Source organism: Roseospira marina, assembly GCF_014197855.1.
In the GTDB taxonomy this organism is placed as follows: Bacteria; Pseudomonadota; Alphaproteobacteria; order Rhodospirillales; family Rhodospirillaceae; genus Rhodospira; species Rhodospira marina.
This window is the reverse complement of sequence record NZ_JACIGJ010000015.1, coordinates 1-51,955: the sequence shown is the minus strand read 5'-3', so window position 1 is coordinate 51,955 and position 51,955 is coordinate 1. Positions and strand designations below refer to the sequence as shown.

Sequence of the window (51,955 nt, the reverse complement as noted above, 5' to 3'; positions counted from 1 at the left end):
GCCCAAGATCGTCTACCCGCTGCTCTGGCGCCCCGACTTCCAGGGACTGAAAAGCCCCACGATGGAGGTCTGCTGGACCGTGTGGGAGCGCGGTTACGACGGTCCAACCCTCTACCAACCCATCAATCGACCGAAGGACAAGAAGCATGGTTGATCTTGTGTTCCAGCCCTGGATTAAGCCGATCGCGGTACCGATGATCGACTACGAGACCCTGGGCGACTTCATTGGGGATCACGGTCTCGATCCGCTGATGGAGGGCGATACACCGATCCGGCGTCTGTGCGAGGCGATCGAAGGAACGCGCAAGCCGGCGAATGCTGCCGAATTCAGCGTCGACGATCCGCGACATCACTACCAGGATACCGATCTGCTGGCGGAGTTCGCCGGCCGCTTCTGTTACCGGGCCTGGGGCCAGGGTCGCCCGACGGAGGAGTACATCGCCAATGTGATCGCGGAGAAGCACGGCAGCGTGCTGGCCCACGCCAACATCAGCTTCATCATGACCGGCGTGTCGCGCGCGCTGACGCACGAGCTGATCCGTCATCACGCCGGCACCAATCCGTCGCAGGAGAGCCAGCGGTTTGTGACGGCGGACGGCGGCGAGATCGCGGTCGTGGGTTATCGTGCGAGCCGTTGCGTCGTGCCGCCGCTGCTGCTGGAGCTGACCCGGCGCGAGGAAGGCGCGGCCGATTTCGAAGCGATCCGCGGGCACGATCTGCTCACGGAGTTCCACGACGATTTCGCCGCACAGATCGACGTTTACAACAAGTGGCAGCAGCGGCTGAAGGCATGGACCAACGACACGCTGGGGCTGTCGTCGACGCTCGCCAAGAAGCGCGCCAACGAGGCGGCTCGGTTCCAGCTTCCGCAGGCGACCGAAACGCGGCTCGTGTTCACCATGAATATGCGCGCCGCGCGCAACGTCATCGAGCAGCGCGGCAACATGCACGCCGATCTCGAAATTCGCCGTCTCGCGGTTTCGCTGGCGCGCGAGTTGAAAACCCTGGCGCCGATCAGCTTCGCCGACACCTCGATCTTCGTCGACCACGACGGCATCGAGAGCGTCACCAACACGCACATCAAGGTGTGATCATGACCATTCTCATGGGCTTCGGCGGCGCGTTCGTCTGGATCATCCTGGGCATCACGGGCGTGGCCCTGTGCTTTCGCTTCTTCGACGGGCGGTTCCGTGTCGGCGATCTGCCGGCCGCCATTGCGATCGGCTCGATCTTCGGCGTGCTTGTTCTGGCTCTCGGGCTTTACGCATGGGGCGCACACACCATCAACCAGAACCAACAGAAGATCATTTGGTAGGGAGACCATCATAAACATACTAATAGAGGTGTAGGATGATGTCTTTTCTTTTTGGACTTGCTTACGGTCTCCTCTGGGGCGGCTCAGGCACTCTGGGCGTCATCTTGTGCCGTCGCTTTTTCGGCAGGCGACTTCTCGCCGCAGGCGTGCCCAGACCCTGTACGTTCGACGTCATTTTCGGCCCATTCACTCTTGTTTTGGGGCTGCTTGCATGGGTCATGCACGCCATCGACAACGGCTAAACCAGAACACTTGGTAGGGAGACCATCATGGAATTGCCCATTCAACTCCTGAATGAGTACGCGGAGCCGCCGGTTTACGGCAGCGCATATGCCGCCGGCCTCGATCTTCGCGCCGATCTGCACAAAAACGATCCAATGATGACGACGCTGGCGCCGGGCGAGCGGCGTCTGATCAAGACCGGCCTCGCCGTCGCTATTCCGCCGGGGCACTACGGTCGGATCGCACCGCGTTCCGGCTTGGCGCTCAAGTACGGCATCGACGTGCTGGCCGGCGTCATCGACGAGGACTATCGCGGCGAGATCGGCGTGATCCTGCTCAACACCAGCCGTATTCCGTTCACGGTCGAGCATGGTGATCGGATCGCTCAGCTCGTCATCGAGAAGATCGCGCGGCCGGCGCCGGAGTATGTTGACGCGCTGCCGGAGACAGGGCGCGGTGTCGGTGGCTTCGGCTCGACGGGAGCGACATGATGGCGTTCGGATTGGCGGGCGCGCATCGCAGCGGCAAGACCACGCTGGCCAAGGCCATCAGCGAGACGATGGGCATCCCCTATGTGTCCAGTTCCTTGACGGCCGAGTTCAAGGATTTGGGCATCGACCCGGTGGCGCCGATGAGCCTGCGCAAGCGCCTGGAGGTCCAGAAGATGTATCTGGGTCTCTATGCAAGCAAGGTTCTTGGGCCTGGCCTCCGGCCCTTCGTGACGGATCGAACGCCCTTGGACATCGCCGCTTACATGCTGGCCGAGACCAGCATGTTCGCGGATCCGTCGGTCGATCCGGACGAGATCGCCGACTTCGTGTCCATCTGTCTGCAAATGGCGGTCAGTCAGTTCGCCTCCATTCTGGTGGTCCCTCCCCTAATCCTCTACGACGCCGCCGAGGGCAAGCCGCCGGAGAACCGCGCCTATCAGCTCCAGATCGACGCGCTGGTCAGCGGTTTGGCCATGCGCTGTGTGTCCAAGTGCGGACACATTGTCGGCATGGATGCCGCGGTCACGGACCATGACCGTCGCTTGCAGTATGCGGTGGGCATGGTTCAGGAGCGTCTCGCGTCGTTGGAGAAACAGCGCGCGGGAACGTCGCTGCACTAATTTCCATTGGGCGGTCAATCAAAATTGATGTATCTCCGTCGTGTCGCTGCTATGTATAAATCAGCAGCGACACGACGCTGCACACATACCGAAGGAGATCGTCGCATGGCGCAGACCGTCAAACTTGAAAGCCGCAAGCTCACGCAAAAGCACCGCTCCCAAATGTTCCAGTTGGCGAAGGCCACGCTGATCGAGCCGGACCTGCGTCAGGCGTATCTCGCCGCGCAGAGCGCGGCGGTTGCTGCCATCATGAAGCAGCTTGATGATCGCTCGACGGCCGAGATGCAGGTGTTGGAAAAGTTCAAACTGGTTGCGCCTGTGACGGCCGTCACGTTCTGCGGTATCCGGGTGAAGGTGGGTACCAAAAAGTTCGTTGTGGACGGCAAAACGATCACTCGCGACGAACTTAAGACGATCAAGCCGACGTCGGTGGATACGTATTCCAAAACGTCCAATGGCGTCGGCGCTGAGATTTCATATTGGGCGTCGCGGCAATCGGACGACGAGATGATCGAGGCCCGCAAGAAGTATCGCTTTGTCGTAAAGTTCCTAGACGGTGAGAGCCGTCTGGTGCCGATCAACACCAAGGTGTCGCGCGAGCCTGAAATGTATTTTGGCGACGCGGAGTGGTGGAACGAAGACGTCTGGGTCAAGGCGCGTGCGATGTACGAGGCCGGTCATGCCCTGGCGATCGCTGAGGGTAAGCTCCTCCGGGCCGCCGCCAAGATGATCACGGCCGCCAAGACCTACGGCGACATGCTGGCCGCCTGGCCCGAGGTGAAGAGCATCGAGATCGACCTGTTCGGTGTGCCGCCGACGGACAATGCGATCGTGGCGCTGAGCGATGAGGACCGCGCGATCCTGTGCAATCACATGGGTCGGCGCGGTCTGACGTCCGCCGCCTGTGACGCGGCGCGCTCGCCCGCCTACGCGGAGGCGGCGGAATGAGCAAGCCGATCAAAATCTACGGCGAAGAGAACATCGACCCCGCCGCCATTCATCAGTTTCACGAGGCGCTGAAGTGCGACTTCAGCGTGAAGGGTGCCCTTATGCCGGACGCGCACAAGGGCTACGCCCTGCCGATCGGCGCGGTCGTAGCGACCCAGGACGTCGTAGTGCCGGCCTGGGTCGGCTACGACATTGGGTGCGGCATGTGTGCCCTGCCCTTCGTCGGCGTCGATCCCGACGAGCTGCGCGCCAAGGCGCACGCTCTGCTGAATGACATCTACGTAGCCGTGCCGGTTGGCTTCAAACACAACGCGAACGGTTTTCCGGCATCGAGCCTGTGTCTTCTCGACCGCTCGTGGGTGATCCAGGACCAGCTCGATGCCGGCGCTTGGTGTCAGCTCGGGACGCTGGGCGGCGGAAACCACTTTATCGAGATCGGTCTGGACGAAGTGGACCAGGTATGGGTGGTCATTCATTCCGGGTCGCGGAATCTTGGACACAAGGTCGCGACGCATTGGATGAAGGTCGCGTCCGGCGATGGCAAGGCGCGCGAGGGGCATTTCGGTCTTCGTACCGACGTCCCTGGTGGCGACGGCAAGCAGTACCTGACGGATACCTTCTTCTGTCAGGAGTTCGCACTCGTGAACCGCATGAGCATCTTGAGCCGCGTGATCCGGTGTCTGCATGAGCGACTGGATCAGGGTGGCCCGGCCGCGATGACCGACGTGATCAATCGCAACCATAACCACGTCGTCGAGCGCGACGGGCTTTGGATTCATCGAAAGGGCGCGACCCACGCCGAAGAGGACATGCTGGGCGTCATCCCCGGCAACATGCGGGACGGCAGCTTCATTGTGCGCGGGCTGGGCAACCCGGAGAGCCTGTGGTCTTCGTCGCACGGCGCCGGGCGCGTTCTTGGTCGCCGGGCCGCTCGCGAAACGCTCTCGATGGAAACCTTCCGCGAGAGCATGACGGGGATCGCCGCGCGTGTCGTCGAGGAAACGCTCGACGAGAGTCCTGATGCCTACAAGAACCCCTTCGACGTGATGCGTATGCAGACGGAACTGGTCGCCATTGAGCGACACATACGTCCGGTCATCAACATCAAGGGTTGAAGGCGCACAACGATGAACGTCGAACTGACACCGCAAGAGCGCGAGATGATCATCCGGCGCGCCTCTGACCGGGTGACTCAGACACTCATTCAACAGGCATTGAAAGGTATCGATCCCAACCAGATCCGGTCAGAGATCAAAAACCAGGTCATTCAGCGACTGGCGGACGAGCTGTACGCCAAGGTTACGGCTGGGGATGGCATCTCTGTGAAGAAGGCCGTGGATAAGGCGCTTCACTTACTTCAGAGGCGCCTTGACGGAGAACTCCAGAAGGCCCTCGCCCAGGGCATCACGGTGTCGTTCACTGGACTGCCTGCGTTGGATCCGAACGCCGAAAAAGGCGACTAACTGTTCGCGAAACGCCGAATACGAGGGTATTTCGCGATTGCTTCCTGTGCCGGGAAGGTGGAGTTGGTCGGCACATACACCCAATCACGAGCATCAAGGGTCAAGAACCCATTCGCTACGCCGTCGCGCGTTCGCTAGAGTCAGAAAATCGCGAATGCGCGAATGCGCGACAAAGCGAAAAAGGCGAAAGCACGATGAAAATCTACACAGCCATCATTGAGACGGCGAACACTGACGACGCCCGCCCCCTCGCTGCGTCTTTCACGACCCGCCAGGAGGCCGAGGACTTCCTGCGCACGTTCGTGCGCAGGACTCTCACGAAACTCGCCGCGCATGATCCTGGGCTTCAGGATCGGCTACGCGCCGGCGAGAACCCGATCGCCTTCTTTTGGGGCGACAACGCGGACCCTGAAGAGAATTGGACGATCGTCGAGACGGAGAAGCCCGGCGTGCTGCTGACGCCCGACGAGGCGAAGGCGGTGGAGTTTTTGGCATCGTGCGGACAGTGCGGACACAGCGTGTCAGGCATGAGCCGCGTCACACCAAACATCTTGCGCGAGAATCTGAACATCGACGACCCCAGCAAGACGCTGCAATTCGCGTTCGCGAAGCTGCGAGGAGAAACGTCATGAACGACGTCATGTATCTGGCGTCCATCCGGTCGACGATGCCGGGCGAGGTCGAAAACCACGGCTTCTTTCATGAGGCCGCCGCACGTGAGTGGGTCCACGAACGCCTCAAGAGTGACTGGGACTGGAACGAAGGGCCTAAGCCGACGAACGGCGATTTTCTCGGGTGTAGCGATCGCTGGTCGATCACCTCGGTCCCGGTCTCCTGCGAAATTCAGACCCTGCTGTTCCAGGGCGCGGTCGCCCCCTGGGTTGAGGCGTGCTTTGGAAAGGAGATCGCCAACGATCGAACGGAGCGGAACCACAGGTTCCTCGAAGAGGCTTTGGAGTTGGTTCAGGCGGCCGGCTGCACGGCGACCGAGGCGCATCAGCTCGTGGACTATGTGTTCGGCCGCCCGGTCGGCGAGCTGGAGCAGGAGATCGGCGGCGTGATGGTCACGCTCGCGTCTCTCTGCCTGGCGCACGACGTGTGTATGCACACCTGCGGCGTGACGGAGCTGACGCGCGTCTGGGGAAAGATCGACCGGATCCGCGCCAAGCAGGCCGCGAAGCCAGCCTTCGGCCCCCTGCCCGGCCCGGATCCGGTGTCCGCCGACAGTCGTCGGGAGGGCGAGGAATGAGCGGCACCTGGACAAACGCCAGCACCGATATGGTGCGCAAGGCGAGCGCCGAGGAGCTGGTCGGGCACCGCGACCGCGCGCTGGAGCGCATCGAGGCGGGCTTCGAGGCCATCATCGAGGGCATGAAGGCGTACAAGACTGCCGCCGGCACAGGGCACGGTCTGAGCAGCCTGACGTCCAGCACCGGGGCCATGTGGAGCGTCGTCTACAGCGGCATCACGAAGCGCGCGATGGACGACGTTCGCAAGGAGATCGACCGCGACGTCTGGACCTACATGGCCGAGAGCCTGGGTCTCTATACCGTCATGGACGCGACGGCGAAGGCGAAGTTCCAGGACGACATCGAGAAGGATCCGCCGGAGGTCACGGTCGAGAACCTGCGCGCCACGTTCGGCGCGCTGCGCGCCGACGCCGACGTGATCTTTCGGCGCGGTCTGGTCGAAACGTTTCGCCGGCTTGACCGGCGCTATCGCAGTCACGACGCCTTCAAGATCGACGATCGGATCGTGCTGGGGCACGCGCTCAATGAGTTCGGCTCCTGGACGCGGTATGGCCGCGACGACGATCGGATCGCTGATCTGGACCGCGTAATGCACGTCCTGGACGGCAAGCCCGTGCCGGACCGGTGCGCCGCCCTGCCCTCGCAAATCCTCGACGCCGTGCGCGCCGGCAAGCGATGCGGCGAGCGCATCGAGCGCGGCGAGATCATCGACCGCGACAGCTACTTCCGTGTGAAGTGGTTCAAGAACGGAAACGTGCATCTCTGGATGCTGCGCCCCGATCTGGTCGAGAAGGCCAACAAGCTGATTGCCGAGGAATGTGGTGCGACATTGGGAGATGCACGATGAGCGAAGAGTGGTGGCTCAACATGAACGAAGCCGAGCGCCGGGCGTTCGTCGCTCAGGCCGTCGAGGATGATCACAAGGAACGGTACGAGGAGGCGCTTGTGAGTGCCGGTCGAAGCGGGTCGGCGTGGGAAGACCTGACCGACGATCAGCGGGAGCGGATCCGTCAGATCAACGTTCAGCACGTTCTGAGGATGCGGGAGTTTGGTGAAAGCCTGCGCGTGCGGAAAGTCGAATGACTTGTTTGTTGAGACTTTGGACGTGTCACGAGGAATATTAGCATGAGCGAGATCAATTGGTCGGAATTAACGGACGACGAGTTTGTTAAACAGGCGGAGCGGGTGATTTGGTCATCTGCGTTCGCGAACAATAATTCGCGCGCGCCCGCGCATAAAGAGGCGAACGCGGCGAGCGATGAGGCGCAGGCACGGGGAAAACCGTGGCTGTATCAGCGTGCATGGAACGCTGCCTACCGCTCCTGTGGTCACGAGCCGAGCGAAAGCGACATCGCTGCGGCGCACGAGCCTGTAGCCGAAAAGAACGACGATATCGACACCGCACGCCTGCGCAAGATCGTCGAGAAGGCCCACGACATGTACGCGAAGGACGGCCTGATCGAGATCGACGAGCCGGCCGACGATGCCGCCCTGTCCGAGATGGTTTCTGAGGGCGACGATCCGGGTTGCTATGTGCGGGCGTGGGTTTGGGTGCCGGTCGACGAGAACGACGAGAACGAGGAGCAGTAAATGGGGACCTTCATGTCGAACGCGGAGAAGTACGAGGCTTTCCGCAACTTCATGTTTAACGACCTTGGTGTAACCAAGGAGAACCTGCGCGAGTGGATCCGCGAAGCCGTCGCCCAGCAGGTCACGCATCTCACACATCAGGGGTCCGGTTCCTTCGACCCGAAGGATCTGGCCCGAAAGACGGTTTTGCAGGCCGTGATGGATCGGTATGGCGATCGAGAAGCCATGCGGCAACTGGTCTCCAAGGAGGTGGCTCAGATGCTTGCTGACCAGTTCCAGGTCAGCATCAAGATCACACCCAAGGAGACCAACCAGTGATCCTTCGAAAAATCATCTGCGCCGCTTGCCTGAAGGCAGCAATAGGCTTGGGGCCGGACCTTCGTGGTCTCTCCTGGTTCTTCAAGAAGAACGTCGACAATCGGGAGGGTGTCGGACGACGAAGCGCCCGAGTTCTTCGAGACGATCGAGGATCTGACGGCCGCCGGCCGGTACGTCGATTGAGTCGGTAGCAAGGTAAATCAGACATGACTTGGTATGTGAATTACTACCGCTGCCCGGCCTGCGGGCATGAATGGGATAGCGAATGGGGCACGATGTGCGACGAGGAATGCCCGGAGTGCGACGAGCGCGCCATTAGTCCCTGCGACAGCGAAGAGATCAGCGAGGATGGAGAGCGCCATGATTGACGAGCGCCTACGCCCGATCGCTCGCCGCCCGGCGCGACCCAACAGGATCCCGTACACGACGATCGAGCTGGATGCGGCGATCAACGAGATCGTGGGACACACGCGCGCGGCGAACGTGCGCGCGTGTGTCCCAAGCCCGCGGCTCGACCTGCTGTCTATGGCGGCCGATCTGGCGTTCATGAATGCGCGCACCAGCCCGGCTGTCGAGGTCGTACGCCAGGCGCTCCGCGACCTCAAAAGCGATGAGGGTGCGCTCAAGCCGGAGGCTGCCGAATGATTGCCTCCAGCTATGTTCTCGGTCGCGCCAAAACACGCGACCAGTTCGATCAGACGGCGACGTCACGGTTTCCGCCTATCGCACGCGCTACGGGATTTTCTACACGGACCCGATGCATCGTGATACCAAGGTGACGTCAAGCAACGTCATCTATCGGGTGCGTGTTCGCGCCCGTGTCACGAAAAAGGAATGACCATGAGTCGCGTATCCAAAGCTGCCATGATGACGCTGATCTTCTCCGGTCTGTTCGGAACTTCGGCGCACGCTGATCCGCAACAGGCAAGGGAGTATCAGGCGCGCTGCTTCTTGTTTTATACCATTATGGAACAGAGGGCGATGGATCGTGACCTTCAGGAGAAAATTGTCATCTATGGTGATAGAAAACAATATATGAAGATTGTGTACCCGCATCTTTTTGATATTGGGAATGATAGAATGAGAGAAATACGGGAGGAACTTGTAGTTGAGATTTTTAGCAGAGATGAAGACACGCCCGAGCGCGAGCGTGATTTGAATCAAGTGCAGGTTGACTTTATGACCTCAGCCTGTGGATCGCTGTACTGATACCGAATGTGGAGAACCATCATGCCCGACGACTGGCCGACACATACCCAAGAGCTGAGTCGGAAGCTCAGCGATCTCCTGGGCACGATCGCTTGGAAGTTGGAGCATGGCAAAATGAGCCCAAAGGCGGCGTTCATCGCTGTGGACACCGCCCTGGACCTCTGTCAGGGCCTCGCCGACCACGAGGTGATCGAATTGACCAATCAGACTCGTCTTGCGTTGCGACGCGAGATAAGTAAGAGTTGATTTATCATCTACGACAAGGACACCATCATGGCTCTTATCGCTGGTCTCGACCTTGAGACGACAGGTCTGCTCGGCAAGGATGGTACGCCCGGTGATCAGCGGATCGTCGAGGTCTGTGTGCAACTCTGGTGCCTGGAGAGCCGGAGCCGCAAACTCAACTTCGTACAACGGATTGATCCGCAGCGTTCGATCACGGAGAAGGCCCAGGCTGTGCATGGCATCACGGCGGCCGATCTGATCGGCAAGCCGCTGTGGGACGAAGTGGCGCCGAAAACGCACGTCATTTTGAATAAGTCAATTATGACTGTAGCTCACAACGGCGTCGGCTTTGACGCGCCGTTCATCAACGGTGAGTTCCGCCGGGTTGGACTGTCGGAGGTGGGGCCGTTCCTGGACACGATGTTGAACGGGCGCTTCGCCACGCCGACCGGCGCCGTGCCGTCTTTGGAGAAGCTGTGCTTCTCCTGCGGCGTCTACTACGACCACGACCTTGCACACGGCGCGGACTACGACGTGACCGTGATGATGGAGTGTTTCTTCAAGGCTCTCGACTGGGGCTGGATCACCCTGCCCTCTTCCGTCATCAGAGACGCGGCTTAGGAGGCCGATCACATGTTCAAGACACCGACCGACGTGTGCTGGAAACGAAACGCAAGCTGGCGCCAGTCGGCGCTGTTGGGTTTGGGCGGCCTGTTCTGGTCGCCGCACCATCTGTTCGAGCTAACCTACAAGCCGCTGACCACGTTGGCCCGCACCTTGCTCTTCCTCGTCACGGCGCTTGTGACGTTCGCCGGGACGCGGGTGTTTCTGCTCGTGGCGGGCCTGATCGGCCGGCTCTCGCCCTCGTCGCGTTCGTGAAGGAGATCATCATGTCCTGCCCCTTGTGCGACGAAAACGGCATGCGCGTCGTCGCGGTCATCGCCTCGCCGCTGGAGACTGGCTACGTGATTGCCATGCGGTGCTCACACCCGCCGATCGAACGGTCTCGGGAACGTCCGCGAGCCACACTTGGCGTGATCGAGCCGCTGCCCGATCCGCCTCCGCCAAATGCAGCATAGGGAGCGCGGCCGCGCTCCTTTTTATTGTCCGCGTCAGTATTTAAAAACCCAGCCGTATATCCTACAGGCATACGATAAAACGAAAGCATCGCAAGACGCGATGCGGCTTTTTAACACATATGAGTACGGAGAAGACCATGACGGATAAGATCATCGACGCTGGCGCGGCGCACGACCCGAACATCGACGAAATCGACACGCTGCTCGCCGACGTCAACCTGGACGACGTGATCGAGGAGCCCGAGCCCGAGCCCGAGCCCGAGCCCGAGCCCGTCAAGGCACCCAAGAAGCCCGCCAAGTCGTCCAAGAAGGCCAAGAAGACGGAAGTGGTCGAGCCTGAGCCCGAAGCGACGCCGGCGGCCGAAGCTGATGCGTCGGACGATGAGATCACGGCCGCGCTCGATGCAATCGAAGGTCTTGATCTGACCGACGCGGAGGCCGAGAGCGTCGCTTCGGCCATCGAGGTCGACGAGGTGAAGAAGGCGCACTACGCCAAGAGCAAGACGGAGAAGGTCACAAAGGCGCCGACGGCCGCCAAGCCGGCGAAGGCGCCGTCCGTGCCGAAGGACATGTCCAGCCTGGCCGCCGAGCACTTCGTGCTGGAGATCGGCGATGCGGATCCTCAGGTGACGAAGGCGCAGATTCTCGCGAACGTTCCGGCTCAGAAGAAGGTGGCGGAGAAGGTTCACAACCTGATTTGTTCGCTCTCGGTCGGCAAGCAGCCCAGCGTCTATGTGTGCCGATGCTTCGAGGTGCTGAAGGAGCGTCACGAGGTGACGTCGGCCGAGCTGGTCACGGCGCTTCAGGCGCGCTCGTACTCGATCGGCACCGCTCGGTCGCAGACCGGCCAGATCATGAAGCTGTTCGACACGCTCGGGATCGCCACGCGCAGCGGCAATCGGTTGACCCTTCGCAACGACTCCGCGCTTGCCGCCAAGCTCGACGCCATTCTGACGGCGAGCCGCGCCTCGGCGGAGTCGTAGGTCATGCGCATCAAGGTGACGGAGATAGACCAGTCCAAGAGCTGCTCGGAAGAGCTGGGTACAATGCCGATCGAGCGGTTTCTGCGGGCCAATGAAGGCAAGGCGCCGATCATGTTGTCGGGCAGTGTGAACGGCATGACTGGTGACGAGTTCCGGGCGCATCTGGAGAACAATGGACGCATCGTGCTGCCGGCTAGCATTGGCCATGTGGTGCTGGTCGAGGTAGTCGCCTAGACGCAGACCACCTCATTCTTCTCGCCGCGCAAGGGGTGTCCAGATGGGCGCCCCTTGTTGCGTTTCAGAGCGCGCGTTCGCGAAAGAGCGAAAGCGCGATATCGTGGAATCGCTTAGAGAACGTCACTGAGCGCGATCCATTGTCGAGCGCGTGTCGATGTGCGCGCGTGAGCGAGACGCGCTCAGAGACGCTTCCTGTGCGCCGTGCGCGACGCGCTGCGGGCGCACTTCCCTGGCGCATCCCCGACAGCGTTGCGCTACAACATGCTTAGAACAATTTGAAGTGAGACAGTTATGACCCCAAAGGAGAGATCGAGGTCGGTGCGAGACCTGCTCGATGCGCGGCCGGACCTAGTGTTTCGGACGCTGGAGACGCTGGTGGAGCAGCACAGAACGGCGATCGCGCGCGGCGCGCCCGCGGTCCTGAATGGGCACAAGGGCGCGATGCAGGACATCGCCCGCAAATCGCGCGTCATGAAGGGTATGACGGAGCGTCAGGCCCAATACATGAAGGATGTGATCGCAGAGTTCTACGCGGAACGTGCGTGGAATATTCTCACGGGTCACAATGATCCGCAGATCGAGCGGACGGCTGAGGTCATCGAGGATGAACGTCGGTTTAAAATTTACGGGACGGACGCCAACTGGGGTGCGTTTTAAACAAGTGGAGGGGAAGAGCTATGAGCCCATCCCCTCCACAGTTATAAGCAAAGACGAATGGAGTTGATCTAAGCCGTCCGAACCCCCGGATTGCCATCATTCTCGCGCGTATAGTCGTCCCAAATGTCAAAAACGACGCCAAGAAAAAGACCGACATCGGGTCGATGCTGTCGTTCTAAAATACCCTCTAAGCAAGGTTCAACATCGTAACCGTTAGCCTTGAGTTTTTGAGTGGCACCCTCGATAGCCGCCGTATATGCCAGTTTCTTTAGTCGTTCCAACTCAACTGTACTTACGTACACCATCCCAATTAAGCCCTCCTCTTGGTGGTACGTCAATTCTGACGGCGGTTAGGATATGTCCACGGTATGACCGCTTACAAACGTTTTTATATTTGAAAACTAAAGGTGACTCTATGTATTAACCGAACCGCACAGCGGGAACAATAAATAGGCGCAAATAGAACGGGTGCGACGAAAGCGGGTTTCGACCCTAGACGAAGGTCGAGGAAAAAAAAATATCGAAAAAAATCAATATCGTTTTTAGGTACTAAATTTTTCGTTGATCCGTTTTCGTTCCGAATCAAGATGGACCCTATTGGCGAAAGAACGAAAGAACGAAAGAACGAAAGAGCGAACGAGAGAAATTAGTACACCCCGTTGTGTATATTTCCGCTCGCAGTCCCGCGAACGATGCGTTATACAGTCAGAGTTGATTGAATGCGCGTTGCGTTCGATACGCAAACACACAGGAGCGCCCCCGTGAAAAGTATCACCCCGATGTCCGGGCCGATCGAAACTGGTGACGCCGGCGTGGTTCTGACCGCTGCCGGCGAGGTGAAGGTGTTCACGACCGAGACCTACCCCGAGAACCCGGACGAATGGTCAGCGGCGATGGTGGAGCAGTCCAACACGCTCCGACTGATGGCTCTGATCGCCGCGGACGCCAATCTCCAGCAGACGCTGATGCCGATCCTGGAGGCGCTGGACGCGAACGACGTCCAGATCATGACCATGCCCAACGCCCACTAACCCACGAGAAAGAAAGAATATGTTCAAAATCCAGCGTTTGGCCCTCGGCGTGACGGAAGGTACGCCCGCCGGCAGCCTTCAGCTCGGGCTCAATCCGACGCCCGACGGCAATCTGGTGTCGTATGCCGATCACGAGACCATCGTGGCGTCGCTCCAGAAGGCGCATGAATGGCATCTCGACGGCGCTATTCGCCAGATCCGGACCCTCACCCGGGAAATCAAGATGGCAGAAGGAAAGGTGGCGGAAATGAAGGCCATTCTCGACCGTGAGGGCACGCAGCCCGAGCCCGAGCGGACGGAGCCCGAAGATGGGGTGTCGACGATGGAAGTGTTTATCGTGCCCATCCGCGCGGCCTGAGCGAGGAGAAAAAGGGTGGGCAAAACCCACCCTTTTTCCTCAATCAAAGCTGATGTACCCTTTTGTAAGACCTTGTTTTCGTTAGTACATTTATTCTGTCAGCACACAGTGACGGAGAGAGCGATGCCTATTTTTGAAGTCGTGAGCGAGACGCGCCGATCGCGCGTACTGAAGCGCCACTACCTTGTGCGCGCCGTTGATCGCGATGCCGCGATCAGCCTGATCGCCGCCGACGAAAAGGCGGAGCTGCCAACGCTTTGCATGTCCAACGTGGACGAGCCCGACGCGCCGTCGACCATCACGGCGATGTCTGTCCATCCGCTGGCGAAGATGAACGCGCGCGCGAGCGGTCTGATCATCACCGAAGAGGACTGGAACCAGGTCGATCAGCGGCAGGCGCTCAATGAAGGCTGGGGGCTCTTCAAGCATGATAGCAAGGGCTATTGCCTGGAGCGTTACGACGAGGCGGACCGCATCGCGTCGGACGAGGCGGCCGTTGGGCACGTCTGGCAGCAGTGTCTGGCGGGCAGCCGGCTGCACCGTCGCGCGCTGTTCTTCCTGCACAAGGTGGCGCCGGCCGAGTTCGCCGAGATCGCGCGCCTGGGCCTGGAGTTCACCACGATCATGGACGTGTCGACGGCCAAGAGCATGGCGGCCGAGTGATGCGCCCAAGCCCCCTGCCCCGCCGTCATCCGCAGTGGCGGACCTGTCCGCGCTGCGGTGACGAGTGGACGAATGAGTGGACGGCGGACGCCGCCGGCTGCCCCTACTGCGGATATGAGGAGAACGACCATGCTGGTCAGCATAATGGCGAAGCACACGGACGAGCCTCATTACGGGCAGTTCTGGTTGCGTGACGGGCGACGAGCTGTGGGCGCCTACATGTTGTTGTGTGACGACACTGATGACGACGTGGTGGTGCAGATTGCCATCGCCGAGGACGAGTGGTGCCGGCCCGACTTTCAGAGGGCGCTCTATGTGCGCGAGGCGGACGTGCTGGCCTGCACGCCGGACTACACTTTCGAGGCCGGCGTCGTTCGGGAACGGGCGGCGTGATGCGCGTCCCCTGCCCCTACTGCGGCGCCGATGCGGAGCTGGTCACAGGTGCTGTGATCTATCCGCATCGCCCCGACCTGGCGCGCAAGCACTTCTGGCGCTGCGCGCCGTGCGGCGCCTGGGTTGGCTGTCACAAGAACAGTCGCCGGCACGCTCCTCTCGGCCGCCTCGCCAACGCCGAGCTGCGTCGCGCCAAGAATGAGGCGCACGTGGCGTTTGATGCGATCTGGCGCGGCGGCATCATGCCGCGGGCAAAAGCCTATGCCTGGTTGGCGGAGAAATTGGAGATCGACCGCGACGCCTGTCACATCGGCATGTTCGACACGGACGCCTGCGACCGGACGGTTCGCGTCTGTCGCGAAATAGCGAAAGCACCTCCGAACGAAAACGCGAAATCGCGCATGGGAGAACGGTGATGGAACACCCGGCCAAGACGATGCCCGATCGTATTCGAGCCGAAGAGGAAGACCCTGTTCTCGCCGCGCTGCGCGACATCCAGAATAAAATCACGGATCAGGCGCTGACAGAGCCGCGCGCGGCGACCCTCGCCAACGTCGCGATCGCCGTCGCGCTGGACAACTACGTGATGGAGCGCCGGAGCCGGGACTGAAAGTGTTGGCTCTATCCGGTCGAGGCGGACAGTATTCTGCCGGCCCGCCGCTGGCGCCGCAGCATCGAGACGACGCATGGGTTCGATGGCTGTCTGAACTACATCGGCTCGCTGGACGACGCGACCGATCTGCTTATCCGCCACACGCTTGTTGAATACTGGCACATCGAGCGGAGTGATGGTTGGATCGGGGCTGTGGTGAAGGTTAAGAGCGAGGGGCCGATCGCCCTCGCCGCCACGACCTCCAAGAACAGCGGTGCCCTGGCGCTGATGCGGGCGCTGGCGAACGCTCTTTACGGACATCGGCTCAACGAGATGAAACAGGAGATGAACGGTGGCGCAGATCACGTTTGAAATTCCGGACGCGCTTCACGAAGACCTCGTGGAGCTACTGACGACCTTCAACGACGCCAACCCGGACTCCACTTCACACGGGCATCTCACCGTCGAGACGATGGCGGCGATGTTCCTTCAGGACGTGGGGCATCTTAGCGTTCGGCCCGGCTCTTGGGAGGCGCAGAACATCGCCGCCGTCCTGATCGCGCACGGGTATCAGCTCTGAGGCGACGTCATGTCGATGTCCTACACGACGGACGATTTCGTGAAGGAGCTAAAGCGCGCAGTCGCGATTTCGCGAGAAAGCGAAGCGACCGTGCGCGCCTGTGCGCATCCACATTGGCCCGCCAAACTCACCTGTCTCTTCGTGGAGTTTCAGCGACCGGCCGGCGGGCGCCTCGCCGTCGAAGCGCATCTGTCCGACAGATCGGATTGGCCGGCGCTGCTGATTCTCATGTCGCAGAATCTGGCGGATCACGGGCTCATTTCGCAAGGTTGCGTGGGCGTGGACAACTTCATTCCGGATTATGGTCTCGCCGCCACGTGGCTGGGCAAGTGGATCAACCAATGTCTTCGCGCGGATGTTCCCAAGCCGCCCACGCCGGACCTCAATCGAGACAATGCCGTCTGGGGTCTCTGGTAGGAGGGAACAGTGGATTTGTACACGCCAAGCGCGCTCATCAATCACATTCGAAACACGATCGAAAGCCTTCCGTACCACAAGGTCGCAGAGGTCACGACGGCGAGGATTGATCGCTGCGTTTGCGTATGTATCCAGTTCAAGCAGCGCAACCAGGAACCGATCGAGTTTGTCGGACAGGTCATCGACGACCACTGGGCCGAAGTTACTGACCGGATCGTCCGTGACAGAAACAACTGGCGCGAATTGCCCGCGACAACTCTGCGCTTGGACTGGCAGCCGGGAATGCTCGCGACGAACGTCCTGATCAAAGAATGGGTTCGCGACCAAAGGCCCAACAATCCACCTCGAACCAGCGCCAAAAAGAAGCGAGCGCATTACGGAAAGAGCCCAGCCTGGGGTCTGTGGTAGGAAACGGTTAATGACGAGTTACGCAGAGGTCTTGTCCACACGCAAGTTGATCGAGAAAATCCGCGTGAAACTCGCCAAGAATCCAAACGCCACAGTCACAAACATCGTGACCCGTGAGAACCAATATGACGACTACATTCGGATAGGCATCGGCTTCAAAGACGGCGACGCTTTTAATTGTATCGGCGCTCGCGTAGGTGCATGCGTCAACTGGTCGGAACTTTTAACGAAAGCCGCGGACGAACTAGTCAACGCCCGTTTACTACCAGAAGATCACAAGATGGCGCAGTGGATCGGCCCAGAGGTCGAACAGGTACTCATGACGTGGATCAACAAGGTGATCCGGCCGGATATTCTTCGAGGTCTTGGTATCGAGATCGACACAGAGATCGCCGACGCCGCGCCTGAATCGGATCTCACCGCGGCGCATCCAGCCTGGGGTCTGTGGTAGGAACCCATGATCAACTGCACGGCAAGCTCCCTCCTCCGGCAAATCAAAAAGACGTTCGCGGACTTCCCGGACCACACGGTCACCAAGCTCAAAACCTCCGTGTCTCTGAACCGCGTGATCTTCCAAATTCAGTTCGAGACCGAAGGCGTTAGCCCGAGCGTGTTCAAAGGATACATAGGTAAGGATATGGCCTTCCCCACGATCCGGGCTCGTGCCATCCGCGAGCTAATCAATGAGGAGATTTTGGACGCGGGGACCCGGCAAGCAGACTGGAAGCCGGAGAGCCTACAGACAGACACCATGCTCAAGACGTGGTTGAACAAGGTGATCCGCACAGAGGTTCTCCGGGAGATCGGCTTCATCAACACGCCCAAAAAAGATCCCTACGAGCATGAGCCAGCCTGGGGCACATGGTGAAGACCTTTAAGTGTTCATGAAATGTTCTTTTAGTCTCAGTTAAAAACCACCAACAGATAACTTTCCTAAAAATTAAAATCTAAATCACAAGAGTCCGCCTATCACAGGTCAAAGCGTTCCGGTCCAGACAACGCAGGCCATCGATCATTCCGAACCGAGACAGTCCATCAAAATCAGGCCGCGACGATCATCCAAGCACAAGATCATCTTCGGCCGGTCATCCAGAAACGATCTAGCACCTTCGTTCAAGAGCGATCCAGCGACCCGGCTTAAGAGCGATCCAGCGAATTAGCCTAAGAGCGAAAGCACGATCCCGATCGCAAGCCCGACAGCATCGCGCTATAACAGAATCAGCAAGACAGAGCGTCACTCGCGACGTTGTTTTCGGGTCTCCTTCAGGGGCGGCGCGCACTCAGAACGGCACACGCGCTAGCGGCTGATCTCCGCAGTTTTGCTAGGTTACGAGGCGGATCCGGTCCTTGACCGCTAGCCACTGGCGCGAGACCATCCGCCTCGTAGCAGTCATTTGCTACTCCGCAGCGCCTGGCTTCCAGGCGCCAACTCAAGGCCCGGTTTCTCATAAGAGAGCCGGGTCTCTTTTTTTGTCCGGACGATACCCACGGGAACAGAGGACGTAGAGAGTGGGAGTGGGGGAGGGGGCGTCCGTCCGGAGAGGGGCAGCGTCAGTGCGGAGCGAGATCGCCTAAGAGCGAAAGAACGAATGGGCGGTTTCCGGAAAGGGCTATTTAGCGAAAGCGCGAGAGGGCGAATTAGTGGTTGGTGGGCGCACCTTAAAGAAACACGCCGGAAATTTCAGGAACGGCAAGGAGCCGGCTTAGACGTACCACGACGGTTCGCCGCGTCCATCTGCCATTTTGGGAACGGCAAGGAGCCGGCTTAGGGAAAGGGTGACGGCGAACCGCGCCCAAAGACCGTCCCCACGGAACACCCGTGGGAACCCCGCCCATGGTCATCCCGTGCGTACCCCGCGGCCGACCCGTGGAGAGCCCGGCCATGGACACTCCTAGGCCGCTCCATGAACCGCACACCCATGATCGGCCCGTGGTGATCCCATACACGCCCGGCCCATGGGACTCCTACAGGCGCACCATGGGCAGAGTCTGCATGAGCCCCGCGAAAGCCCATGGGAGGTGTGGGGTTCCAACGCCATGATGCTCACGTCCACAAAGATCCCGCAGCGTTCCCACTTGGCTTTCCAAGTTATTTTCGATACGCGCACGCGCGTTCATTTCTTTGCGTTCAAGTACCAGGCGCTCAAAATCCCCACGCACAACCCAGCCGCGCCCCCAGTATTAGCATGAGATAAATATAACTGTCGAACGCAACGACGTTCGGCGCGACAATTAAATCATAGGAGTACATCATGGCTGCTCGTAAGACTAAGAATACTGCGGCTCCGACCGTGGAGGAGATAATCACGGATGCGGAGATCGACGCCATTGCTATTGACGACACGCCCATCATGTCCATCGAGCCCGAACAGCCCATGACGTTGCAGCAGTTGATGATGCAGGTTCCGGACAGCGACGCCGACGTCATGAACCACGCGATCGCCGACGCGCTCGATGAGCGCGCGGATCGTGAAGCCAAGAAGAATCCGGACAACACGTCCATCCAAAGCACGATCAAGAAGCTGCGCAAGCAGGTGGGGCGACGCGCGACGGGACGTCTGTTCGTCGCCGCGCAGCGTTCACCCGACTTTATGAACCGTCAGCTTCGCGAGGGTGCGGCGTACAACGTCTATGCGATCGGTAAGTTGGGCGATCTCGTCGCGGGCTTGGTGGGTGACGAGACGAAGAACGCGGTCAATCGCGCCATTCTCGCGTCGCTGTTCAAGATCGAGAGCGCCGGGCTCAGCTTCGACATGGAGACCGCCAAGATGTGCGTCTCTCAAAACTACACGCCCAAGCCCGATCAGAGCGACGTTGCGTCACGGGCGCGCTCGCATCTCGTCCGGCACACGATGTCTCCCAGCACAGCGCCCACGCAAGCGTCGTCTACAGTACAGGCGCTGGAGACGTTGGGCATCGTCGTCAAGGACGGTGGGCGCAACCCCACGATCAAGCTGCTGGACAATGCCCTGACGCGCGCCCTGCGCGCCACCTGGGGCGCTCTGTCCGCCGTGTAATTGACGCAGGGAGAGCTTCGGCTCTCCCTCTTTTCCGAGGGAACGCCCCATGTTGCGCTTCATTGTTCTCGCCGGACTCGCTTTGAGTCTGGCCCTCGCGCCGCTCATGAACGTTCACGCGACGTCTCGCGGCGGTTCGTATCGCCCGCACGTCACGAGTTATTCCCGACCCTTGCTCGCCCCGGACAAGGGTTTCGTCTGGATGTGGCTGATGCCCAACGGCCGGGAATGCACAGCTCGGGAGCTGGTCACGAAAGGCAGTGGCTGCACGAAGACCAAGATCGAGCAGCTCGCACAGTAGGACGGAGGAGGGAGCGCCCAGCTCCCTTTCTTCGCACATGAGCATCCCCACGGACTGGCCGTGGAACACCCAAGGGCGTGATCGCGGGACTCTCGACGGAAAAGGGAAAGAGCCCCTGAAGAGTCTTAGGGTCTTTCAGCCCACACTGCGCGACGCAGCGACAGACGCGCGCACCCCAGCATAAAACACGTCGAAAATCGCACAGAGCGTCGCTGAGCGCGCTCCATTGTCGTTTGTGTGTGCAGACAGCGCACAGCGAACGAACGCACTCAGTGACGCTCTGTGCGCGATTTTTAGCGACATCGGGCTTTCGCTATTCCGCGAAGTCCCCAGCCGCGTCCCCAACAGGCGCTTGCTACGTTGTGATTGTCGATAACAACAGCACGGAGCAAGAAGATGAGCGTTTACACATTTGGCGTTTATTCGAATCGTGACACGAAGTTAGGCGAGGTCAACGTCGAAGCGGGCGATCGAATCGACGCTGCCACCAAGTACGCGAGTATTATGGACTCTCCCATGACCGCCGGCGTTTTGGAGTGTGTGCGGTGTGATCCTCCGCCCAAAGCTTACATCGCCATCGACGTTGCGTAACGGGACTTCAACCGCCGGGCGACGTGATCGGGCACTACGTGGATAACACGTTGATCGAGCGGATCGCCCGGCGTGCTGCGTCTTTGAGTCGAGGAGGATCGAGATGAACGAGTTTGACTCCATCACGCTGCTGCGCGAGTTCGTGAGTGATGTGAACGCGGCCTATCCGGCCCCGAATGACCTGCGAGAGTTCCAGAGCGAGTGGCCGGACCTGGCCGCAACGTTCTTCAAAGCCCAGAGCGTCATCGAGGGCCGGCGCCGCCATCTGTTCCATGTCTCGTGTGTGGACGAGGAGGGCGTTCCGTTCAACGATACCCTTGAGGCCAACGACCAGGATGAGGCCCGCGAGCGCGCGGCGGAAATCGACTGGCCCAATCACTTCGAGATCGTGGCTGTCCAAACGTTGTCCACCTGATCAACGCGAGCCCCTTCGCTCTTCAGCGAGGGGTTTCCGTGCGCGTGGAGTTCTCCACGGAAGAGCCATGACCGGGATTGGGGAGTGTCGTATCCGTCGAAGCTCCAGCCGCAATTCCACACGCTGCGCACTACATTGTGACGTCAGCAACAACGCTGATGAGCAACAAAGCGAGACGACCATGAACGAGAAAGACTTTGCCCGTATTGTGCTCACGCCCGCGCAGTTCGCTGAGCTTGAAACGACTTCAAGGGACCGTTTGCCACGCCCGATGAGACGTCTATGGGTGTGCTGCGATGCTACTATGGGAACATCGCCCTTTGTCGTTTCGCCCAGAAATTCAACGACACTTTTACTTATGAGGCAGAACACTGGCCTGTATTTTTCCAAGTGTTTCAGACTGCCGCCCAACTCTTCACCATCGTCAAAGACGAAATCACGCAGTCCCTCAATTTCGAGAACTCCTTCAAGATCGAAACGGATGCGGACAGCGCGTTCAGCTTTACGGGGTCGCCCTGGAATATTCAGTGTTGTGACGCGACGCACTTCGCTGCGGCTCTTGTGTTCTTTAACTTCGAGACGGATGAGCGCGCCTACGACACGTCCGAAATGGTCCCGGAGTGTTTCGTTCACTTCGTCGCCTTCGTCACGTTCTTGCGGGATGCGCACGGTTTCACCCGTGACGATATTAAGTCGCTGATGAGCGCCTACGACAACCCGCTCCCGAGCGCGATTGAAGCTCTGTTCGTCGTCCACGCAGCGTAACCCACGCGAGCCCCTTCGCTCTTCAGCGAGGGGTTTCGCGTCGCGCGGCCAGCCATGGGTCCTCCTAAGTCCGGACGTTCTCGGCCGGTCCGTGAGTTTTAGGCCGGTCCACGGCGCCAGGCCGGCCCATGTGTTCGCGACCTCGCGCGTTCGCGAAAACGCAAAAAAGCGAAAACTCGAAAGAGCGACATCGGGAACGCGCGAAATCGTCACAGCGCGCGTGCGTGAGCGCATTCCAGTGTCGCGCGCGTATCAGCACAGCACAGCGTACTGGAGCGCGCTCAGTGACGTTCTTTCGCAGCGTCAGAACCCGGAGCGAACCTAACCGACATCCCGCTGCTGCTGCGCTACAACACAGTCATCGAGAGCGCGTTGATACGCGCTGATACAGACGAGGAGAAAGCGATGACGGAGCGTGAAGTGCAGGCGGTGCTGGGCGCCGTCGTGCAGACCCTTCAGACGGCGGGGTTGAGCAAGACGTTCGATCTGGATGGCGACGTCATGCTGGATCCGCCGGAGGAGGGCGATGGCTCGTTCGAGCTGACGGCGATCGTCGCCATGAGCGCGCCAAACGAGCTGGTGATCAAGACCACGATGGGGGAGGTGACGCTGCGTAAGGTCTAGGGTTCTGAGAGGAGGCGGCGTCGAGCCCCGCTCCGGCGCCGACATGGACAGACTTTGTTGCTCCGCAAACTCAAACCCGGTTGGTTCATCCAGTCGGGTTTCTTTTTGGCTCGGGAAATCCGGGAACGGCGCGCTCCAGGCTATAGGGAACGGCTAAGGGGGCACTAAGAGCCACGGCCATGGGTCGTCCGAGATCGGCCCGTGCGATGACCATGGACGATCCGCGGGGAACGGCCACGGGGATGCCAAGGGCGCGCGGCCACGGGAGTCCCGAGATTAAACATGGCCGGCCCACACCCACAAGGAAACCGCGAAGAACCCAGTTATATTCCTAGTAGTTACGTCATATTATATACTCGTTCGCAATAAAGAGCGCAATAAAGAAAGTAAAGCGAACGCTTCGACCGGAAACAAGGACGAGCGTGCAGTCGTGTGCGCCCGACGGTAAATCAAACCTGATTTAGGAAAGATATGAAGACGATCATTGCGGAAGCGATTATTGCAGTCGGATGGCTCGTACTCTTTTGGGCCGCGTTCGTCGTGCTCACAGCGTGAGGGCAGGGGAGAGCATGGCTCTCCCTCGTCCCAGCCACACTCCGTCCTTGGGACGTCCGAGACCAGGCCACGGACGTTCCGAGACCAGGCCGCCCAGCTCCACACCCGAAAATAACCCGCAAAGAGCCCGCGAGAGTACCCGTTGTCTGTGTGAAACAATCACAGTGTCGCAAATAAGCGACGCAACAAACAACGGAGTAAGCAAATGTCCCGTCTCGCAGTTCTCGACGGAAAGATCGTCGATGCCCTCGCGGACATGATCGAGCTTGACCGCTCGTCCCTCACGACATGCGTCGACAACGAAGATGATGCGTCCCGTCTTGAGAAAATTCACGTCTGTTACGATAACATTGTTATGACCCGCTTCGCGCCCATGCTGCGCGCGATGGGTATCGACGTTATGCCCATCGCGCTGTACGAGCGCGCCCAGCGGCGTCTTGCTGAACGCAACGCAGCGCGTGAGCGTCTGTTGCGCGAGCGCGCAGCACGTCGCGCCCAATAGCGCGAGAAAGGGCGCGACGATGCGCCCTTTCTTTCACGCACAGCGTCCCCATGGAGGCCCCGTCGCCGATCCACGGTTGCTCCTCGGTGGCGCCGTGGGCAGCATGGGTCTGGACGGGTGCGCCATGGACCGAGTTCCCATGGCGCACCTATGAGGAACGGCCACGGGCAGACGAAGGGGAAGGGAAAGGCCATGGGATCACGGGTACGGGTATACGTAGGGTCGACCATGGCTGGCCCATAGGGAACGGTCATGAGGTCACGGGAATGGGAACGGCCATGGGGTGACTATGGAGAGGCCATGGGCGGCCCATCGCACTTGCGACGCAGTCGCATATGCGATATTGCGTATACGTAACGACACGAGAGCGCAATAAATGCGGCATTGCAATAAAGTAGATATGTACATATCTTAATAGTTTCATATAAGAACGAATCTTAATAGCATTCGCATATTTGTTATTGCGTATGCGGAAGAGTCAGGAAGCGCAACGAAACGAATGCACAATGACATAATGTCGTATCGTGACAATTACAGCAACGCAACAAAACATGTATGTGTGCCTTGGCCGGTTGTCGGTCGATTGGCGAATCTGACGAATCGAGTCGCGCGACTTTGCTATGAATTTCCCATGGTGCGTTTGTAAGTTTGTGGCAACGGCGCGTAACGCATTGTTTTTAAACATGAATATAAATGATAAATCAGGATTGACGTACCATATAGAAACGTGCTCTTATCAAATTGTCGCAAGGAAATGGCGACACAAAAACAAACACAAGCGGAGTCCCGAACATGGCTGCTAAGAACATCAAAGCGACCGTCGCTAACAATGCTCCGGAAAACACATTCCCGGAAATCATGAAGTCTATTCCTCAAGCGGATATTGAGGCTTGGCTTTCTGACTTTACCGCGTCTGTTGACGCGCGGAAAATGTTCGAGAAAAAGAAAGCTAAGACAAACGCCAATATTCAGAAAAACCTGGACCGTTATCATAAGAACGGCAAAAAGCCGTGTTTTGCGGCATTCTGTATTGCCGCAAATGTTCCGCCTTCTTTTGTTATGGGCAAAGAGAGAGAGGGCGCATTATACAATGTATATGCGATGGACAAGCTTATTAATCTGGGCAGTATGCTTTACTACGGTAATTTCCCCGATGTAAATAAGCATATGCGGGCTGTTCTTCATAACATTCAAGTTACTGAACAAGAGAAGGTGCCGTTTACTTATGCAATGGCGAAAGCGTCCGTTTCCGACAAGCTCCCACTTGACGCAAAATGGAGCGTCAAGTTTCGCCGAAACAATGAAGCAGAGGGAACGGGAGCGGGGCAGGGAAGCCCGGTAATGCGAGCACTTCAAACATGCGGCATTGTCCGCGTTGTGGACGAACAGCGCAACAAAGCGTACCGCGCAAACAAAAACCCCTTGACCGCGTACATTGCGGAATTGGTGGCACAGTAAGGAGTTTGGGCGGGCCGGTATATCCGGCCTTCCCACCTTCTAAACGAAGGGATGGGCAATAGAACGAACATGGAAGCGTAACGATACAAGAAAGCCCGCGCCTTAGCAGCGCGGGCTTTGCCGTATCTGGATCATGCACGCTAGGCCGCATTGTGGCGTTGCTGGCGTGCGGTCTTTCCTGTTTCCGCTCCAACCCTAGCCAACGCCACACATGCACATGTGTGGCGTTCCCTGGACGATCTAGAGCTATGTCTTTTATGCAACACATAATGTGACACAAAGACCACACGTCAGTGTGACGTTCGCAACGCGCAACGATCGACGTTCGACACGATATCGAAACGCTTCTGAGGCGCGCGAAGTCTTAGAAGGGTGCTGTTTTTCGTGATGGGGATGGAGCCGAACCACGGCGGCTCCCGGCATCGCCCTTGGAGAGCGCGGCTCGACGACGCCTTGAAGAATGTCGCACCAGCTCCCGGCGCTCGGGCGCTCTGGATCACGACGCTCGACGCTCGGCATCCAGGATTCTGGCGTGGGCCGCGCGAAACATCCTTGGGGTGGCGCCCCTGACGCGGGTTCGTGGTGAAACAGATCTCACCGTGGAGTGTCGGCGTGGCGGAACGGTAGACGTGCAGAGCTTAAAAATCCGGGCGATCGTCGCGGTCTTGCGGGTTCAGATCCCGTCGCCGGCACTCCTCACTCGTGCGGACGAAGGCATCGAGGAAGGCGTCGGTCCCCTGGTTGATGAGCGACTGAATCTCGTCCCAGCCCATGCCCTCCGGCATGGGGCCGATCGGACGACCGCACACTTCCACGCCGCCGACGGGATCAACGTAGATCCGCACCTTGACGCTCAGCCCGCGCCGCGCGTTCCAGACGCAGTTCCGACGCAGGTTGACTACCCAGGGGCTACTCGTCGTCGTCATGACCGTCTCGTGGATTGTGGGCGACGAAGTAGTTGAATGCCGCTTGCAGCAGATCGACCTGGCTCATGTCACGCTGCACGGCTTCGAGCTTGAACCGCTGACGAAAGTGGAGAGGCACCTTAAAATTCAGATCGCGATAGGTCTTGGCCGTGAGATTGGACGAGGCCGCCGCGGGCGGCGCCTCGTCACCCAGACGTCCGATTTGACCGCGCCGCGCAGGCTTGCTGACCTCAGCCATTGACCGCCTCCTTAAGGCCAGCACGGGTCTCGATGAAGTTGACCATCTCCTGGGCGAGGGCGTCGGCGGTTTGGTTTAAGGTCGGGAACTCCGTCTCAATGACGCTGCGGCCGGCGTTCTGGGCACGCTGATAGCCGGTGCGCGCGGGCAGGGCGGTCTTGGCACAGGTGTAGACGGCGCGCTCGATGAAACCGCGGGCCTCATCCACGCTCACCTGACTGTCAAGTGCCTTGTTCAGCACGAACATGATCCGATCGCGTTTGATCTTGTGGACGTCGACCAGCTCGTTGGCGAGCAGGACCTGCGGCACCAGATCGTCCTTGGTCACGCCGGACGGCACGAAGATCACATCCGCCGCCTTGGCGATCTCTAGGGTGCTTTGATGGGAGTCCGGCGCGCCGTCGAAGATCATGGCGTCGTAGTGGGATGCCTGCTTGAGCGCCTTCTTGACCGAGCCGAAGGGCTCGGCCGCGATCTCCGGCTGAACGCCGGCTTGCAGGCGATCGGCAAGCCAATTGATGATCGTCTTCTGGGTGAGGTTCAAATCGGCGACCTTAATCTCCCAGCCGGCGCCAGCATAAACCGTCGCGAGAAGACGGGCGATCGTGGATTTGCCGACGCCACCCTTCTGAGAGATCGAGGCGAAAACGAGCGTGTTCATGGGGTGATTCCGCGAAGTCGTTAAGACGCGAAATCGCACAATGGATCCTAAATCGGCCGATGTCTACCGATTCCGATCCTTGGAGGAGACCTTGCGCAGCGTCCACTTATGCAAACCGCGGGTATATACGCTGTGATTAGCATAGTCGTGCGCGACTATGCGTCCATCAAACAGACCGAAGTTGCTGGGCTTGATGTCGGCAAAAAAAGCTGGGCAGTCGCTCGGGCAGATCGCGCGGGGAGACGGGCTCCGTGCGGGCCTGGACGAGAAAATTGCCGCCCAGGGAAATGCCGAAGCACGAGGCGAACCACTCGTTTACGCCGGCGTGCTTCGCCTCGTGCCACAGCGCCCACTCGGCGACGTTGGCGAACTCGACGCCGGGCCGCTCGACCTTGATGACGCGGGTGGGGTCCGGCCGAAAGACGTAGACCTGGCGATCCTGGCCTTCGCCGATGAGTGGGCCAAAGATGAAATCGTCCAGCTCGCCGGACCACAGATCCTCGTAGATCGCGCTCATCGACCGCCGGGAACGAAGAGGTCGAGGTCGAACAGATCCTCATACTGCTCCAGGGTCGCGGATAAAGCCGGCCAACTGAAGCATGTGGCGTCGCGATACACGTCCTGGTGCTCGATTGCGTAGGCCGGAATGTTGTGCTCGTCCTTGATGTGGAGACTGTGGCGCAGTTCGGCGTTGGGAATGACTCTATCCAAGCGGCCGACGGGCAGATCAATCGTGCGGTAGCGCGGACCGAAACTGTCCGCGCCCAGCCCCACAGCGTCATCCTCGTACATCATCAGAGGAAGAGACACGACGCGCGCGAGATTGTTGATGGATAGATTGACGTGCCCGACGAAGACGGCGTCGCCATCGTCCGACCGCTTGAGCCAAACCTGGGGGCAGTTCGTCGTGTCGACGTCCGGCTTCGGCTGCCGCCAGGTGTCATATGGCGCCGCGCCGCAAGCGTCGGTCATACGGGACGCGCCGAAGGATGGCGCGTCTGATATCGGAAGAAGCGCGGGATCGCGAACGATGGCCATGATAGAGAGCAATCAAAATTGATGTACTACCCCAGCGACAAAAGCGACGTGGGATTGCCGATGACGGCGCTCAGCAGCATCAGAAGGAACACGACGGCCGCGCCGGCCGAGAGGACGCTCCACAACACCGCAGCCAACAACATGACGGCATAGATCACCTCAGAGATAAAAAACGTCCACGAAAACATGGAGTGCTCCTAGTCGAACAGAACGGCGATGGTGGCCAGCTTGCGCCGCAGATCGTCCTTGGCCTGGTCTTCCGACAGGCCGCCCGCGAGCCCGTCATTCAGGACGACGAAATCAACCTCGGTTCGATCCCACAGATCGAAGTCGTTGCCCGAGGGGCCGGCGAGAGGATTGTCGATCTGAATCACGATACCGCCGCGCTGGCGATAGTATGCGCCGTTGCGGCGCCGGGCCGAGGCGATCAGAGCGGCTACATCGTCCGGGAGACGGTGTGTGGCCATCCAGGGCAGGATGAACTCACCCAGCTCGTTTTCCAGGGACTTGCCGAGCCGGCCGAGGATCTGGCGCACCGTCATGGTCGCACCGGCCACCTCGACCGACTGAGCCTTGCCCTCCGCGGTGCTGACCTGCTGCCAGGTCAGACCGAAGTTGCGCATCGCGATCTCCCGAAGCGGCGCTGCATCATCAATCAGGGTCGACGGCGTGCGGAGCTGGGCGAAGAGCGTTGCGGCGGTGGTCTTGCCGGCGAGGGGATGACCAGCGAACACCGCGAAGGGCAAGGGCTTGGACATCACGCAGCCGAGGCTGTGTTGGTGGCCGGCGTGTGCGCGGCCATATCCTTCAGGGTCTGCTTGATGTGCTCCGGCTGGCCCTGCGACATGATCGTGATGCCGCGAGAGATCAGATCGGCGCGCGACATTCCGAGAACGGTGGCCAGGAGATCGGCCTGACGCACGAGAGTGCGATCCAGGGCGACGGTAGTGCGATCAACGGCCGGCTTGTTGGACTTGGTGGTCATTTCGTCTTGACTCCTTCCATGACGGATTGGCGCGTGTGCGGCTGGTAGGTCGCGAGACGCTGCTGAATCATCCGCCAGAGCAGATCATTCATTTTCAAATTCTCAAACGCAGCCATACGTTTGAGAATTTGATGAATCGCGGGGGTGACCGTCACCTGCTGACGGGACATGGGCTCTATCCTTTGTCGACTGAGAATAAGTCATTTATGATTTATCTTTTGCAAGGCGTCAAGTAGAGAATGCGAGAAGCGCAACAATTTCAACACGCGCCCGCGGACTATGTAAGCGTATCCGGTCCCATGAGCGTGCGAATACGCAGGGCCTGGGACCGGACGGTGCGCTCAAGGCGCGCGTTTTTCTCGCGCAGAGCCGCGTTCTCCGCCTCCAGGTTCTCCCGAACCAAAGCTGAGACACCCTTGTCGTCGAAGAAGTGAATAGGATCGACGCGCTTCATAAAAACCTACGATGCAAGAGTGAACCCAAGCCCACGATAATCAAAGTCTGTGCCGGGCGCAAGTATGCGTTCAGAAAAGCCGGGGGTTGACTTGAGAATAGCAAGGCGCTCTTGGGCATGGCTGCGCAGGTGCATGTTGTATTCGTCGGCGAAGTCAATGACGAGCGCCACATTCGGGCCGCGTTTCTTTTCGCGAAGACCGCGACCGATGCGTTGGCGCAGACTGATCTCGGCCTTGCCGCCGCCGGCCAGGATCACCATGCCGACCGCCGGCACGTCGACGCCGACATCGAGGATGGTGGTGCCGATCAGGCACTGGATCTCGCCCGTCTTGAGCTGGTTGAGCCGATGCTTCCGCTCGTTTTGGTCATGTTCGCCGTAGATGTAGGCCGCGCGCATCCCGACGGCCTTGAGCATCTTCAGGAGCTGGACGCCGTGCGCCTTGTGCTGCACCAGGACCATGGCGGTCAGGCCGAGCCGAGCCGCCTGTGCCGCGTGCTTCACGATCTCCCGATTGCGCGCCTCATTCTCAACGATGCCGATCTTGTAGGCCCGCTGCCACGTCGTCGTCTTGTAGAGCTTGGCCGGCTTGGGCGTGGAGACGATCTTGAAGTAGGGCGTGGCTAGGATGCCCCGGTCGATCAGCATCTTCTCGCTGACCTCAGCGATCACGGTGCCGAAGGCGGCCATGAGACGCATGTTGGCCTCGGCGTCCGGGCGCATAAAGGGCGTGGCCGTCAGCGCCAGGCGATAATGGGCATTGCGACAGTGCTTCAGGATTTCGAAGTAGCTGTTGCCGCCGGCCTCGTGCGCTTCCTCGCCGATGACGAACTCGATCACCTCCAACAGCTTGATGGTCTTGCGCCGCCGGATGTGGTGCAGCCGGTGCTTCTCGGTCATCCGCTCCACGATGGAGGCGTCGGGCTCGCGCGCCTTCTCCAGCGCGGCGGCGAGATCCATCGTTCTGCGCTTGATCTCGGCGGCCGGCGTCTTCGCCTTTTTGAGCTGGCTGCGCAGTGCGTTCACCTTCTCGGTCTCGGCCTCCAGAATGAACAGCAGCTCGCGCTCGACCATATCGTCCCGACTCACGTCCTCGACGCGCGCCGCGAGCGTCTGAACCATGGCGCAGTTGATGGCCTTGGGCGTGAACTCGCCGTCACCGAGAATGCCGACGCTGAACCCAGCCTCCTTCAGACCATCTGCCATCTGGTACATCAGCACGCCGCGCGTGGTCAGAAACAGCGTCGGCCGTCGAATGCGATGAATGGCGAGCGTGGCGATCCAGCTCTTGCCGCCACCGGTGGCCACACGCGCGATGCCGATCCGGTGCTTGATGAGCTGGCGCACAACGTCCGCCTGGTAGTCGTAGCGGGGATCCGTGCCGCGCCCGCGAAACAGATGGAACGTCTCGGGGCCGCGCGGCCCCGGCGCCGGCTTGCGCACAAACCGAACCTTGTAGCCCTTCGCGATCAGCGCGTCGTGAACGAACATGGCGAAGCCGGCCGGGAATTTGCTGGTGCCCCAGTTGTAGAAGCTGCTGCGCCCGTCCCAATGGCCCGCCTTGAAGGCGCCTGAGTATTCAGCCCCGTCCACGCGGTAAGACAAGAGCTGGCTCAGAAACAGCTTTACCTCGCGGTCTGCGCCGAGAACCTGCGCGCCGACGCAAGATGCTGCCAAAGTTAGAGTATCCGCCATCTTCACGCCTTGCCAATTCGTACCAGTTGCGGTATGGATAAATCAGTTTTGATTGAAGGGCAAGCCGAATGACGCCGACCCAGCTTTATGCAAATCCCGAAGACCTCAAGGCGAACCCCTGGAATACCAACCAGATGTCGCCGGAGAACGAGGCCAAGCTCGATACGGCCATCCGGCGTATGGGCATGTTCAAGCCGATCGTGGTGCGCGAGACCGACGACGGCTTCCAGATCCTGGGTGGCGAACACCGGCGCGACGCCGCGATCCGCCTGGGTATCAAGGAAGTGCCGGTCATCAGCGTCGGCCGGATCGACGACGTTCGCGCCAAGGAGATCAGCCTGGCCGACAACGCGCGCTACGGCTCCGACGACATCATGGGGCTGGCGCATCTGTTGGATGGACTGGGTGTTTCTCAAGACGACCTCGAATCATTTCTGCCATACACCGACACCGATCTCGATTCGATCATGTCGTCAGTCAATATAGACGTTGACGCGCTGGATTACGACGAAAGTGAAGCGCCCAGCGATACTTCGCCAACGGATACGTCTGAAAAGACGGCCAAGACGCACGTTGTGATGCGCTTCAAGGTGGCTATCGGTGACTCGGAGCGCGTCTCCAAGCTGATCCAGTCCATTCAGACGGAACAGGGCTTCACGGAGGCTGATGCCCTGACGAACGCGGGCGACGCCCTGGTCCACGCGCTGCTGGGTGCCTCCGACGATGCCTAAGCGGTTCCGACGCGCGAAGTTCGACGACTGTCGCGACTGCCAGCACATCGGCACCTACCCGTGCGCTTCCTGCACGATCGGTGAGAATTTCGAAGAGCGCGCTCTGGACGATCTCGACCTCTCGGATTCCCCACATTTTGAAGAGACCAACGACGATGAGTGACGCCGAAGCCCTGCCGGTCCAGAGCTGGAGCCTGGACGATATCAAGCCCTACGAGAAGAACGCCAAGCTGCACGATGACGAGCAGATCGAGGCCCTGTCGCGGTCGATCAAGCGATTCGGCTGGACCCAGCCGATCGTCATCGACCGCGACGGCGTGATCATCGCCGGCCACGGCCGGCGACTGGCCGCCCTCAGCCTGGGTCTGACCCGCGCGCCGGTGGTGTGTCGCACCGATCTGACCACGGCTGAGGCCGAGGCCCTGCGCCTGGCCGACAACCGCACCACCTCGACCGCCTATGACACCGATCTGCTGCGCGAAGCTCTTCAGGGCCTAAAGGACATCGAGTTCGATCTGGCCGACACCGGCTTCGGCGAGCATGAGTTGAACTTCATGCTCGCCGACCTCGGCCAGATCGACGCGACCGCCTTCGTCGACGACATCGGCGAGGCGGTCGAGCTTCAGCGGGCCGAGAACGAGCAGCACGTCCAGGAGATCGACGAGAAGGAGCTGCCGATCTCCGAAGCCTTCGGGTTCAAGAAGATGCGCACCGGCGACATCCGCCACGTCAAGGCGTTCATGGCGCGCATCGAGAGCATGACCGGCAAGACTGGCCCGGACGCCCTGATCGCCTACCTCGACACCCTGGACATTGCGGCATGAGCGAGAAGCTCGTCGAGCTGCGGGCACGAATGCGGGCCGTGTGGGATGCCGTCGATGGCCGCGACCGCGGCAACGTCAAGGTGCTGAGCTTTCCGTCGGGCGTGCCGGCGGAGGATGCCGCGGCGGAAAGTTCCGAGCCGGTCTTCGAGGGTGCCTTCGCCAATGTTGGGCTCGTCGAAGGTCTGCGGCAGGTGTTGGCCGACGCCGAGAACGGCGCGGTCGTGTCCGTCGTCGGGCTTATCGGCTTCGCCGACGGCGACAGCACGGCGCTGCTGGTTCTGGATCCGACCGATGACCGCCCGGTGATGATGCAGTTCCGCGATGTCGTGGGCGATCTCGACTTCCTGAAGTTTCAACTGATCGACCGCGCCATGAGCGGCTCGCTCGATGATGAGTCCGAGGACATGGAATGACCCAATCTCCGATTTCCTACCGCAAGAAGCCCGTTGTCATCCGCGCGATGCAGGCGACCGGAACGCCGGACTCCAACCGCGCGATCATCGACTGGACGCGCGGCTCCAAAACGCCGGCCAGCATGGACCTGAACCCCTTCGGCGAGTGGCAGCTTTCGATCGCCACGCTCGAAGGGTCCCATTGGGTCGGCCCCGACGATTTCGTCATCGAAGGTGTCGCGGGCGAGTTCTACCCCTGCAAGCCCGAGATTTTTTACCAGACCTACGATGTTGTGGAGCGAGCGGCATGATGGACTTCAGCGACGCCCTGCGGGCCATCAAGGCGGGACACCGCCTGGCCCGCGCCGGCTGGAACGGCAAGGGAATGTTCGTCTTTCAGGTCGCCGGCAGCCGCTTCCGGGTCAACCGCCCGCCGCTGCTCGGCATCTACCCGGAAGGCACCGAAATCACCTACCAGCCGCACATCGACATGAAGACAGCCGACGGCTCCGTCGTGCCCTGGCAGCCGAGCCAGAGCGACATGGCCGCCGAGGATTGGGAGATCGTGGCGTGACCGAGTACGTCATTCAGAAGAGCTTTACGACGAGTGTGGATCGAACGCCTCGGGTGCTGGAGATCGCCGAGGCGTTCGGCATCGGCCTGTCGGACAAGCAGTTCACGATCTACGACGGCACGAAGATCGAGATCGAGCCGGGCGATGTCGTCTATATCACCGGGCAGTCCGGCTCGGGCAAGTCGCTGCTGCTGAAGGAACTGAAGCGGCTCATGACCGCGGACGGGCTCAAGGTGGCCGACCTGGGCGACGTGGTGCTGGAGGATAAGCCGGTCATCGAGCTGGTCGGTCCGAACACCTTCAAGGCGACCGACATTCTGGCCAAGGCGGGCATCTCCGACGCCTACATCTACCTGCGCAAGCCCTCGGAGCTGTCCGACGGGCAGCGTTACCGCCTGCGCCTGGCCAAGCTGATCGAGAGCGACGCCGACGTGTGGATCGCCGACGAGTTCGGCGCCGTGCTGGACCGTACGACCGCCAAGGTGATCGCCTTCAACATGCAGAAGGTGGCGCGCCAGGCCGGCAAGACCCTGATGATCGCGACTACCCACACCGACCTGACCGACGAGCTGGGGCCGAACGTTCAGGTCAACAAGCTGTTCCAGGCCCGCGTGGCGATGGAGGAGGGCAGCTACACCACCATCCACGCTGTCGGGCAGCAGATGCTGGAGGCGATCGAGGGCGAGGCGTTCGTCCTGGATCCGCAGATCGCCACCTGGCGCCGCCTGCTCGGCGCCCCGTTCAAGCGTCCCGTCAACCTGCCGGCGCCCATCAAGCCCAAGGGCAAGAAGGTCAAGCGCGCGAAGAAGGTTTCCGCATCATGACCCTCCCCTGTGTGATCATGGACATCGACAGCACGATCGCCGACCCGACCCATCGGCTTCATCTGCTGCCAACCAACGGCGGCTCCTGGGATGCGTTTTTCGCCGCCGCGCCTGACGACACCCCGTTCCCCGAGATGCAGGCCCTGATGCGGCTGCTCGCGGCGCACTATCCCACGTTCGTCGTTACCGGCCGACGCGAGAGCGAGCGGGCTCTGACCGAGACCTGGCTGCGCGAGCACGGTCTGCCCTACGCCGTTCTGTTCATGCGGGCGAACGACGATCGTCGGCCGGACTTCGAGGTCAAGGCCGAGATCCTGAACGCCCAGATCCGTCCGGTTTTCGAGCCGCTGTTCGCCTTCGAGGATCGAAGCAGCGTCGTCGCCATGTGGCGTGATCAGGGTGTGCGCTGCTTCCAGGTCTGCGAGGGAGACTACTGATGGAATTGCGCGACATCATCACAGGGAGCGCCCCTGGTGCGCGTCTCAGCGAGAGTGATGCAACGACGCACGTCGAGCGTCGGCGCGCACCCAGCGCGCGCTTTGCGCTGCTGGACGACATGATCGTCGAGCGGGGCGCAAAGGTCGATTGGGACCTGCTGCACAATCTGCACTACAAGGCCGAGAACCTGCCGATGGGACCGAAGTTCTGGCGCCTGCGCCTGGGCGACCGGACCATCGCCGTGCTGGTGATCGGGCTGCCCAAGCTGATGCTGCGCGAGCGGCATGTGGCGCTGTCCAAGATCAAGCCCGGCGGCAAGGAGACCTGGTTCACGAACCGCTACCGCACCGACTGGATCAACGACAACATCCGGGTCGTGTCGCGCTTCGTGACCGACACCCAGTTCCGCGGCGTGGGTATCGGCTACCGGATGATGAACCTGGTCGCGCGTCTGGAGGGCCGCCGGCTCATCGAGATCCAGTCCTCGATGAGCAAGTTCAACCAGTTCGGCCCGAAGGCGGGCTTCACGTTCGTCCGGCCGCAGAACGCCAGCAAATATGACATCGGGCTGCGGTTCTTTCGCTCGACGTTCGCGGCCAACCCGGCGGATTCCGAACTGATCATTCAGGAAATCGAAAGCGCCGATGCGCCGGTGCGCGAGCGCATGATCCAGGCCGGGCGCGAGTTCTACTACCGGCACTCCGCGTTGGAGAAGACCGGCAACAACCGCGAGAAGGGCGCCGAGCGCGTGGCCAAGATGGACATCCACTCCATCGTCAAGGCGCTTCAGCAGCTCGTGCTTGCCTCACCCATGTACGGCCTCTACATGAATCCGGACGCCGGCCGGGAGAGTTTACCCCAGAGCCTGCCGCTGACGGCGTTCGGCTGGCAGAAGCCGTATGAGCCCCTGGATTTGACGAGGCTAGACGCATGAGCCGGCTCGCGCTCACACCCAAGCAGCGCGAGATCATGAAGTGCGTGCTGGAGGCGACCGACGCCGGAGAAGTTTTGACGATCCGGGGCCTCAAGGAAAAGATGTCGTATGGACCGGACGTGACCCTTCAGGCCATCCAGAGTTCAATCCGCTATCTGGAGCAGCACGGGGTCCTCGTCCGCAGCTACGAGAAAATTTTTTCTCGACGACAAGTCATTGTAAAACCGACACTTTCCGGGTATCGGATCTTCCGGTGACGCAAAAACCCTGCGCACGATAACGACCCGTGTCTATATTATGTTCGTCGAAGACTGAGACGGGCAGAATAAAACGTAATGAGTCATGAATCAAAAAATATAAGAGAATAACAATTAGAGACTCTTAAACGGGCACGGGTCAAAACGCCCGGTAAAATCCGAACTCAGCAGACCTCTCCGGCCCACCAACATCATCCGGCTCAAATCTCGGTCCGGCGTTCAAGATGATCCGGCCTCTCATCTTGGTGTCGCCGAACGTAAATCAAAATTGATTGACTTTGCGGAACAATTGCATCACACTTGCAATGGTTCCCAGAACCCCTCTCCTTGCAGACGATATGGGTGGGCGCCAAAGTCTGCCCTTTTTATTACATCAGAGCTGATTTAATGCCCGCAGAGACTGAACCCGGCGAGAAGAAGACAGGCCGCAAGCTCACCCCGGCTCAATGGGCCTTGGCGGTGGAGAAGTGGGAGCTTGGTGCTGTCCGGCTCGCGGACCTGTCGGCTGAGTTCGGGATCAGCGAGACCGCGTTGAGCCTGGGGCTGAAGAGCCGCGGCGCGACCAAGGGGCGCCGGGCCGCGGAACATGCCCGTTCCGTTTCTGAGGCAGTCTCCGAGGCCGTCCGGGAGACTGCGGTCAAGGACGCCCTAGACGGCGCCGAGCTGCGCAAGAAGCGGATCAACGACACCAAGAAGGAGCATTACGAGTGGTCCGCGGCTCTGTCCAAGCTGGCCATGAGCCGGGTGCTCAAGGCGCAGAAGGACGGCACGCCGCTGTCGGACGCCGAGGGTGATCTGAAGGCGATCCGAAACGCCATGGAGATCATCGCCCGCGGCCGTCAGGAGCGTTGGGAGATTCTGGATGTGCCCAGCGACATCGACATGGCCGAGCTGCCGGAGCTGGTCATTCGCGATCTGACCGACAATGAGGTGGATGAGCTGCGCCGACAGGATGAGGGCGACGGTCTCGACGTGGACGTGGATCTTTCCGACGTCCCGGAGGTTGATCTTTGAGGCTACGCGCATCCGTCATACCGATGACCGGCCCGCCGCCGCCGGCACCGAAGGTGCGCACGTCGCGGCACGCCCTGAGCCTGCACGCCGGCCAGGCCGAAGTGTTCCGCGATCGGCACCGATTCAAGGTAGTCGTGGCCGGACGGCGCTGGGGCAAGACGGTCACGTCCAAGGCGGCGCTGATCAAGGAAGCGCGCCGGCCGCGCAAGCTGATCTGGTACGTGGCGCCGACCTACCGCATGGCCCGTCAGATCATGTGGCACGAGATGATCGCGGCCCTGCCGTCGGAGTGGATCGCTCGCGCGCATGAGACGCGCATGGAGATCGTGCTGATCAACGGCACCCGGATCGAGCTGAAGGGCGCCGACAAGCCCGACACGCTGCGCGGCGTGGGTATCGACGTGCTGGTGATCGACGAGGCGCAGGACATCCGGCCCGACACCTGGTTCAAGGTGCTGCGGCCGACGCTGGCCAGCACCCGCGGCACGGCGCTGATCATCGGCACACCGAAGAGCTTCAACTGGTTCTACGATCTCTACATGCTGGGTCAGCGCGGCGAGACCTATTTGACCAAAGATGGTCAGCGCCGACGCAATCAGTGGCGCTCCTGGCAGTTCCCGACCATGATGTCGCCGTTCATTCCGGCCTCGGAGATCGAGGCCGCGAAGTCGGACATGGACGAGAAGAGCTTCAATCAGGAGTTCAACGCTCGGTTCGAAACGATGAGCGGGCGTGTCTACTACGCCTTCGACCGCCGCAAGCACCTTGGCGATTTCGCATTCAATCCTAAACTGCCCATTTGGGTCGGACAGGACTTCAACATCGACCCTATGTCGTCGGTGATCCTCCAGCCACAGCCGAACGGCGAGCTGTGGGCGGTGGATGAGTTGGTGCTGTTCGGCTCCAACACGGAGGAGACCGGGCAGGAGTTGGCGCGCCGGTACTGGCGTCACCTCAAGCAGGTCATCTTTTATCCGGACTCGGCCGGCGCCAACCGCGCGCACACTCGCGGTGAGACCGATCTGCAAATTCTGCGCGAGATCGGTTTTCGGATCATGAAGTACAAGCGCAAGCACCCGCCGGTGGCTGATCGCGTCAACGCGGTGAATCGGATCCTGTGCGCGGCCGACGGCACCGTCATCCTGCGCATCGACCGTCGTTGCCGACACCTGATCAACTCGCTGGAACAGACGATCTACAAGCCCGGCACGCGCGAGGTCGACAAGTCGCTCGGCGTAGAGCACTCAGCCGACGGTCTCGGCTATTGCGCGGACATCGAATACCCGGCCTGTCGCGTGAAGGTCGGCGGTCTTTCGATCTAGCCTTGTGGATAAGTCATATTTGACTTATCATGCGGCGTGCGTGTTGAAAAACGACGAGGACTGACGTGCCCCTGTTCAGTGGAAATCTGCCCAACTCCGAAGAGATGAGCCGCTTTATCAAGCGGCGCCACCCGGAGTACGCGGAAAATGTAGGGCACTGGGATTTTCTGGAGGCGACCTACAGGGGCGGCCGCGCCTGGTTCGAAGACCACATCTTCCATTACATCAAGGAAGGTGACGCAGAGTTCAAGGACCGCCTTGCGCGCGCCTATCGGTTCAATCACACGCGCGAAATCGTTGATCTTTTGAACAAGTACATCTTTCGCTCGCCGATCGCGCGCAACACCAAGGATGCTGATCGCGTCGTCCAGGCGTTCTGGAAAAACGCCACACTGTCCGGGCTGAACGTCGACCAGTACATGAAGCTGCTGGCCAATCGGTCGAGCGTGTTCGGCCGGGTGTGGGTGTTCGTCGACAACAACCGGCGCGATGGCGCCCTGACTATCAGCGAAGATGCCAAGACGCGATTCTATTCCTACTTCGTGAAGCCTCAGGACGCAATGGACATGGGCTTCACCGAGACCGGGGACCTGAATTGGATCCTGGTGCGCGAGTATCACCGCAACGACGAGGATCCGCTGCGCGCGGATGGTAAGGTCGAGGAGCGGTTCCGCCTGTGGACACGGGATTCCTGGCATCTGTTTAAGGTCAATAAGCAGAAGCGCGGATCCGGCCAGGCCGTGCTGCTGGACGAGGCCATGCACAATCTCGGTCAGGTGCCGTGCTTCGCGCTCGATCACATGTTGGGTGAACGCAAGTACGTCTCGGACGCGATGATCGCCGACACGGCCTATCTGGACCGGGCCGTTGCCAACTATCTGTCGAACCTGGACGCCATCATTCAGGACCAGACCTTCAGTCAGCTCGCCATGCCAGCGCAGAACCTGATGCCGGGTGAGGACGATTACGTCAAGTTGCTGGAGATGGGCACCAAGCGGATCTTCCTGTTCAACGGCGAGGGCGGCGGGGTGCCGATGTACATCTCACCGGACGTCAAGCAGGCCGAGATCATCGTCGGCGTCATCAACAAGATCATCTCCGAAATCTATCACTCCGTCGGCATGGCCGGCGAGCGGACCAAGCAGGACAACGCCGTCGGCATCGACAACAGCTCCGGCGTCGCCAAGGCGTATGACTTCGAACGCCTGAATAGTCTGTTGGTCAGCAAGGCGGAATCCCTCGATCGCGCCGAGAACCAACTTGTGCATCTCATCCTGCTGTGGGCCGGCAAGAGTCGCGCCGATGACGAGGCGGACCTGGTGCGCTACCCGCGCGACTTCGACACCCGCGGCCTCTACGACGAGTTCGACATCGCCGAACGCCTGGCGCGGGTCGAAGCGCCCGACGTGGTGCGGCGCGAGCAGATGAAAGATGTTGTGGACAAGCTCTTCCCGGCGCTGAGCAAGGATCTGGTCGCCGAGATCGAGCGCGAGCTGAAGGATTGGCCGCCGACCGCCGAGGGCATGATTGAGACGATGCAGGCCGGCGCCGGCGCGGCCGCCCGTGGCGCGGGCCAGGATCAGCTGCCGCGCAATGCCGAAGAACAGAATCGCCAGGGCCAGGTGACGCGGAATACCGCGGACGCCGGGTCCTGACCGTGCGGGATCGCCACACCGCACCTCCTGGGCCAAGAGACCGGCCCGACGACGCAGACCGAGAGACTGGTCAACAAGAGGAACGATCATGACGAAGAAGACGACGGACGACGCCATCATCGCCTCGGGCATCGCCTCGGGCGCGCTGTCCCTTATGGGCATGAGCCTGTTCGGGCCGCGGGTATGCTTCGAGCCGGAAGGCAAGGGCGGTCAGACCGCGGATGAGGGCGCCAAGAACGGCGCCGCGGACGACAAGGGCACCAAGGATGCCAAGACCGACAAGGGCGAGGATTCCTCGCTTCTGCATGAGGTGATGCAGAAGAAGGAGAAGATCGCCGAGCTGTCCACGGCGCTGGAAGCCGCGCAGACGGCGCTCAAGCGGTTCGACGGCATTGACCCGGATCAGGTGCGCGAGCTGCTGCGCGCGCAGCAGGAACGCGAACAGAAGGACGCCGAGACCCGCGGCGACTTCGAGCGCGCCAGGGACATGATGAAGACCGAACACGCGCGGGAGATCGACGCCTGGAAGACCCAGGTCGCCGAGCTGACCGCGACGTTCGAGGGCCGCGTCGCTGAGCTTGAGGCCACGCTGGCGCAGGCTGAGGACACGATCAACGATCTGACGATCGGCAGCAATTTCGACACCAGCGGCTTTATCACCGGCGAGACCGTGCTGCCGCCTTCGAAGGCGCGGGCTCTGTACGGCAGTTACTTCGATGTCGAGGATGGGCGGCCGGTCGCCTACAACAAGCCTCGTGGCGCCGCTGATCGCACCAAGATGGTGACGGGCGCCGGCGAGACGATGAGCTTCGAGGCCGCCATCCGGTCTCTGATTGAAAACGACCCGGACAGTGGCTCGCTGCTGCGCAGCAAGATCAAGCCGGGCGCCGGAAGCGGGACCGACAGTGATGCCAAGGCGGCGCCCACGTCGAGCCTGCACGGAGCGTCGCGCATCCAGGCCGCCCTCAACAAGCGGAAGAAGTAAGCCGTCGCGCCAAGCGAGAACGTAAATCACATTTGATTTATTTTCCGCTTGGCGCAGTTCTTTCGGCGAGCGTATAATGGATGCCTCTTTAGGTCTGTGGCGACGGACTATTCACTTGGCAGGAGAAAGTAGATGCCGCTTCTGAAGGTGGAGGCTGAAAAGCTCTCCGAGGAGTTCATGGAGCGTGGCGTGATCGAAGAGATCATCGACCGCGACGAGTTGTTCCAGTTTCTTCCGTTCATGGGTGTGGACAACAAGGCGTACACCTACAACCGCGAGGGTACGCTGAGCGAAGGCCAGTTCCTGGATCCCTACGATGTCGTACCGGAAGGTGCTGCGACGTTCGAGGAGGTCGTCACGCGCCTGCGCATCCTGGCCGGCGACGTCGACCTCGACAAGTTCCTGATGTCCACCATGTCGGACGCCAATCCGCAGCTCGCCATCCAGCTCGCTGCGAAGGCGAAGGCCCTGGGCCGCGCGCTGCGCCGGACCATCATCAACGGCGACAACAGCGTCAACGCCAAGGAGTTCGACGGTCTGAAGAAGCTGATGCCGGCGAACCAGACCCTGGTCGCGGGTAACGATGGCGGCGCCGTGAGCCTGATGGCGCTCGACGAGCTGATCGACGCTGTGTCTCTGGGCGCGGACTGCCTGATGATGCGCGAAGGCACCTGGCGCGCCATTCGTGCGCTGCTGCGCGCGACCGGCGGCATCACGCCGGAGTACATCATGTTGGAGAACTTCGGCCAGTCGATTCCCGCTTACAATGGCAAGCCGGTCATCATCAACAACTACATCACCGCCGACGAGACCCAGGGCGCCGGAGATGATCTGACGTCGATCTACGCGCTGCGCCTGAACGAGACCGACGGTTTTCACATGCTTTATGGGGGCGAAAGCGCCGGCATCGTCGTGGAAAACGTCGGCACCGTCCAGAACAAGGACGCCGAACGCTGGCGGGTGAAGTGGTACGTGGGCAGTGCCCTGAAGGCGACCCATTCGGTGGCGCGTCTGCGGGCGATCAGCAACGTCTAATCGTGGCGTTGATGATAAATCAAATATGACGTATCATTTAGGGGCGCGGGGCAACTCGCGCCCCTTCGCATAGGAGCGTGAACGTATGAAGGTAAAGATCGTCGAGCCGGGCTTTGAATCCTTCACGGGGCATTTCGGCCTGGTGGAGTTTCAGAACGGCGTGTCGCTGCGCGATGTTGAGCCCTATGAGCTGGATCGCCTAGCCGCCAACGTTCGCATCGAGAACCTGAAGGGCCAGGCCGCCGGCGTGGCTGATCGCATGGTCGAGGCGCACAACGAGGTCGCCCCCGTGATCTCGCCCCTGGTGCGGGGCCTGCCGGAGCAGGTCATGGCGCCGGTGCCGAAGACCGTTGCTGAGGGCCTTCCGCCCCGCGTCTATTCCGAGAAGGAGCTGGGCGCCATCGCGGATGAGGGTGGTATCAAGATGCTGCGCGAGATCGGCGAGAAGTGGGAGGTCAAGGGGCGCGGCATCGCCGAGCTGATCCACGACATCCTCGACGCCGAGGATCGCTACTGCGAGGCCCGCGGCCTGATCAAGACGCACCGTCTAGACATGAACGACGGCGACGTCGTGGTCGAGGGGATCGACGAGCCCGAGAAGGCCAAGGACGCCGCGGCCAAGATCGGCGACATGGCCGAAGCTCTGAACGCGGCGCTCGCGGCCGAGACGAACGAGGCGCAGAAGGACGAGTGACATGAACACCTATGCGCCGTTGGCCGAGGTTGATCGCGAGCGCGCCCAGCAGCAGTACGAGACTGAGGTGGATCGGCAGCGCCGGCTCATCGAGCTGTATGTCCAGTATGGCGCCGATCGCAGAGAGGTTGAGGAAGAGTATCAGGCGTGGCTCGTCGCCAAGCAGGCTGAGCTGGAGCGCGCGACTGAAAGCTCTTTCGCCAAGATGTTTCGCGAGTGGAGCGATACCACAAACGTGATGCGTGACGCCGGCGCCGACTGGCTGGATGACCTGACCGATCGATTCGTCAATTTCGTCAAGACGGGCAAGTTCGCCTTTGCCGATTTCGCGGAGGCGATCCTGGCGGACATCCTACGCATCCAGGTGCAGGCGGCCGCGGCTAAGATGGGCACCTCGATTATGGATGGGATCGGCAACGCGCTGAGCGGCATCACGAGCGGCCTGTTCGGCACTACGGGCGCCACAAGTAATGTGAGCACGCCGTTGAGCTTAGTGGGTGACCGCGTGCCGACCGTAAGCAACGCTCAACTGGGCGGCATTTACCACAGCGGCGGCATCGCCGGCGTCGAGAACATGCAGCCGATCGAGAAGATGTTCGCCTCGGCCCGGCGCTATCACAACGGTGGGTTCGCCGGTCTGCGTTCCGACGAGGTGGCGGCCAAACTTCGGCGCGGCGAGGGCGTGTTCACAGAAGGCCAGATGAAGGCCCTGGGTATGAACAATGCCCGCCCGGTCGAGGTCAATGTGATCAACCAGACCGGCCAGCAGGTCGATGCGAAGAGTCAGCAGCGTTTCGACGCTCGCGGCATGATCCTCGACATCGTGCTTCAGGCCGCCAATCAGCCCGGCGCGTTCCGCGAGGGTATGAAGGGAGCATTCGGCACATGACGGCTTTTCCGCCCGCGCTTCAGGCCCGTCTGGACGCGAAGAAGTTCGAGCAGACCCACCAGGACCCGGCCATGCGCGCCGAGACCGAGGGCGGCTATGTGATCACGCGGCCGCGCTTCACCCGGCGGCCGCGCCGGAGCTGGACGCTCGGGCTGACCAACATCTACGACGACGACAAGGCGACCCTGGAAGCGTTCTGGAACGAAGTGCGGGGTGGCTCGACGGCCTTCGATCTGACCTTGCCGATCACCGGTGAGGTCGTGCCCGTGCGCTTCGCCGACGGCAGCACCATGAAGTTCGAATACACGGGCTCGATTCTTCAGGACGACGGCGTCCACGGCGGCCGCTGGGATGTTTCGGGTCTGACCGTTCAGGAGGTGTGAGATGCCGAACCATCTGTCGGTCGCAACCATCATCGAGGCCAATCGGATCCACTCCGAGACCGCGTTTCTGATCGCGCTGGAGGTCGATATTGTCGACCCGGTGACGAACACGCTGGTCGAGACGATGCGCGCCGTGTGCAACGACGAGGACATTACCTTCAATGGTCAGACCTACATCGCGACCCACTTCACCGTCGGCGCCGAGACGGCCGCCGGCGAGACGCCCAACATCACACTGTCGATCACCGACTACACGAACGCGCTGAGCAAGCCCATGGAGTTGTATGGCGGCGGCGTCGGATTCGAGGCGCGGATTCTGGTCATCAACAGCGGCGCCCTCGATGCGCCGCCGGAAATCTCGGAACGCTTCAAGGTGATCCAGGCGTCCATCCGCTCGTTCGTGGTGAGCTTCACCCTGGGTGCGGAGAACCCCCTGACCATGCGCTGTCCGACGCGGCTTCAGTACCGGGATCGCTGCCCCTGGCGTTACAAGGGACCGCAGTGCGGATATGCCGGCGACATGCCGAGTTGCGACTACACGCTGCAAGGCGATAACGGCTGTGCGGCGCACGGCAACAATCTTCGTTTCGGCGGCTTTCCGGGACTCATGCTGCGCTCGTAGGTAAATCAACCGTGACTGATCTTCCTGAGTCCGCTATACTGGATTTGATCGGAAAACCCTTCGCTTACGGCGGGCGAGGCCCCGACAGCTTCGACTGTTATGGGCTTCTGATGGAGCTGTATCGGCGCAAAGGCGTGATGCTGCCGGACTATCGCAGCCCGACGCGACTGCACGACATCGCGGCCGCGCTCGCGGACGGCCTTTGGCGGTGGACGCCCATCGAGTCCCGGCCCGGCGCCGCCGTAACGTTTCGCATCAAGGGGTACGGCGCGCACGTCGGTCTGGTTCTGCGGCACGATCGGTTCATCCACACCTGGGAGGGGACCGGCGGCGTGTGTATCGAACGACTAAGCCACTGGAAACAAAGGGTTTTGGGCTTCTATGACTTCGCCGATCTGCCGCACCACGACGAACCTGCCCGCGCCGACTGACACGCTTCCGTCGTTCCGTTGTCATATCGTCTACAACGTCCTTCAGCCCGAGATCCAGTCGGTCGACCATATCCTGTGGTCGCCGGCCAAGACACTGGCCGACTATATGCAGGGTATGCCCGAACACCTGGAGTGGGGCATCGCGCTGAACGGCGAGGGCGTCGACCATATCCTGTGGCCGGTCACGTTGGTTAAGCCGAACGACGTCGTGGTGGTGGTCGTAATTCCGGAAGGTGGCGGCGGCAGCAAAAGCATCATGCGTATCGTGGGCATGATCGCGATCGCCGCGATCGCGGCGTGGGCGGGGCCGGGACTGGTGCCAGCCTCCATGGTGGGCACGATGGGTGGCTCCATCATGGGGTCGGTGATCACGGGCGCGATCACGATTGTGGGCGGTCTGTTGATGAACGCCCTACTGCCGCCGTCCAAGCCCAGGACGCCGGAAATTGCCGACGCGTCGCAAGAAAGTCCGAACTACGGCATCGACGGCGCGAAGAATACTGCGACCGAAGATGTCGTTGTACCTTTAGTGTACGGCGAGTTTCGCGTGGCTGGAAATCTCGTCGCCGCCGAGACCGAGAACATTGATGATGTTCAATATCTCAAACTCATGTCGGTAGTTTCGGAAGGCCCGATCGAGGGCGTTTACGACATCGAGATCAACAATCAGCCGGCACTGAACTATGAGGGCGTTCAGACGACGTGGCGTCACGGCAATGCGACTCAGGAACTCTCCGACTGGTTCTCCAGCACCACGCGCCAGATCAACAAGAACGTCGTTCTTCAGGACACCGTGTGGGCCGCGCATGTGACCGAGGGTGAGGTGGATGCGATCCGCATCGACGTCACTATGCCGCAGGGCATCGGCTACTACGAGGACAACGGCGACATCAGCGAACATGAGGTTCGCATCCAGATCGAGTACAAAGCGTCCGGCGCGCCGGAAAGCGCCTGGACGGCCATGGCCCCGGCCAGCGACTGGCAGAGCTTCGAGGGTGCTGTGACGCCGGCCGATGCGACGGGCCTGCGTGTCGAAGTCGCACCGACGATCTTCGACACCGGCGAAGTCTACCATTACGACACGGGCGACAATAATTCGGTGCGCCCGGTGCGCGGGTATGACTTGACTGTCGAGTATCGCACACCGGGCGGCTCCTGGATCACGGTGGGCCAGGCGAGCGGCACAGACGATCGCTGGGGTGCGAATATTACCAGCACGCACACCTTTGATACTGAAGGGCTTCCGGCCGGCGCCCATGAGATTCGCGTTACGGGCGGTAGTCTTGTGCGAGGCTGGGCGATGCGACCGGCCAGTGCTATTATTCGGGGCACGCAACGAAATCCTCTGCGCCGTACCTTCGTAACGCCCACGCTGCCCGAAGGCATCTACGACGTGCGCGTCCGTCGAGAAAGCCCGGAGGCCGACGACGGCCGCACCATGGATGTGGTGACGTGGACCGACGTCGGCGAAGTTATTGCCGAAAAGGTGGCGTATAACAACACCGCCTATTACGGACTGCGCGTCAAGGTCTCCGAACAGATCAACAACATTCCGCAGATTAGCGCCCGCGTGCGTGGTTTGGTGGTGCGTATCTACGATACGACCAGCGTCTATCAAACTATGCGCTGGAGCAACAATCCAGCCTGGATTGTGCTGGACATGTTGGTTGATCCCAATCACGGCGCCGGAATCGGCATTCATCGCATCGATTTGCCGCGTTGGGCGGAATGGGCCGAATGGTGCGAGGAGCGCGGCTTTGTCTTCAACGGTGTGTTCGACCGCAAGTCGAACATGTGGGATTGCGTGCAGACAGTGCTGCGCGTTGGTCACGCACAGATCGTGCGCATTGGCACGATGTATTCCCTGGCGATCGAGAAGCCACAGACACCGAGCATGATGTTCGGCGCCGGCAACATCATCAAGGACACCCTCCAGATCGAATGGCTTCCGATGGAGGATCGAGCCAACGAGGTTGAGGTTAACTACTACGATCGCACCGACAGCCATCGACGCAAGGTGGCGCGTATGATCGACGAGCGCGCCCTGCGTCTCGGTCTGCCGCAGAAGGTGACGTCCGTCACCCTGGAGGGCGTGACTAGTCGAAATCAGGCGGTCTTTGAAGGTAATTACCTGATGGCGTCCAACCGCGTCATTCAACAGACCGTGACCTTCGATACTCCGCTAGAGGCGATCGCCTGCACAATCGGCGACGTGTTTTTGCTTCAGCACGACATGCCGGCGTGGACCTTCAGTGGCCGACTGGAGCCGGGCTCGTCGCGCACACTGGCGCGTCTGGACCGACCGGTGACGTTTGCGGAGGGCGAGGCCCACGCGCTGCTGATCCTGCATTCTGCGGTGAACCGCGGCACGGCCACGATCACTCTGGCCTCGGGCCGGTCGATCATGATCGCCGGCGCGCCCAGCGGCGCGATCAAGCGCGTGCGTCAGGGAACGCACGAGTTCGGCGTGATTCGCACCATTCCCGGCACCTGGACCGAGCTGATCCTCGACACCGACGCCACGGGCGTTCTGTCGGCCGGTCAGGTGATCGAGATGTGGGACACAAACGTCACGGAGGAGATTCAAGTCCACGGCACGGGCGAGGTGATGGAGATCCCGGTCAGCATGACCGCGACCCCGGACCCCTATGCTAAGTGGATGTTCGGCCCGATCGCGCGGCTCAACAAGCTGTTCCGCGTCACCTCGATCCAGGGCGACGGTATCGAGGTGACGCGGACCATAAAGGCGGTCGAGTACAACGAGCGGGTCTTTCTCGATCCCGAGGGTGTGAACGACGCTGCCAACGACGCCACGATGCCGGCGGTGCCCGATACCATCGGGCAGTGTTTCGTGGACAGCGTACGCGAGGAGATCTTGGACGTCGATGCGTTCACGATGCGCCTGCATGTGTCCTGGCCGCTGCCGCGGTTTGGCGTGTACGCCGGCGCCGAGGTCTACATCGGCATCAACGGCGACCCGCTCACGCTCTACACCACGACGACGAACGGCGCGACCAGCTTTACCCTGGTGGCTCGCGCCGGCGATGATCTGCGCATCCAGCTCGTCAGCATCGACGCCGATGGCAAAAAAGCCACGCGGGCCAATACGCCGGTCTATGCCTATGTCGTCGTTGGATCGACCACGCCGCCCGCGCCGCCCGCCAACCTGATCGCCACGGGCACGCTACGTGGCGTGAAGCTGTCGTGGGACCTGCCGGATGATCCGCGCGTCAATGGCGTCGAGGTGTGGCGCGCCGAGGTGAACAACCGCGCCGCCACCCAGCACGTCGGTACCGGCTTTGGTTGGACCTACACAGACACCAGCCTGGAGTCCTCGACCGAATATTGGTACTGGGTGCGCTGCGTCACCCGCACCGGCCTGATCTCGGCCTGGAACGCCGAGGAAGGCGTGCGCGCCGTCACGGCCGCCCTTCGGGCCGAGGACATCGCCCAGGAGATTATCGATCGCTCGATGCTCATCCCGGAGCTGCGCGAGCGGATCGACCTGATTGACTCCGATGCCATCATCGCGCGGGTCGAGGAAATCATCGACGACATCGATGTGCCGCAGGTCGAGGCTCTGTCCGAGGCGCTGCTCGACGCCCTGACGCTGGGCTACGAGCACTTCGAGGAGATCAAGGCCAATCGGGGCATCACCGATCGTCGCGCCGCCGTGGTCGACGAGAAGGTGCAGGAGCTGGTGACGGAAGACGCCACCCTGGCCGAGCGTGTCACGACCGTCGCGGTCGAGTTCGACGATCAGATCGCGCTGGTGAGCGAGAACATCAACGCGATGGCTGAAGCAGATGCCTCGCTGGCCCAGCAGATCACGGAGTTGTCGGCGGCCACGGACGGTCAGGTCGCGAGCATTAACACGACGCTCTCGGCCATGCAGGACACGACGTCGGCCCAGGCCGAAGAAATCACCACGCTGGGCGCGCGGGTCGACGACAACGTGGCGCTGGTTCAGAATGAGACGACGGCGCGCGTGAATGCTGACGAGGCCCTGGCCGAAGACGTCGAGGTTTTGGGCGCCCGCATGGGACAGGCCGAAACCGCGATCACCGAGGAGACGACGGCGCGTACGAGTCAGGACGATGCGCTGGCTAGCAGCATCAATTCTCTCGTCTCACGTGTCGGCAGCACCGAATCTGCGATCCGGACCGAGCGTAGGACCCGTGCCAACGCCGATAGCGCCGTGTCATCAAAAGTGACGACGCTTCAGTCGTCGGTGAACGGGCACACGACGGCGATTTCGCAGGTCTCGCGGAGCGTGAATGGTCTTGAAGGGCAGTACACGGTCAAGATTGACAATAACGGCCTGGTCTCTGGATTCGGTCTCGCCAGCACATCCGTCAACGGCAGGCCGTACAGTGAGTTCATTATCCGGGCGAACGCCTTCGGCGTCGTGCATCCCGGCTATCCCGGCATTATGCCCTTTGCCGTCTACAACGGTAAGGTGACGATCGATGCGGCCCATATACGCGATCTGTCGGTGGGCACCATAAAAATCGCGAACGGCGCTATCTCGCAGACGGCGGCGGCGGGCGGCGGCAAGAACACCACAGCCTATATCAATCTGAGGCAGCCTGGAACGCTTATAGCTTGGGTAAATGTGTCCGGTTATGACAGCACTCCTAATACTCCTGTCGGCGTCAAAGCCTTTCTGAACGGGGCGAGTGTCATGCACAAATCAGAGAGTGCTAGCTTAAACGGCAGTTTCACGTCATCTGGTATTTATGCAAAGTGGGCCGCTGCTGCGAATTATTCTCTAAGGGTCCAGGTTCAGGGAGCCAGCTCGGCCTCAACTTCTATAGTTCTTATGGGTGTGATGCGATGACTGCGATCAACTACACGATCTTTAACCGCGAGGGTCGCATTCATTCGAGCGGCTACTGCGATGAAACCGCCTACGACGTCATGTTGCAGGACGTCGCCGACCAAAATCTCGGCTTCGTCATCCAGGAAAAGAGCAATCACGAGACCGACTATGTGGTGAACAGCCATGTCGCGCCCCGTTTGTCACCAATGATCGACAAGACCGAGATCGCGGCCAACGACAGGGACGCGGCCGTGATCGAGAATCTGCCGGATCCGGCGGTCGTGATGGTGGACGGCGAGACATACACGATCAAGGGCGGTCGGCTGGAGGTCACTTCCGCTATGCCGGCTACCTACGCCATCTCCGTACCTGAACAATTTCCCTATACCGCTCTCGACGTGGAGATTGTCGCGCGATGAAGTTGAGCCTGGCCAAGAACTTGATCGCGCTGCGCATCGAAGCCAAGCGCCGGGTCGACGAAGCCGCCGTGACGATCCGGCACACTCGCGCCAGCTATGGCGTCGACGCGATCTATGCCGAAAAGACTCGCGAGGCGGAGCAGTACAAGGCGGCTGCTATAGCCGGCTCGCCGGACCTTGCGGACTATCCGTTTCTGTCGGCCGAGACGAAGCGACTAGGTCAGAATCCGATGGATGTGGCTGCGTTGTGGATCGAAAGGCAGCGTGAGCTAAGGACGTTTCTGGCGAAGGTCGAAGTGGCCAGGCTCAACGCCAAGGCCGCGATCGACACAGCAACGACGCCTGGCGAGATCGAGCATTTGGCCGCCTATGTTTCGTGGCCCGATTGATACATCAGAATTGACCTATCGTCTGTTCCTGGATATGCTCTAAATCCATTTGCTGGGAGTTCTTGATGGCTTGGTATTGTGCCGGCACCGTCACTGTAAATCAAAACTCAACCGTTGTGGTCGGGGCGGATACGGCCTGGACGAAGCAGGCTAAGGCGGGCGACATCTTCACGATCGACCGTGATAAATTCTACATGGTCGCGGATGTGACATCAGACGTCGGCTTGACCATTTGGCCGGCATACACGGGCGCATCGGCCCGCGATCAGAGCTACAGCATCATCCGAAACTTCACCAGCACGACCAACGCGGACCTAGCCAGTCGCATGGCGGATCTTGTCGCGCGTTGGAAGCGCCGCGAGGATGAGATGATCGCGTGGCTGAGTGGCACCGTGAGTGGCGGGCCGAATGGCGACGGCGCTTATCCACTGACCGATCTTCAGGGCAACGTCAAGATGGTGCGATGCCCGGCGTGGGTGACAGCGATACTCGGGGATGCGACCCATGGGAACATGACCCTGGGCCTGCTGGACTACACCGCCGGCCGGCCCCGGGTGCACACCGCGACCCTGGGCGCCGCGCACACGATCGCCCTGACCGAGGGCGAGATGCAGACCCTCACCCTGACGGCCGACACCGCCCTAACCCTGCCGACGCCGCCGGCCGGGCGCGGGCTGTCCGTGCTGCTCGTCCTGATTCAGGACGGCACGGGGGGCCGCACGCCCGCACTCCAGACGGCGGACGGCGCTCCTGTGCGCTGGCTCGGCGGAACCGCCCCGTCCTGGCAGACCGCCGCCGGCGCCCTCGACGTGGTAGCCGTCACGCACACCGGCACGGTGTCCTTCGCGGCCCATATCGGAGGAGGCGCCTGATGCTCGGCAACGCCATACCGCGCGCCATCCCGGCGCTCCCTCGGCCTGCCACCGGGGACCGGATCGACCTGGTCACGGCCGGGGTTGTGCAACCGGCCGCGACGTTCTCGCGGGCCTCCTCGGCGATCCTCTGGGACGGTGCTGCGTTCCAGGCGGTCGGTCCCGACGTGCCCCG

General features: G+C 60.8%; 77 protein-coding genes (1 of these 77 cut by a window edge). 65 read left to right on the top strand and 12 right to left on the bottom strand.

The window, feature by feature from the left end; genetic code table 11:
- The 23 genes from GGD82_RS16515 to GGD82_RS16405 all read left to right on the top strand — a co-directional run.
- On the top strand, positions 1-154 hold the 3' portion of the coding sequence (locus GGD82_RS16515; protein ID WP_150063460.1) for a TRM11 family methyltransferase. 422 nt of this gene lie to the left of the window's left edge; the window shows 154 of its 576 coding nt (coding positions 423-576); its start codon lies off the left edge, out of view; its stop codon occupies positions 152-154.
- A gap of 40 nt (positions 155-194) precedes the next feature.
- Positions 195-1,091 carry an FAD-dependent thymidylate synthase gene (thyX, locus tag GGD82_RS16510; protein WP_170284402.1) on the top strand — a complete coding sequence of 299 codons (897 nt, stop codon included), beginning with the start codon at positions 195-197 and terminating at the stop codon, positions 1,089-1,091.
- Positions 1,092-1,093: 2 nt separating this feature from the next.
- Entirely contained in the window at positions 1,094-1,315 is a 222-nt protein-coding gene (locus tag GGD82_RS16505) for a hypothetical protein (protein ID WP_150063462.1), read from the top strand.
- 269 nt (positions 1,316-1,584) lie between these two features.
- Positions 1,585-2,028 carry a dUTP diphosphatase gene (gene dut / locus GGD82_RS16500; protein ID WP_150063463.1) on the top strand — a complete coding sequence of 148 codons (444 nt, stop codon included), beginning with the start codon at positions 1,585-1,587 and terminating at the stop codon, positions 2,026-2,028.
- Positions 2,025-2,648, top strand: a complete 624-nt coding sequence (locus GGD82_RS16495; RefSeq protein ID WP_150063464.1) for a DEAD/DEAH box helicase family protein — start codon at positions 2,025-2,027, stop codon at positions 2,646-2,648. The genes dut and GGD82_RS16495 overlap by 4 nt, the downstream gene beginning before the upstream one ends.
- A 105-nt stretch (positions 2,649-2,753) precedes the next feature.
- Positions 2,754-3,596, top strand: coding sequence for a hypothetical protein (locus GGD82_RS16490; RefSeq protein ID WP_150063465.1), 843 nt, complete (start codon positions 2,754-2,756; stop codon positions 3,594-3,596).
- The gene (locus tag GGD82_RS16485) at positions 3,593-4,711 is read left to right on the top strand and encodes an RtcB family protein (RefSeq protein ID WP_150063466.1); all 1,119 of its coding nucleotides are present in this window, start codon (positions 3,593-3,595) and stop codon (positions 4,709-4,711) included. The genes GGD82_RS16490 and GGD82_RS16485 overlap by 4 nt, the downstream gene beginning before the upstream one ends.
- Positions 4,712-4,723: 12 nt before the next feature.
- Positions 4,724-5,059: a hypothetical protein gene (locus tag GGD82_RS16480; protein ID WP_150063467.1), complete on the top strand. Its 336-nt coding sequence runs from the start codon at positions 4,724-4,726 to the stop codon at positions 5,057-5,059.
- A gap of 194 nt (positions 5,060-5,253) precedes the next feature.
- Positions 5,254-5,691, top strand: a complete 438-nt coding sequence (locus tag GGD82_RS16475; protein WP_150063468.1) for a hypothetical protein — start codon at positions 5,254-5,256, stop codon at positions 5,689-5,691.
- A complete protein-coding gene (locus tag GGD82_RS20855; RefSeq protein ID WP_211364816.1) occupies positions 5,688-6,308 on the top strand; it encodes a hypothetical protein in 621 nt (206 codons plus the stop codon). Before GGD82_RS16475 ends, GGD82_RS20855 begins: the two co-directional genes overlap by 4 nt.
- On the top strand, positions 6,305-7,156 hold the full coding sequence (locus GGD82_RS16465; protein ID WP_150063469.1) for a DUF4942 domain-containing protein: 852 nt from the start codon (positions 6,305-6,307) through the stop codon (positions 7,154-7,156). The genes GGD82_RS20855 and GGD82_RS16465 overlap by 4 nt, the downstream gene beginning before the upstream one ends.
- Positions 7,153-7,392 (top strand): hypothetical protein, encoded by a 240-nt coding sequence (locus GGD82_RS16460; RefSeq protein WP_150063470.1) that lies wholly within the window; start codon positions 7,153-7,155, stop codon positions 7,390-7,392. The genes GGD82_RS16465 and GGD82_RS16460 overlap by 4 nt, the downstream gene beginning before the upstream one ends.
- 42 nt (positions 7,393-7,434) lie before the next feature.
- Positions 7,435-7,899: a hypothetical protein gene (locus GGD82_RS16455; protein WP_150063471.1), complete on the top strand. Its 465-nt coding sequence runs from the start codon at positions 7,435-7,437 to the stop codon at positions 7,897-7,899.
- Positions 7,900-8,217 carry a hypothetical protein gene (locus GGD82_RS16450; RefSeq protein WP_150063472.1) on the top strand — a complete coding sequence of 106 codons (318 nt, stop codon included), beginning with the start codon at positions 7,900-7,902 and terminating at the stop codon, positions 8,215-8,217. It begins immediately after the preceding gene.
- Positions 8,218-8,423: 206 nt separating this feature from the next.
- Positions 8,424-8,585: a hypothetical protein gene (locus tag GGD82_RS16445; protein WP_170284403.1), complete on the top strand. Its 162-nt coding sequence runs from the start codon at positions 8,424-8,426 to the stop codon at positions 8,583-8,585.
- Positions 8,578-8,862, top strand: coding sequence for a hypothetical protein (locus tag GGD82_RS16440; protein ID WP_150063473.1), 285 nt, complete (start codon positions 8,578-8,580; stop codon positions 8,860-8,862). Before GGD82_RS16445 ends, GGD82_RS16440 begins: the two co-directional genes overlap by 8 nt.
- 195 nt (positions 8,863-9,057) lie before the next feature.
- Positions 9,058-9,426, top strand: a complete 369-nt coding sequence (locus GGD82_RS16435) for a hypothetical protein (RefSeq protein WP_150063474.1) — start codon at positions 9,058-9,060, stop codon at positions 9,424-9,426.
- A 21-nt stretch (positions 9,427-9,447) separates the two neighbouring features.
- The gene (locus GGD82_RS16430) at positions 9,448-9,672 is read left to right on the top strand and encodes a hypothetical protein (RefSeq protein ID WP_150063475.1); all 225 of its coding nucleotides are present in this window, start codon (positions 9,448-9,450) and stop codon (positions 9,670-9,672) included.
- A gap of 27 nt (positions 9,673-9,699) precedes the next feature.
- The gene (locus GGD82_RS16425) at positions 9,700-10,272 is read left to right on the top strand and encodes a 3'-5' exonuclease (protein ID WP_150063476.1); all 573 of its coding nucleotides are present in this window, start codon (positions 9,700-9,702) and stop codon (positions 10,270-10,272) included.
- Between the two features lie 12 nt (positions 10,273-10,284).
- Entirely contained in the window at positions 10,285-10,530 is a 246-nt protein-coding gene (locus tag GGD82_RS16420) for a hypothetical protein (protein ID WP_150063477.1), read from the top strand.
- 337 nt (positions 10,531-10,867) lie between these two features.
- Complete coding sequence (locus GGD82_RS16415; RefSeq protein WP_150063478.1) at positions 10,868-11,713, top strand: hypothetical protein; 846 nt, start codon at positions 10,868-10,870, stop codon at positions 11,711-11,713.
- A gap of 3 nt (positions 11,714-11,716) precedes the next feature.
- Complete coding sequence (locus GGD82_RS16410; RefSeq protein WP_150063479.1) at positions 11,717-11,947, top strand: hypothetical protein; 231 nt, start codon at positions 11,717-11,719, stop codon at positions 11,945-11,947.
- 321 nt (positions 11,948-12,268) lie between these two features.
- Positions 12,269-12,607: a hypothetical protein gene (locus GGD82_RS16405; protein ID WP_150063480.1), complete on the top strand. Its 339-nt coding sequence runs from the start codon at positions 12,269-12,271 to the stop codon at positions 12,605-12,607.
- A 68-nt stretch (positions 12,608-12,675) separates the two neighbouring features.
- Here the strand turns inward: GGD82_RS16405 and GGD82_RS20850 are convergent, their stop codons facing one another.
- Complete coding sequence (locus tag GGD82_RS20850) at positions 12,676-12,912, bottom strand: hypothetical protein (RefSeq protein WP_221240815.1); 237 nt, start codon at positions 12,910-12,912, stop codon at positions 12,676-12,678.
- A gap of 456 nt (positions 12,913-13,368) precedes the next feature.
- Between GGD82_RS20850 and GGD82_RS16400 the strand changes: the two genes are divergently transcribed.
- From GGD82_RS16400 to GGD82_RS16310, 19 genes are all read left to right on the top strand, one after another.
- Positions 13,369-13,638, top strand: a complete 270-nt coding sequence (locus GGD82_RS16400) for a hypothetical protein (RefSeq protein ID WP_150063481.1) — start codon at positions 13,369-13,371, stop codon at positions 13,636-13,638.
- Positions 13,639-13,657: 19 nt separating this feature from the next.
- Complete coding sequence (locus tag GGD82_RS16395) at positions 13,658-13,996, top strand: hypothetical protein (RefSeq protein ID WP_150063482.1); 339 nt, start codon at positions 13,658-13,660, stop codon at positions 13,994-13,996.
- A 123-nt stretch (positions 13,997-14,119) separates the two neighbouring features.
- Positions 14,120-14,659 (top strand): hypothetical protein, encoded by a 540-nt coding sequence (locus GGD82_RS16390; RefSeq protein WP_150063483.1) that lies wholly within the window; start codon positions 14,120-14,122, stop codon positions 14,657-14,659.
- 129 nt (positions 14,660-14,788) lie between these two features.
- Positions 14,789-15,052: a hypothetical protein gene (locus GGD82_RS16385; RefSeq protein ID WP_150063484.1), complete on the top strand. Its 264-nt coding sequence runs from the start codon at positions 14,789-14,791 to the stop codon at positions 15,050-15,052.
- Positions 15,052-15,468, top strand: a complete 417-nt coding sequence (locus GGD82_RS16380; RefSeq protein ID WP_150063531.1) for a zinc-finger-containing protein — start codon at positions 15,052-15,054, stop codon at positions 15,466-15,468. The genes GGD82_RS16385 and GGD82_RS16380 overlap by 1 nt, the downstream gene beginning before the upstream one ends.
- Entirely contained in the window at positions 15,468-15,662 is a 195-nt protein-coding gene (locus GGD82_RS16375; RefSeq protein WP_150063485.1) for a hypothetical protein, read from the top strand. Before GGD82_RS16380 ends, GGD82_RS16375 begins: the two co-directional genes overlap by 1 nt.
- Before the next feature lie 198 nt (positions 15,663-15,860).
- Positions 15,861-16,016 (top strand): hypothetical protein, encoded by a 156-nt coding sequence (locus GGD82_RS16370; protein WP_184013301.1) that lies wholly within the window; start codon positions 15,861-15,863, stop codon positions 16,014-16,016.
- Entirely contained in the window at positions 15,997-16,224 is a 228-nt protein-coding gene (locus tag GGD82_RS16365) for a hypothetical protein (RefSeq protein WP_150063486.1), read from the top strand. Before GGD82_RS16370 ends, GGD82_RS16365 begins: the two co-directional genes overlap by 20 nt.
- Before the next feature lie 9 nt (positions 16,225-16,233).
- A complete protein-coding gene (locus GGD82_RS16360) occupies positions 16,234-16,641 on the top strand; it encodes a hypothetical protein (RefSeq protein WP_150063487.1) in 408 nt (135 codons plus the stop codon).
- Positions 16,642-16,650: 9 nt separating this feature from the next.
- Positions 16,651-17,049 (top strand): hypothetical protein, encoded by a 399-nt coding sequence (locus tag GGD82_RS16355; protein WP_150063488.1) that lies wholly within the window; start codon positions 16,651-16,653, stop codon positions 17,047-17,049.
- Between the two features lie 10 nt (positions 17,050-17,059).
- Positions 17,060-17,500 (top strand): hypothetical protein, encoded by a 441-nt coding sequence (locus tag GGD82_RS16350; RefSeq protein ID WP_150063489.1) that lies wholly within the window; start codon positions 17,060-17,062, stop codon positions 17,498-17,500.
- Between the two features lie 6 nt (positions 17,501-17,506).
- Complete coding sequence (locus GGD82_RS16345; protein ID WP_150063490.1) at positions 17,507-17,917, top strand: hypothetical protein; 411 nt, start codon at positions 17,507-17,509, stop codon at positions 17,915-17,917.
- A 1,384-nt stretch (positions 17,918-19,301) separates the two neighbouring features.
- Complete coding sequence (locus GGD82_RS16340; RefSeq protein WP_150063491.1) at positions 19,302-20,066, top strand: hypothetical protein; 765 nt, start codon at positions 19,302-19,304, stop codon at positions 20,064-20,066.
- Positions 20,067-20,115: 49 nt separating this feature from the next.
- Positions 20,116-20,367, top strand: coding sequence for a hypothetical protein (locus GGD82_RS16335; protein WP_150063492.1), 252 nt, complete (start codon positions 20,116-20,118; stop codon positions 20,365-20,367).
- 694 nt (positions 20,368-21,061) lie between these two features.
- Complete coding sequence (locus tag GGD82_RS16330; protein WP_150063493.1) at positions 21,062-21,373, top strand: hypothetical protein; 312 nt, start codon at positions 21,062-21,064, stop codon at positions 21,371-21,373.
- 282 nt (positions 21,374-21,655) lie between these two features.
- A complete protein-coding gene (locus tag GGD82_RS16325) occupies positions 21,656-22,138 on the top strand; it encodes a hypothetical protein (RefSeq protein WP_150063494.1) in 483 nt (160 codons plus the stop codon).
- Positions 22,139-22,543: 405 nt separating this feature from the next.
- On the top strand, positions 22,544-22,762 hold the full coding sequence (locus GGD82_RS16320) for a hypothetical protein (RefSeq protein WP_150063495.1): 219 nt from the start codon (positions 22,544-22,546) through the stop codon (positions 22,760-22,762).
- Between the two features lie 760 nt (positions 22,763-23,522).
- Positions 23,523-23,819 (top strand): hypothetical protein, encoded by a 297-nt coding sequence (locus GGD82_RS16315; protein ID WP_150063496.1) that lies wholly within the window; start codon positions 23,523-23,525, stop codon positions 23,817-23,819.
- Between the two features lie 792 nt (positions 23,820-24,611).
- Complete coding sequence (locus GGD82_RS16310; protein ID WP_150063497.1) at positions 24,612-25,277, top strand: hypothetical protein; 666 nt, start codon at positions 24,612-24,614, stop codon at positions 25,275-25,277.
- Positions 25,278-25,915: 638 nt separating this feature from the next.
- On the opposite strand, the gene GGD82_RS16305 is transcribed toward GGD82_RS16310, so the two are convergent.
- The 11 genes from GGD82_RS16305 to GGD82_RS16255 all read right to left on the bottom strand — a co-directional run bounded on the left by GGD82_RS16305 (position 25,916) and on the right by GGD82_RS16255 (position 31,256).
- Positions 25,916-26,203 carry a hypothetical protein gene (locus tag GGD82_RS16305; RefSeq protein ID WP_150063498.1) on the bottom strand — a complete coding sequence of 96 codons (288 nt, stop codon included), beginning with the start codon at positions 26,201-26,203 and terminating at the stop codon, positions 25,916-25,918.
- Positions 26,187-26,441, bottom strand: a complete 255-nt coding sequence (locus GGD82_RS16300; RefSeq protein ID WP_150063499.1) for a hypothetical protein — start codon at positions 26,439-26,441, stop codon at positions 26,187-26,189. Before GGD82_RS16300 ends, GGD82_RS16305 begins: the two co-directional genes overlap by 17 nt.
- On the bottom strand, positions 26,434-27,102 hold the full coding sequence (locus tag GGD82_RS16295) for a ParA family protein (protein WP_150063500.1): 669 nt from the start codon (positions 27,100-27,102) through the stop codon (positions 26,434-26,436). Before GGD82_RS16295 ends, GGD82_RS16300 begins: the two co-directional genes overlap by 8 nt.
- Before the next feature lie 166 nt (positions 27,103-27,268).
- A complete protein-coding gene (locus GGD82_RS16290; RefSeq protein ID WP_150063501.1) occupies positions 27,269-27,619 on the bottom strand; it encodes a hypothetical protein in 351 nt (116 codons plus the stop codon).
- Positions 27,616-28,074, bottom strand: coding sequence for a hypothetical protein (locus GGD82_RS16285; RefSeq protein ID WP_150063502.1), 459 nt, complete (start codon positions 28,072-28,074; stop codon positions 27,616-27,618). Before GGD82_RS16285 ends, GGD82_RS16290 begins: the two co-directional genes overlap by 4 nt.
- Positions 28,075-28,166: 92 nt before the next feature.
- A complete protein-coding gene (locus tag GGD82_RS16280; RefSeq protein ID WP_170284405.1) occupies positions 28,167-28,328 on the bottom strand; it encodes a hypothetical protein in 162 nt (53 codons plus the stop codon).
- Between the two features lie 9 nt (positions 28,329-28,337).
- The gene (locus GGD82_RS16275; RefSeq protein WP_150063503.1) at positions 28,338-28,898 is read right to left on the bottom strand and encodes a hypothetical protein; all 561 of its coding nucleotides are present in this window, start codon (positions 28,896-28,898) and stop codon (positions 28,338-28,340) included.
- A complete protein-coding gene (locus tag GGD82_RS16270) occupies positions 28,898-29,125 on the bottom strand; it encodes a hypothetical protein (RefSeq protein ID WP_150063504.1) in 228 nt (75 codons plus the stop codon). The genes GGD82_RS16275 and GGD82_RS16270 overlap by 1 nt, the downstream gene beginning before the upstream one ends.
- A complete protein-coding gene (locus GGD82_RS16265) occupies positions 29,122-29,295 on the bottom strand; it encodes a hypothetical protein (protein WP_170284406.1) in 174 nt (57 codons plus the stop codon). Before GGD82_RS16265 ends, GGD82_RS16270 begins: the two co-directional genes overlap by 4 nt.
- Before the next feature lie 107 nt (positions 29,296-29,402).
- Entirely contained in the window at positions 29,403-29,579 is a 177-nt protein-coding gene (locus GGD82_RS16260) for a hypothetical protein (protein ID WP_170284407.1), read from the bottom strand.
- 6 nt (positions 29,580-29,585) lie between these two features.
- A complete protein-coding gene (locus GGD82_RS16255; RefSeq protein ID WP_211364818.1) occupies positions 29,586-31,256 on the bottom strand; it encodes a DEAD/DEAH box helicase in 1,671 nt (556 codons plus the stop codon).
- An 86-nt stretch (positions 31,257-31,342) separates the two neighbouring features.
- Here GGD82_RS16255 and GGD82_RS16250 point away from each other — a divergent pair, with 86 nt between their 5' ends.
- The 23 genes from GGD82_RS16250 (at position 31,343) to GGD82_RS16140 (ending at position 51,780) form a co-directional block, all read left to right on the top strand.
- Positions 31,343-32,005: a ParB/RepB/Spo0J family partition protein gene (locus GGD82_RS16250; protein ID WP_150063505.1), complete on the top strand. Its 663-nt coding sequence runs from the start codon at positions 31,343-31,345 to the stop codon at positions 32,003-32,005.
- 155 nt (positions 32,006-32,160) lie between these two features.
- On the top strand, positions 32,161-32,829 hold the full coding sequence (locus GGD82_RS16245) for a ParB/Srx family N-terminal domain-containing protein (protein ID WP_150063506.1): 669 nt from the start codon (positions 32,161-32,163) through the stop codon (positions 32,827-32,829).
- Positions 32,826-33,242: a hypothetical protein gene (locus GGD82_RS16240; protein ID WP_150063507.1), complete on the top strand. Its 417-nt coding sequence runs from the start codon at positions 32,826-32,828 to the stop codon at positions 33,240-33,242. The genes GGD82_RS16245 and GGD82_RS16240 overlap by 4 nt, the downstream gene beginning before the upstream one ends.
- The gene (locus GGD82_RS16235; RefSeq protein WP_211364819.1) at positions 33,239-33,532 is read left to right on the top strand and encodes a hypothetical protein; all 294 of its coding nucleotides are present in this window, start codon (positions 33,239-33,241) and stop codon (positions 33,530-33,532) included. Before GGD82_RS16240 ends, GGD82_RS16235 begins: the two co-directional genes overlap by 4 nt.
- Positions 33,529-33,795: a DUF2829 domain-containing protein gene (locus tag GGD82_RS16230; protein WP_211364820.1), complete on the top strand. Its 267-nt coding sequence runs from the start codon at positions 33,529-33,531 to the stop codon at positions 33,793-33,795. The genes GGD82_RS16235 and GGD82_RS16230 overlap by 4 nt, the downstream gene beginning before the upstream one ends.
- Positions 33,792-34,619, top strand: coding sequence for an ATP-binding cassette domain-containing protein (locus tag GGD82_RS16225; RefSeq protein ID WP_150063508.1), 828 nt, complete (start codon positions 33,792-33,794; stop codon positions 34,617-34,619). Before GGD82_RS16230 ends, GGD82_RS16225 begins: the two co-directional genes overlap by 4 nt.
- Entirely contained in the window at positions 34,616-35,056 is a 441-nt protein-coding gene (locus tag GGD82_RS16220) for a phosphatase domain-containing protein (protein WP_150063509.1), read from the top strand. Before GGD82_RS16225 ends, GGD82_RS16220 begins: the two co-directional genes overlap by 4 nt.
- Positions 35,056-35,991 carry a hypothetical protein gene (locus GGD82_RS16215; protein WP_150063510.1) on the top strand — a complete coding sequence of 312 codons (936 nt, stop codon included), beginning with the start codon at positions 35,056-35,058 and terminating at the stop codon, positions 35,989-35,991. Before GGD82_RS16220 ends, GGD82_RS16215 begins: the two co-directional genes overlap by 1 nt.
- The gene (locus GGD82_RS16210; RefSeq protein WP_150063511.1) at positions 35,988-36,248 is read left to right on the top strand and encodes a hypothetical protein; all 261 of its coding nucleotides are present in this window, start codon (positions 35,988-35,990) and stop codon (positions 36,246-36,248) included. Before GGD82_RS16215 ends, GGD82_RS16210 begins: the two co-directional genes overlap by 4 nt.
- Before the next feature lie 387 nt (positions 36,249-36,635).
- Positions 36,636-37,262 carry a hypothetical protein gene (locus GGD82_RS16205; RefSeq protein ID WP_150063512.1) on the top strand — a complete coding sequence of 209 codons (627 nt, stop codon included), beginning with the start codon at positions 36,636-36,638 and terminating at the stop codon, positions 37,260-37,262.
- Positions 37,263-37,285: 23 nt separating this feature from the next.
- Positions 37,286-38,584: a phage terminase large subunit gene (locus GGD82_RS16200; RefSeq protein WP_150063513.1), complete on the top strand. Its 1,299-nt coding sequence runs from the start codon at positions 37,286-37,288 to the stop codon at positions 38,582-38,584.
- Positions 38,585-38,649: 65 nt separating this feature from the next.
- Positions 38,650-40,239, top strand: coding sequence for a phage portal protein (locus GGD82_RS16195; RefSeq protein ID WP_211364821.1), 1,590 nt, complete (start codon positions 38,650-38,652; stop codon positions 40,237-40,239).
- Between the two features lie 88 nt (positions 40,240-40,327).
- On the top strand, positions 40,328-41,224 hold the full coding sequence (locus GGD82_RS16190) for a DUF6651 domain-containing protein (RefSeq protein ID WP_150063514.1): 897 nt from the start codon (positions 40,328-40,330) through the stop codon (positions 41,222-41,224).
- A gap of 132 nt (positions 41,225-41,356) precedes the next feature.
- Positions 41,357-42,259, top strand: a complete 903-nt coding sequence (locus tag GGD82_RS16185) for a major capsid protein (RefSeq protein WP_150063515.1) — start codon at positions 41,357-41,359, stop codon at positions 42,257-42,259.
- 85 nt (positions 42,260-42,344) lie between these two features.
- Complete coding sequence (locus GGD82_RS16180) at positions 42,345-42,953, top strand: hypothetical protein (RefSeq protein ID WP_150063516.1); 609 nt, start codon at positions 42,345-42,347, stop codon at positions 42,951-42,953.
- 1 nt (position 42,954) lies between these two features.
- Positions 42,955-43,842: a phage tail tape measure C-terminal domain-containing protein gene (locus GGD82_RS16175; RefSeq protein WP_150063517.1), complete on the top strand. Its 888-nt coding sequence runs from the start codon at positions 42,955-42,957 to the stop codon at positions 43,840-43,842.
- Complete coding sequence (locus GGD82_RS16170) at positions 43,839-44,225, top strand: hypothetical protein (protein ID WP_150063518.1); 387 nt, start codon at positions 43,839-43,841, stop codon at positions 44,223-44,225. The genes GGD82_RS16175 and GGD82_RS16170 overlap by 4 nt, the downstream gene beginning before the upstream one ends.
- Before the next feature lies 1 nt (position 44,226).
- Positions 44,227-44,847, top strand: coding sequence for a phage minor tail protein L (locus GGD82_RS16165; protein ID WP_150063519.1), 621 nt, complete (start codon positions 44,227-44,229; stop codon positions 44,845-44,847).
- 11 nt (positions 44,848-44,858) lie between these two features.
- Entirely contained in the window at positions 44,859-45,278 is a 420-nt protein-coding gene (locus GGD82_RS16160) for a C40 family peptidase (RefSeq protein ID WP_170284408.1), read from the top strand.
- Positions 45,229-50,118: a host specificity factor TipJ family phage tail protein gene (locus GGD82_RS16155; RefSeq protein WP_150063521.1), complete on the top strand. Its 4,890-nt coding sequence runs from the start codon at positions 45,229-45,231 to the stop codon at positions 50,116-50,118. Before GGD82_RS16160 ends, GGD82_RS16155 begins: the two co-directional genes overlap by 50 nt.
- On the top strand, positions 50,115-50,519 hold the full coding sequence (locus tag GGD82_RS16150; RefSeq protein ID WP_150063522.1) for a hypothetical protein: 405 nt from the start codon (positions 50,115-50,117) through the stop codon (positions 50,517-50,519). The genes GGD82_RS16155 and GGD82_RS16150 overlap by 4 nt, the downstream gene beginning before the upstream one ends.
- Positions 50,516-50,908 carry a hypothetical protein gene (locus tag GGD82_RS16145; protein ID WP_150063523.1) on the top strand — a complete coding sequence of 131 codons (393 nt, stop codon included), beginning with the start codon at positions 50,516-50,518 and terminating at the stop codon, positions 50,906-50,908. The genes GGD82_RS16150 and GGD82_RS16145 overlap by 4 nt, the downstream gene beginning before the upstream one ends.
- Before the next feature lie 65 nt (positions 50,909-50,973).
- The gene (locus tag GGD82_RS16140; RefSeq protein WP_150063524.1) at positions 50,974-51,780 is read left to right on the top strand and encodes a hypothetical protein; all 807 of its coding nucleotides are present in this window, start codon (positions 50,974-50,976) and stop codon (positions 51,778-51,780) included.
- Positions 51,781-51,955: the final 175 nt, after the last annotated feature.

What these genes read in the sequence shown, in the direction of transcription:
- GGD82_RS16145 (WP_150063523.1), top strand. Translation starts at nt 50,516, where the DNA reads ATGAAGTTGAGCCTGGCCAAGAACTTGATCGCGCTGCGCATCGAAGCC.
- GGD82_RS16140 (WP_150063524.1), top strand. Translation starts at nt 50,974, where the DNA reads ATGGCTTGGTATTGTGCCGGCACCGTCACTGTAAATCAAAACTCAACC.
- GGD82_RS20850 (WP_221240815.1), bottom strand. Translation starts at nt 12,912, where the DNA reads ATGGTGTACGTAAGTACAGTTGAGTTGGAACGACTAAAGAAACTGGCA.
- GGD82_RS16415 (WP_150063478.1), top strand. Translation starts at nt 10,868, where the DNA reads ATGACGGATAAGATCATCGACGCTGGCGCGGCGCACGACCCGAACATC.
- GGD82_RS16350 (WP_150063489.1), top strand. Translation starts at nt 17,060, where the DNA reads ATGACGAGTTACGCAGAGGTCTTGTCCACACGCAAGTTGATCGAGAAA.
- thyX (WP_170284402.1), top strand. Translation starts at nt 195, where the DNA reads ATGATCGACTACGAGACCCTGGGCGACTTCATTGGGGATCACGGTCTC.
- GGD82_RS16300 (WP_150063499.1), bottom strand. Translation starts at nt 26,441, where the DNA reads ATGGCTGAGGTCAGCAAGCCTGCGCGGCGCGGTCAAATCGGACGTCTG.
- GGD82_RS16235 (WP_211364819.1), top strand. Translation starts at nt 33,239, where the DNA reads ATGACCCAATCTCCGATTTCCTACCGCAAGAAGCCCGTTGTCATCCGC.
- GGD82_RS16330 (WP_150063493.1), top strand. Translation starts at nt 21,062, where the DNA reads ATGAACGAGTTTGACTCCATCACGCTGCTGCGCGAGTTCGTGAGTGAT.
- GGD82_RS16385 (WP_150063484.1), top strand. Translation starts at nt 14,789, where the DNA reads ATGCTGGTCAGCATAATGGCGAAGCACACGGACGAGCCTCATTACGGG.
- GGD82_RS16425 (WP_150063476.1), top strand. Translation starts at nt 9,700, where the DNA reads ATGGCTCTTATCGCTGGTCTCGACCTTGAGACGACAGGTCTGCTCGGC.
- GGD82_RS16490 (WP_150063465.1), top strand. Translation starts at nt 2,754, where the DNA reads ATGGCGCAGACCGTCAAACTTGAAAGCCGCAAGCTCACGCAAAAGCAC.
- GGD82_RS16420 (WP_150063477.1), top strand. Translation starts at nt 10,285, where the DNA reads ATGTTCAAGACACCGACCGACGTGTGCTGGAAACGAAACGCAAGCTGG.
- dut (WP_150063463.1), top strand. Translation starts at nt 1,585, where the DNA reads ATGGAATTGCCCATTCAACTCCTGAATGAGTACGCGGAGCCGCCGGTT.
- GGD82_RS16220 (WP_150063509.1), top strand. Translation starts at nt 34,616, where the DNA reads ATGACCCTCCCCTGTGTGATCATGGACATCGACAGCACGATCGCCGAC.
- GGD82_RS16380 (WP_150063531.1), top strand. Translation starts at nt 15,052, where the DNA reads ATGCGCGTCCCCTGCCCCTACTGCGGCGCCGATGCGGAGCTGGTCACA.
- GGD82_RS16260 (WP_170284407.1), bottom strand. Translation starts at nt 29,579, where the DNA reads ATGAAGCGCGTCGATCCTATTCACTTCTTCGACGACAAGGGTGTCTCA.
- GGD82_RS16250 (WP_150063505.1), top strand. Translation starts at nt 31,343, where the DNA reads ATGACGCCGACCCAGCTTTATGCAAATCCCGAAGACCTCAAGGCGAAC.
- GGD82_RS16455 (WP_150063471.1), top strand. Translation starts at nt 7,435, where the DNA reads ATGAGCGAGATCAATTGGTCGGAATTAACGGACGACGAGTTTGTTAAA.
- GGD82_RS16410 (WP_150063479.1), top strand. Translation starts at nt 11,717, where the DNA reads ATGCGCATCAAGGTGACGGAGATAGACCAGTCCAAGAGCTGCTCGGAA.
- GGD82_RS16155 (WP_150063521.1), top strand. Translation starts at nt 45,229, where the DNA reads ATGACTTCGCCGATCTGCCGCACCACGACGAACCTGCCCGCGCCGACT.
- GGD82_RS16215 (WP_150063510.1), top strand. Translation starts at nt 35,056, where the DNA reads ATGGAATTGCGCGACATCATCACAGGGAGCGCCCCTGGTGCGCGTCTC.
- GGD82_RS16485 (WP_150063466.1), top strand. Translation starts at nt 3,593, where the DNA reads ATGAGCAAGCCGATCAAAATCTACGGCGAAGAGAACATCGACCCCGCC.
- GGD82_RS16190 (WP_150063514.1), top strand. Translation starts at nt 40,328, where the DNA reads ATGACGAAGAAGACGACGGACGACGCCATCATCGCCTCGGGCATCGCC.
- GGD82_RS16460 (WP_150063470.1), top strand. Translation starts at nt 7,153, where the DNA reads ATGAGCGAAGAGTGGTGGCTCAACATGAACGAAGCCGAGCGCCGGGCG.
- GGD82_RS16180 (WP_150063516.1), top strand. Translation starts at nt 42,345, where the DNA reads ATGAAGGTAAAGATCGTCGAGCCGGGCTTTGAATCCTTCACGGGGCAT.
- GGD82_RS16295 (WP_150063500.1), bottom strand. Translation starts at nt 27,102, where the DNA reads ATGAACACGCTCGTTTTCGCCTCGATCTCTCAGAAGGGTGGCGTCGGC.
- GGD82_RS16360 (WP_150063487.1), top strand. Translation starts at nt 16,234, where the DNA reads ATGTCGATGTCCTACACGACGGACGATTTCGTGAAGGAGCTAAAGCGC.
- GGD82_RS16480 (WP_150063467.1), top strand. Translation starts at nt 4,724, where the DNA reads ATGAACGTCGAACTGACACCGCAAGAGCGCGAGATGATCATCCGGCGC.
- GGD82_RS16245 (WP_150063506.1), top strand. Translation starts at nt 32,161, where the DNA reads ATGAGTGACGCCGAAGCCCTGCCGGTCCAGAGCTGGAGCCTGGACGAT.
- GGD82_RS16450 (WP_150063472.1), top strand. Translation starts at nt 7,900, where the DNA reads ATGGGGACCTTCATGTCGAACGCGGAGAAGTACGAGGCTTTCCGCAAC.
- GGD82_RS16175 (WP_150063517.1), top strand. Translation starts at nt 42,955, where the DNA reads ATGAACACCTATGCGCCGTTGGCCGAGGTTGATCGCGAGCGCGCCCAG.
- GGD82_RS16270 (WP_150063504.1), bottom strand. Translation starts at nt 29,125, where the DNA reads ATGACCACCAAGTCCAACAAGCCGGCCGTTGATCGCACTACCGTCGCC.
- GGD82_RS16335 (WP_150063492.1), top strand. Translation starts at nt 20,116, where the DNA reads ATGTTGCGCTTCATTGTTCTCGCCGGACTCGCTTTGAGTCTGGCCCTC.
- GGD82_RS16440 (WP_150063473.1), top strand. Translation starts at nt 8,578, where the DNA reads ATGATTGACGAGCGCCTACGCCCGATCGCTCGCCGCCCGGCGCGACCC.
- GGD82_RS16390 (WP_150063483.1), top strand. Translation starts at nt 14,120, where the DNA reads ATGCCTATTTTTGAAGTCGTGAGCGAGACGCGCCGATCGCGCGTACTG.
- GGD82_RS16280 (WP_170284405.1), bottom strand. Translation starts at nt 28,328, where the DNA reads ATGTTTTCGTGGACGTTTTTTATCTCTGAGGTGATCTATGCCGTCATG.
- GGD82_RS16290 (WP_150063501.1), bottom strand. Translation starts at nt 27,619, where the DNA reads ATGAGCGCGATCTACGAGGATCTGTGGTCCGGCGAGCTGGACGATTTC.
- GGD82_RS16285 (WP_150063502.1), bottom strand. Translation starts at nt 28,074, where the DNA reads ATGACCGACGCTTGCGGCGCGGCGCCATATGACACCTGGCGGCAGCCG.
- GGD82_RS16495 (WP_150063464.1), top strand. Translation starts at nt 2,025, where the DNA reads ATGATGGCGTTCGGATTGGCGGGCGCGCATCGCAGCGGCAAGACCACG.
- GGD82_RS16305 (WP_150063498.1), bottom strand. Translation starts at nt 26,203, where the DNA reads ATGACGACGACGAGTAGCCCCTGGGTAGTCAACCTGCGTCGGAACTGC.
- GGD82_RS16275 (WP_150063503.1), bottom strand. Translation starts at nt 28,898, where the DNA reads ATGTCCAAGCCCTTGCCCTTCGCGGTGTTCGCTGGTCATCCCCTCGCC.
- GGD82_RS16170 (WP_150063518.1), top strand. Translation starts at nt 43,839, where the DNA reads ATGACGGCTTTTCCGCCCGCGCTTCAGGCCCGTCTGGACGCGAAGAAG.
- GGD82_RS16340 (WP_150063491.1), top strand. Translation starts at nt 19,302, where the DNA reads ATGGCTGCTCGTAAGACTAAGAATACTGCGGCTCCGACCGTGGAGGAG.
- GGD82_RS16150 (WP_150063522.1), top strand. Translation starts at nt 50,115, where the DNA reads ATGACTGCGATCAACTACACGATCTTTAACCGCGAGGGTCGCATTCAT.
- GGD82_RS16375 (WP_150063485.1), top strand. Translation starts at nt 15,468, where the DNA reads ATGGAACACCCGGCCAAGACGATGCCCGATCGTATTCGAGCCGAAGAG.
- GGD82_RS16310 (WP_150063497.1), top strand. Translation starts at nt 24,612, where the DNA reads ATGGCTGCTAAGAACATCAAAGCGACCGTCGCTAACAATGCTCCGGAA.
- GGD82_RS16445 (WP_170284403.1), top strand. Translation starts at nt 8,424, where the DNA reads ATGACTTGGTATGTGAATTACTACCGCTGCCCGGCCTGCGGGCATGAA.
- GGD82_RS16465 (WP_150063469.1), top strand. Translation starts at nt 6,305, where the DNA reads ATGAGCGGCACCTGGACAAACGCCAGCACCGATATGGTGCGCAAGGCG.
- GGD82_RS16395 (WP_150063482.1), top strand. Translation starts at nt 13,658, where the DNA reads ATGTTCAAAATCCAGCGTTTGGCCCTCGGCGTGACGGAAGGTACGCCC.
- GGD82_RS16505 (WP_150063462.1), top strand. Translation starts at nt 1,094, where the DNA reads ATGACCATTCTCATGGGCTTCGGCGGCGCGTTCGTCTGGATCATCCTG.
- GGD82_RS16475 (WP_150063468.1), top strand. Translation starts at nt 5,254, where the DNA reads ATGAAAATCTACACAGCCATCATTGAGACGGCGAACACTGACGACGCC.
- GGD82_RS16345 (WP_150063490.1), top strand. Translation starts at nt 17,507, where the DNA reads ATGATCAACTGCACGGCAAGCTCCCTCCTCCGGCAAATCAAAAAGACG.
- GGD82_RS16165 (WP_150063519.1), top strand. Translation starts at nt 44,227, where the DNA reads ATGCCGAACCATCTGTCGGTCGCAACCATCATCGAGGCCAATCGGATC.
- GGD82_RS16240 (WP_150063507.1), top strand. Translation starts at nt 32,826, where the DNA reads ATGAGCGAGAAGCTCGTCGAGCTGCGGGCACGAATGCGGGCCGTGTGG.
- GGD82_RS16435 (WP_150063474.1), top strand. Translation starts at nt 9,058, where the DNA reads ATGAGTCGCGTATCCAAAGCTGCCATGATGACGCTGATCTTCTCCGGT.
- GGD82_RS16200 (WP_150063513.1), top strand. Translation starts at nt 37,286, where the DNA reads ATGACCGGCCCGCCGCCGCCGGCACCGAAGGTGCGCACGTCGCGGCAC.
- GGD82_RS16265 (WP_170284406.1), bottom strand. Translation starts at nt 29,295, where the DNA reads ATGTCCCGTCAGCAGGTGACGGTCACCCCCGCGATTCATCAAATTCTC.
- GGD82_RS16325 (WP_150063494.1), top strand. Translation starts at nt 21,656, where the DNA reads ATGGGTGTGCTGCGATGCTACTATGGGAACATCGCCCTTTGTCGTTTC.
- GGD82_RS16315 (WP_150063496.1), top strand. Translation starts at nt 23,523, where the DNA reads ATGTCCCGTCTCGCAGTTCTCGACGGAAAGATCGTCGATGCCCTCGCG.
- GGD82_RS16185 (WP_150063515.1), top strand. Translation starts at nt 41,357, where the DNA reads ATGCCGCTTCTGAAGGTGGAGGCTGAAAAGCTCTCCGAGGAGTTCATG.
- GGD82_RS16230 (WP_211364820.1), top strand. Translation starts at nt 33,529, where the DNA reads ATGATGGACTTCAGCGACGCCCTGCGGGCCATCAAGGCGGGACACCGC.
- GGD82_RS20855 (WP_211364816.1), top strand. Translation starts at nt 5,688, where the DNA reads ATGAACGACGTCATGTATCTGGCGTCCATCCGGTCGACGATGCCGGGC.
- GGD82_RS16430 (WP_150063475.1), top strand. Translation starts at nt 9,448, where the DNA reads ATGCCCGACGACTGGCCGACACATACCCAAGAGCTGAGTCGGAAGCTC.
- GGD82_RS16320 (WP_150063495.1), top strand. Translation starts at nt 22,544, where the DNA reads ATGACGGAGCGTGAAGTGCAGGCGGTGCTGGGCGCCGTCGTGCAGACC.
- GGD82_RS16205 (WP_150063512.1), top strand. Translation starts at nt 36,636, where the DNA reads ATGCCCGCAGAGACTGAACCCGGCGAGAAGAAGACAGGCCGCAAGCTC.
- GGD82_RS16210 (WP_150063511.1), top strand. Translation starts at nt 35,988, where the DNA reads ATGAGCCGGCTCGCGCTCACACCCAAGCAGCGCGAGATCATGAAGTGC.